Source organism: Campylobacter concisus, assembly GCA_002092835.1.
Lineage (GTDB): Bacteria > Campylobacterota > Campylobacteria > Campylobacterales > Campylobacteraceae > Campylobacter_A > Campylobacter_A concisus_K.
Genome location: LVWL01000018.1, coordinates 346,029 through 403,699 on the forward strand (window position 1 = coordinate 346,029; position 57,671 = coordinate 403,699).

The following is a 57,671-nucleotide window of genomic DNA, read 5'->3' on the forward strand; positions in this document are numbered from 1 at the left end:
AGCAAAAACTTGAAGAGTCACCGTTTAGAAATTCTGACCTTATCAAGCCTGATGTAGCATGGTATAGAAAACTATTTGAATAGGAGAAATTTTGCAAATAAACGAAAATAAAGGCTTCCCAACCGAAATTCCCATTATCGTTGAGGACGAGCTATTTTTATATCCATTTATGATAACTCCGCTTTTTTTAAGTGATGATGAAAATTTAAAGGCACTCGAACTTGCCATACAAGAAGAGACTCCGATCCTTGTGGTGCCTACAAAGCCTCAGCAAGACGGCGCTAGAGATTTTGATGGCATCTATGATGCTGGCGTGATCGGCACGATAATGCGCCGTGTGCCGCTACCTGATGGACGTGTAAAAGTACTATTTCAGGGCATTGATAAAGGTAAAATTTTAAAACAATCAGGCATAAATCCGCTCCGCGGTATCGTTGATATGCTCCATGTCAAGCGCCCATCACAGGTCAAAACTGATGCACTTATAGTGGTTTTAAGAGAAAAAGTAAGAGAGCTTTCGCAGTTTAGCCACTTTTTCCCGCCTGATCTTTTAAAAACGATCGAAGAGAGCGCTGAAGCGATCAGGGTTTGCGACCTAGTCTCAAGCGCGCTTCGCTTAAAAAAACAGATCGCATATAGCTTTTTTGTCGAGGAAAATTTAGAGCAGCGCTTGCTAAAACTAATCGACTATGTTATCGAAGAGATCGAGGCAAATAAGCTTCAAAAAGAGATAAAAAATAAAGTCCATTCAAAGATCGATAAGACAAATAAAGAGTATTTTTTAAAAGAGCAGTTAAAGCAAATCCAAGCCGAGCTTGGAGCGGACACGAGCCGTGAAGAGGAGCTTGAAGAGTACCGCAAAAAGCTTGATGCGAAGAAGAAATTTATGGCCGAGGACGCCTACAAAGAGATCAAAAAACAAATAGATAAGCTTTCGCGCATGCACCCAGACTCAGCTGACGCAAATACCTTACAAAGCTACCTTGACTGGGTACTTGAAATTCCATTTGAAAATGTAGCTAAGAAAAAATCATCCATCACCGAAGTGAGCAAGCATTTAAATGCCGATCATTACAGCCTTGAAAAGCCAAAAGAGCGCATCGAGGAGTATTTTGCCTTGCGTGAGCTTTTGGAGCTTAGAGGCGTTGGTGAAAAGGTAAATAATGGCGCTATTTTATGCTTTGCAGGCCCTCCAGGCGTAGGCAAAACAAGCCTCGCAAACTCGATCGCAAAGGCACTAAAGCGTGAGCTAGTCAGGATCGCACTTGGTGGGCTTGAGGACGTAAACGAGCTAAGAGGTCACCGCCGCACCTACATAGGCGCTATGCCAGGTCGTATTGTGCAAGGGCTCATAGAAGCTAAACAGATGAATCCAGTGGTTGTTTTAGATGAGATCGACAAGGTTGGAAGAAGCTACAGGGGCGATCCGACTGCTGTTTTACTTGAGATTTTGGACCCAGAGCAAAATAACAAATTTAGAGACTACTATCTAAATTTTAACATCGATCTTAGCAAGATCATCTTTATCGCTACAGCAAATGATGTGAGTATGATCCCAGCCGCACTTCGTGATAGGATGGAGTTTATCGAGCTTAGCTCATACACACCACAAGAAAAATTTGAGATCGCTAAAAAATATCTATTGCCTCAAGAGCTTAAAAAGCACGGCCTAAAACCAAGCGATGTTAGCATCAGCAAAGAGGCACTTGAGCTAATTATCAGCGACTACACAAGAGAGAGCGGTGTGAGAAATTTACGCCGTAGGATCGCTGATATATTAAGAAAAGTTGCTAAAAATATCCTTATCAAAAAAAGCGAGGGCAAGATCGGTGTCACAGCTAAAAATTTGAAAGAATTTTTAGAGAAAAAGGTCTATGAGATCGAGCCAGCGGATAAAAAAGATCAGATTGGTCTAGTAAATGGCCTCGCGTGGACTAGTGTCGGAGGTGACGTGCTAAGGATCGAGGCTATCAGGATCCAGGGTAAAGGCAGCATGCAAATCACCGGTCAGCTAGGCGATGTGATGAAAGAGAGCGCTCAGATCGCATTTAGCGTGGTAAAAGTGCTGATCGATAACAAAAAGCTAAAAGTGCCGATGGCTATCGTGCCAAAACTAGATGATGATAAACACAAGCTAGAAGCCAGCGACGTTTATAGACGTTACGACCTTCACTTGCACGTGCCAGAGGGTGCGGTGCCAAAAGACGGCCCAAGCGCTGGTATCACGATGACAACGGCGATCGCATCGATACTTACTGATACAAAAGTAAGACATGATGTGGCGATGACTGGTGAGATCACGCTAAGTGGCAGGGTGCTGCCTATCGGCGGGCTAAAAGAGAAGCTCATCGCCGCTCACAAAGCTGGCATCAAAACAGCTCTGATACCTCGCAAAAACTATGATCGAGACCTTGTAGATATCCCTGCTGAAGTAAAGGGTGATATGAAGATCATTGCCGTAGATACGATAGAAGATGTCTTAAAAAACGCTCTTGTAGCTAAAAAATAATCCTTTCCTAACCCTAAGTGAGATTAGGGCTAGGAAAATTTATAAATTTTGATGATTCTAAAATCCAAACAAAAAGCCATATAACGCACAAAAGCAATTAATAATTTAAACAATATAAGCACATGCAGCACAGTAGAGAAAAATAAATTTTAAAATTTATGAGCGAGCATATCACGCTTCCAAATTCAGTAGCAAGCAAATAGCGAGACCTGAATTTTGGTAAGTTGCTAAGGCGATTGAGTAAAGTTTTAAAATTTGTAAATTTGCTTTATTAAATCAAGAGAGTGACAAGTAAATTTTAAAATTTCATAAACGAGTGATTTTGGCTCTAAAATCTGAGCTAAGCGGTAAGCAAATTTAGATTTTAGTTCTTGCGAGTGAATGAAGTTTTAAAATTTGAAAACGCTTTATTAAATTTATAAATTCCTTTTTATTCAAAAGAGAGACAATGGGGCTTGAATTACGAGGCCGTCCTCTTATTTTTCTTTTTAAATCTGCTAGATCCCTCACATTCAAGGTGCATTCAATGGCGCTAAAGCACTGCATGCGTTTTAAATACTCTGATAAATTTTAGAAATGTTCGCTTTAAAATTTGCTGGACTTTTATTTTACTGTAAATTTTTAGCTATTTATGCTTTGCTTCATGCTCTAAAAGCCAAATTTTAGTTAGTAGACCATCTCCGCCAGAGTAGCCACCAAGTCCGCTACTAGCTAGCACTCTGTGGCAAGGTATAATGATAGGCACTGGATTTTTAGCATTGGCTGATCCTGCTGCTCGGTAGGCATTTTTGTGACCTGTGGCAAGTGCTAGGGCTGCGTATGTGGTCGTTTCTCCGTATGGTACTTTTTGTAAAGCCTCGTAAATTTTTGCTCTAAAATTAGTTGTTTTTATATCAAGTTTTGTGCTGAAAGTTTTAAGCCTGCCTTCAAAATATGCTTTTAGCTCATCAAGGCAAAGCCTTAAATTTTCATCTTTTACAACAATTTTTTCAAATTTATCTACAAAATTTATCTCACAAATTCCATTTTTACTGGCAACGATCTCTAAAATTCCAATGGGCGATTTTAGGTAAGCTTTTGACACATTTGCTCCTTGAAATTTGAAAATTTGGGCAAATTTTACTTTAGTTTGTTTTGCTTTTAGATAAAATGCGAGCAAAACTAGCGATTTTAGACTAAAAATAACGAGCAAAAACCACAAAGGAATTTCATGAGCTTTTTTACCGACTACGAAAAACATGTGAGCGAGCGAGAAAAAGAGGGCGTGCCACCGCTTGCGCTAAATGCCAAGCAAACAAGTGAAGTTTGCGAGCTAATAAAGCTTGCCAGCAAGTCTAGTGGCGACGAAAAGGCACAAAGCGAACTAAAATTTCTTATAAAATTGCTTGAAACTCGTATCAATCCCGGCGTTGATGACGCAGCGAAGATAAAGGCAGAATTTCTTAGTGAAGTGATTGATGGGCTTGCTGTTAACGGCCTTGACGCGATGCGTGCTATTAAAATTTTAGGCAAGATGCTTGGCGGATATAACGTGGAAATTTTAGTGCGAGCGCTAAAAAATAGTGATGAAAGTATCACTCGCGCTGCGGCAAATGAGCTAAAAAATATTATCCTGGTGCATGAATATTTTGACGAGATAGTGAAGCTAAGCAGCAACAATAAATTTGCAAAAGATGTACTTGTTTCTTGGGCGAATGCAGAGTGGTTTAAGCATAAAAAGCCAATCGAAACCTGTATAAACGCAGTCGTTTTTAAAGTACCTGGTGAGACAAATACTGATGATCTAAGTCCAGCGAGTGAGGCCTATACAAGGGCCGATATACCGCTTCACGCAAAGGCAATGCTTGTTAAAAAGATGCCTGAGGGTCTAGAAATTTTAAAAGAGCTCAAAACTCGTGGTAAAAAAGTGGCGTATGTTGGCGATGTGGTTGGCACTGGCAGCAGCAGAAAGAGCGGTATAAACTCGATCCAGTGGCATTTGGGCGATGAGATAGAGGGCGTGCCAAACAAAAAAACGGGCGGCATCGTGATAGGCACGACCATAGCTCCTATATTTTTTAATACCGCTGAAGATAGTGGCGCACTGCCGATAGTTGCAAACGTAAATGAGCTTGAGATGGGCGATGAGATAGAAATTTATCCATTTAAAGGCGAAATTTATAAGCTTATTGGCACTGAGAAAAAGCTCGTGGCAAATTTTAAACTTAGCCCAAACACCCTAAGCGACGAGATAAGAGCGGGTGGCAGGATACCTTTGATGATAGGTAGGCAAGTGACTAAAAAGGCTAGAGAGGCATTGGGGCTTGGTGAGGAGCAAATTTTTATAAAGCCAGATCAGCCAAAAGAGCAGAGCGGTGGCTACACGCTGGCTCAAAAGATGGTTGGCAAGGCTTGCGGCGTAGCTGGCGTTAGAGCTGGGGCTTATGTGGAGCCTGAAATTTTAACTGTTGGCTCGCAAGATACGACTGGGCCGATGACTAGAGATGAGGTTAAAGAGCTTGCAAGCCTTAGTTTTGGGGCGGATTTTGTTTTGCAAAGTTTTTGTCACACGGCCGCTTATCCAAAGCCAAGTGATCTTGTGATGCATGAGAGCTTACCAAAATTTATAAATTTACGTGGCGGTGTGAGCCTAAAGCCAGGCGATGGCGTCATCCACTCGTGGCTAAACCGTATGGTACTGCCTGATACGGTGGGCACTGGCGGCGATAGTCACACGAGATTTCCTATCGGTATCAGCTTTCCAGCTGGAAGTGGTCTAGTGGCGTTTGCAGCGGTGCTTGGAATGATGCCACTAAATATGCCAGAGTCAGTTTTAATCAAATTTAAAGGCGAGCTAAAAGAGGGCGTGACGCTTCGTGATCTTGTCAATGCGATACCTTATTTTGCTATCAAAAAGGGGCTTTTAAGCGTTGAAAAGAAAAATAAAAAGAATATTTTTGCGGGTAAAATTTTAGAGATAGAAGGGCTTGAGAATTTAAAAGTAGAGCAGGCGTTTGAACTAAGTGATGCTTCAGCTGAACGCTCGGCCGCGGCTTGTGTGGTAAATTTAAGCGTTGATAGTGTCGTGGAGTATGTTCGCTCAAACGTTGCGCTAATTGACGCGATGATAAAAGCTGGTTACGAGAGCCGTGAGACTCTGCTTAGACGAAAAGAAAAAATGCAAAAATGGCTTGAAAATCCGACTCTTTTAAGAGCCGATAAAGATGCAAAATACGCTGAAATTTTAGAGATTGATTTATCGCAGATAGATGAGCCGATTTTGGCGTGCCCAAATGACCCGGACGATGTGGCAACGCTAAGTGAAATTTTAGCTGATAACAAAAGAGTGCATAATATCGATGAAGTTTTTGTGGGAAGCTGTATGACAAATATCGGTCATTACAGGGCGCTCGCTAGAATTTTGGAGCATGAGAGCAAGCTTACAACTAGGCTTTGGATAGCACCACCGACAAAGATGGATAAAAGCACACTTGAAGATGAGGGCGTTTATGAAATTTTTAAAAGATTAAATGCAAGAACAGAGGTACCAGGCTGCTCGCTTTGTATGGGCAATCAAGCAAGAGTAAACGACAATGCTGTGGTCTTTTCTACATCAACCAGAAATTTTGATAACAGAATGGGCATGGGTGCGAAGGTTTATCTAGGAAGTGCTGAGCTAGCCGCTGTTTGTGCGCTACTTGGGCGTTTACCAAACATCGATGAGTACAAAAAAATAGTAAGAGATAGCCTTAGTTTAAACAAAGATAAAATTTATAAATACCTAAATTTTAATGAAATAAGCGAGTTTAGCATATAAATTTGTTACAATATCGCGGAATTTTAAGGAGCTTTGATGAAAAAAGTAGTTTTTTTTCTCTTTTTTAGCGTTTGTTTTTTGATAAATTTACACGCTTTAGAGTGCAGTGATCTTGCTAAAAAAGAGAGCTTTAAAACTACTCCAAATGGGCTTGCTTATGTAAATGAGAGTCTATTTTATTGCGATGGCTCACTTATAAATTTAGAAGAGATAAAAGAGCTTTTTGATGCTAGCATGGCTGTGAGAAGCGAGTCTCAAAGCTGTGTCGGCGATGGCGTTTATAAAGAAAATTTAAATAAGTTTAGATGGCTTTTGCTAAAAGCGTCATTTGCACCTGAATTTTACGCAAAAGAGCTTGCAAAGCCTGATATTGCTGAAGAGCAAAAAGATGCCAGGATGGAGTATTTTAGATACTGGGCAAATGAAAGTTTGTTTAATTTTTTAAAATATAAAAAATTTTTAGAAGCCTATAAAAACGCCCAAACTCCGCTTGTAAAATTTTACGAAAGCCTTGGACTTGATACGCCAAGTGCTGCGTATTACGCAACTAGTGTGGTAAATGAGTTTTTGACATTTAGTGTTGGCAAGAATATAAATAAGGCTAAAATTTTAACCCCTGAACAAAAGATGATCGCTCAAAAGATAAGTTTTGATGAGCTGGCAAATTTGCTATACTCGAAAAATTTCAGTACCGCTGAGCTTACAAATTTGCTTAATATTGCACTTTTGAATGAAAAGAGTGGCGATATGATAAAAGAGATCATAAGGCGTGGAGCCGATGTAAATTTGGGTGATGAGACGCCACTATTTTTTGCTTTAAAAAATATAGAAAACGTAAAAATTTTACTTGCAAATAAAGCTGATATAAATCACAAAAATTTCTTTGGGAAAAGTGTGCTTTTTTATGCTGTGCAGTTTAGCGATAAGCCACTTTGTGAGCTTTTGCTAAAAAATGGTGCCAATGCAAACGAGAGCTATATAGATGAAAATGCTAAGATGAATATGATAAATTTGGGTATGACGCAAGTTGAAGATACATGCGGTCTAGAGCATACAAATAGAAGTGTTTTTATGCATGCAGCAGCTCACGCAACGCCAGAAATTTTAAAGCTTTTGATGGATAACGGCGCTGATATAAACGCGACTGATGACGCTGGATTTAACGCGCTTGACTATGCCTTGAAAGAACAAAACGAAAAGACGATCAAATTTTTAGAAAATTTGGGTTTAAAACCAAATTTCAATTAGGAAAAATCATGAAAAAGACAGCTTTTGTAACCGGTGCAACATCTGGATTTGGCGAGGCGATCGCCAGAAGACTCTCAAAAGAGGGCTACAAGATAGTCGCTCTTGCAAGGCGAGAAGATAGGCTAAAAAAGCTTGCAAGCGAGCTTGGCGATACGCATATCATTGTAGCTGACATACGCGATAAAGAAGCTGTTTTTAAAGCGGTCGAGAGCCTGCCTGATAAATTTAAGGACATAGAAGTGCTTGTAAACAACGCTGGTATGGCGCTTGGACTTGAAAAGACGATAGATGCAAAGGTAGAGGACTTTGAGACGATGATAGACACTAACGTCAAGGGTCTTATCTATTCGACAAAGGCGGTTTTGCCACTACTTTATAAGCAAGAAAAGGGCTATATATTTAACCTAGGCTCGACAGCTGGCTCATGGCCATATCCTGGAAGCAACGTTTATGGCGCTACAAAGGCTTTTGTAAAGCAGTTTAGTTTAAATTTAAGAAACGATCTAGTCGGTACAAATATCAGGGTGACAAACATCGAGCCAGGGCTTTGCAAGACTGAATTTAGTGAGGTTAGATTCAGAGGAGATAAGGCAAAGGCGGATAGCCTTTATGAAAATACAAATTTTATCACATCTGAGGATATCGCGACGATTTTGGTAAATTGTCTAAATATGCCTGGAAGTGTCAACATAAACAGGGTCGAAGTCATGGCAAATACGCAGACTTGGGCTGGGCTTGCGATAGAAAAATTTTAAGGAGTTCTTGTGAGACAAATTTTATTATTACTTTTTTTTAGCGTTGCGCTTTTTGGTGTCGATCCAGAAGTCGCAAAGAGAAACGCTGAAATTTATGGCGTATTCACGCTTATACCGCCTGTTGTGGCAATAGCACTTGCTTTTATCACAAAAGACGTTATATTGTCGCTATTTATAGGTGTTTTTAGCGGAACATTTCTCATAAATATCATCAATGAAAACATCTTTATGGGTATCGTAAAAGGCTTTACAGGTATCGTTTCAAGGGTCGTTGAATCAATGGCTGATAAGACTGATTCAGGTATTTTGCTTCAAGTGCTTTGTATCGGTGGTGTGGTCGCACTCATCACAAAGATGGGCGGTACAAAGGCGGTTGCTCTTTGGCTTAGCAAAAAGGCAAAAACAGGTATCTCTGCTCAAATTTCAACGTGGCTCATGGGTATCTTTGTGTTTTTCGATGACTACGCAAATGCCCTAATAGTAGGTCCAATCATGAGACCAATAAGCGATAAATTTAAAATCAGCCGTGAAAAACTAGCTTTTATTATAGATGCTACTGCAGCACCGATCGCCGGTATTGCTATCATCTCGACATGGGTTGGTCTTGAGGTTTCACTCATTGAAAAGGGCTATGAGCTAGTTGGAGAGACTGGAATTAACGCTTATTCTATATTTATCGAGACAATTCCATATAGATTTTACAACCTTTTTATATTATTTTTTATAGTTTGTACTGCCTTGATGCAACGTGAATACGGCCCAATGCTATTAGCTGAAAGACGTGCCAGAAAGGGCGAACTTCACTCAGGTAAAACTCAAATTCAAGACCTAGAAGATAAAACACTTGAGCCAAAAGAAGGCGTAAAACTAAGCGCCTCAAACGCTGTCGTGCCACTTCTTGTGCTAGTTATTGGTGCTTTTACTAGTTTTTATTTTAGTGGTCTTGCTGCACTTGAGGGTGATGCTCTTAAAAATGCACTTGCCAATCCGCTTTCATTTTCTACATTTAAAGATACTTTTGGCGCAGCAGACTCAGCTACATCGCTATTTCAAGCAGCATTACTTGCTAGTATCGTAGCTATCACAATGGGCGTTTGGCGTAAAATTTTTGACGTAAAAGAGGCTATTAGCACATGGGTAAAAGGCTGGAAAACTATGATAATTACAGTTGTGATCTTACTTCTTGCATGGAGCCTTAGTGCTGTTATAAAAGAGCTTGGCACATCAAGATATCTGGTTGATCTACTAAGCTCATCAATACCTAAATTTATCCTTCCAGTAGCTGTCTTCATCCTTGGCTCGTTTATAAGCTTTTCAACTGGAACAAGCTACGGCACGATGGGTATCTTGATGCCTTTAGCTATTCCACTAGCTTACGCTGTTGGTAAAAATTACGGCTTAGACGGAGATGCTATGCATGCATATATGATTGTAAATATATCAGGCGTACTTACAGGTGCGATCTTTGGTGATCACTGCTCGCCGATCTCGGATACTACGATCCTCTCATCGATGGGTGCGGGATGTAACCACATCGACCACGTCTCAACACAAATGGTCTATGCTTTAAGCGTTTGTGCGGTAAGCGTGCTAGTTGGTTACTTGCCAGTTGCATTTGGTCTTAGCGTTTGGCTAGCACTTCCATGCGGATTTTTAGCGATTTGGGCGTTAGTTAGATTTGTCGGTAAAAAGGTGGAAGCGTAAATTTGGACTGCAATTATCTAAAAGAGTGCGGCTCTTGCACTCTTTTTACCCCTTATGATGAGCAAATTTTATTTAAAACTGATCTTGTAAAACAAAATTTTTCAGAGTTTTATGATGGCGAATTTGATGTGTTTAGCTCCAACCCAAAACACTACCGCACGAGAGCTGAGTTTGGCATCTGGCATGAAGGCAGCGAGCTTTGCTACACTATGCACGCAAAGGAAAAGGGCAAGAGAATTTTTATAGATGAGTGCCCAAAGGTCTGTGAGCAAATTTCTACTCTCATGCCAAGATTACTTGAAAATTTACAAAGTAATGAAAATTTACGCACAAAGCTTTTTGGAGTGGAATTTATCTCTTGTAAAAGCGGTATTTTGGTTACGCTGCTTTATCACAAAAAGCTTGATGGTGATTTTGAATCGGCTATGAAAATTCTAGCTAGCAAGCTTGATGTCACCATACTTGCTAGATCTCGCGGGCAAAAGCTGCTAAGCGGTGAGCTAAATTTGATAGACGAGCTAGATGTTGGAGGTCAAATTTATAAATTTAGCCTCTCTGAGAATGCCTTTATCCAGCCAAATAGAGCCGTAAATGAAAAGATGATAGCTTGGGCTAAAGAGTGCGCGCAAAGCAGCGATGACCTCCTTGAGCTCTACTGTGGACATGGAAATTTTACTATCCCGCTTTCGTTTAAATTTAAAAATGTTCTTGCCACTGAAATTTCAAAAAGCTCGATCGCAAATGCCCTTAAAAACTGCGAGCTAAATGAGGCTAAAAATATCAAATTTCTACGTATGGACGCTGATGAGCTGATGAGCGCATTTGCTGGCGTTAGGGAATTTAACAGGCTAAAAGAGATAAATTTAAGTGACTTTAACTTCTCACATGTTCTTGTTGATCCGCCTCGTGCAGGACTTAGCGAAAGTGTCGTAAATTTTATCAAAAATTTCAAAAATATCATCTACATCTCGTGCAACCCAGAGACACTAAAAGAAAATTTAAATGAGCTTTGTAAAAGCCATAAAGTGATAAAATTTGCCATTTTTGATCAGTTTGCAAACACTCATCACATCGAGTGTGGCGTGCTACTTAGGGCAAAAGAATAAATTTAAAAAGGAAAGTTGAAAATGGTTTCATTAAATAAAATCATACAAGCAAAGATAACGATCGGTCATTTCGTGACAAAAACTCCATTTGCGCAAAGTGCGAAGCTTAGTAAAATTTTGGGCGCAAATGTCTATCTGAAAGAAGAAAATTTACAAAGAACAGGCGCATATAAGATAAGGGGCGCATACAATAAAATAGCTAGCCTAAGCGAGGAGGAGCGAAAACGTGGCGTCGTGGCTGCAAGCGCTGGCAATCACGCTCAAGGTGTGGCGATAAGCGCAAAAGAATTTGGCGTGCATGCTTGCATCGTAATGCCAGAATCAACCCCGCTTCTAAAGGTAGCTGGCACAAAGGATCTTGGCGCTGAAGTGATCTTAAAAGGTGATAACTTTGATGAGGCGTATGAATTTGCAGTAAATTACGCCAAAGAAAAAGATATGACCTTTGTTCATCCATTTAACGATGAGTACGTCATGGCAGGGCAGGGCACTGTTGGACTTGAGATGCTTGATGAGATAAGCGACCTTGATATGGTTGTAGTGCCAGTTGGTGGCGGCGGCTTAGCTAGCGGTGTGGCAAGCTGTATAAAACAAGTAAATCCAAAAACCAAGGTCGTTTGTGTCGGCGCAAAGGGCGCTCCAGCTATGTTTAATAGCTACGGCGCTAAAAAGAGCATAAACTCAAAGTCAGTTCGCACTATAGCTGATGGCATCGCTGTGCGTGATGCGAGTGAGATAACGCTTAAAAATATCGTTGAGTGCGTGGATGAGTTTGTGCAGGTCGATGATGAGGAGATCGCAACTGCGATTTTGTTTTTGCTAGAGACGCAAAAGATCGTCGTTGAGGGAGCTGGCGCAGCTGGCGTGGCAGCACTTATGCATGATAAGATCAAATTTAAAAAAGGCGCAAAGATAGGTGTGGTGCTAAGTGGTGGAAATATCGATGTTCAGGTGCTTTCTATCATCATCGAAAAGGGTCTTATCAAGTCACACCGCAAGATGACCTTGCAAATCACGCTTGTGGATAAGCCAGGAGCACTCATGAGTCTAACAGATAGTCTAAAATCAGCAAATGCAAATATCGTTAAGATAGACTACGACCGCTTTTCAACAAGGCTTGATTACGGTGATGCAAGTATTACTATCACACTTGAGACAAAGGGTCTTGAGCATCAAGATAAGATCAAAGAAGTGCTTGAAAAAAGTGGTTTTTCATTTTCTCAATTGTTTTAAAAATTTTTGCTATTTTGTGGATTTTAAGATAGCAAAAAACAAGCTAAAATTCCTTTTGCATTACAAATTTAAGCTAAAATAGCAAGCTTTAAAGGAGAAAAAATGAGCGAATATGCAAATTTAATATTAGCTATCTTACTAGCTGTTTTGGCATTTGTATTTTATAGGTCAAATAAGGCGTTAAAAAAAGCAAAAGATGATAGCGAAAACCTCTCAGTCAGTACTGAAATTTCACAGCTAAAAAGTATCGGCGAGCTATCTGTTTTTCAGGTGTATAGTAAAGAGATTGTCACAAAAACCGATCATGCGTTTGGAAATTTTGGCAAAGAGTATCTAAGGTGGCTGGTAAGCGAAAAGAAGCTTTCGATGATATTTGAGTTTGAGATAAATTTTATCTACGATCTAACTAGCCCAAAACTTGAAATCATGCAGATCGCAAACTCTAGCTACAAAATAAAAATGCCCCCATGTAAGTATAAATTTTCAATCGCAGATATGAAATTTTATGACGAGAAAAATGGCAAATTTATACCATTTTTGCTGCCTGATTCGCTAAATGGCTTTTTTGGAAGCACATTTACAGAAGAGGATAAAAACAGACTTATAGAAGAGGCTAGAAGTGAAGTAAAAAAGATGAGCGTTCGTCTTATCTCACAGCTTCAAGGCAAGATCCATAAATCGGCTCGCGACACGCTTGAAGCGATCGCAAAGAGCTTTGGGGCAAACAAGGTCGAATTTGTTTTTGATGATAACGATGAGCAGATAAATTCACAGCTAAATTTAGAAAATATCGCATAAATTTAAAGGAGAAAAAATGAGTTTTAATTCACAAGAGGTTACACAAACTCCAGGAAATAACACTGTCTTTCAAACTTGGGTTTTAAAAGATGATAAAAAGGCGTGCCAAGAGGGCTTTGCTAGACTTTGTGCTTTGGTTATAAATTTAAACAAAACTGCCAAAGTTAGATTTGGTGCGAGCGAAAATGTAAACTGCGTCCTTGGCGTCGGACACGATGCGTGGAAAAAGCTTGCCATCACAAAAAGCTTGCCAAAAGAGCTTGTAAATTTTAAAGCGATCAAGGGCGACAAACACGAGGCCGTTAGCACAAAAGGTGATTTACACATTCATATCCGCGCGTTAAATGCAGCTGACTGCTTTGACATGGCGCAAAGTGTAAAGGATGTGTTATATAAATTTGCTGATCTTGTAGACGAGGTGCAAGGCTTTAAATACCACGACGGTAGAGCGATTATTGGCTTTGTTGATGGCACTGAAAATCCTGAGGGCGAGGATAGAGACCATTTTGCAAAAGTGGGCGACGAGGATGCTAAATTTAAGGGTGGAAGCTACGTTTTTGTGCAAAAGTACTTCCATAAAATGCAAGAGTGGAACGCCACAAGCGTGAGTGAACAAGAAAAGGTTATAGGTCGCTCAAAGCAGCTTGATATCGAGATGAGCGAGGATGAAAAGCCTAGCAACTCTCACTCAACTGCAGCAAATGTTGGCGACGATAAAAAGGTCGTGCGCGGCAATATGCCATTTACCGAAGGCAGCAAGAGTGGCACCTACTTTATCGCCTATGCGAGTACGTTTTCGACCGTTGAGGAGATGCTTAAAAAGATGTTCATAGGCGAGCCAAAGAGCAACTCAGATAGCTGCTTGACTTTAGTACGCCAGTAACTGGTGCACTCTTTTTTGCGCCGACTATCGATATGCTAAGCGAGTACGAGGGTTAAATTTATAGCGGGGCGAAGCAAAAGCCCCTTTAAATTTATAAGGAAAAAAGATGCCAGAGTGGTTTATCTACGCAGCCCTTTCGGCTATATTTGCTGCACTTACGGCGATCTTTGCAAAACTTGGTGTAAAAGATATTGACAGCGATTTTGCGACATTTATAAGAACGATCGTCGTCATTTTGATGCTTGTTTTGCTTTTAAGCGTGGCTAAAAAATGGCAACCATTAAGCTCACTAAGCCCCAAAAACTGGCTCTTTCTCATATTAAGCGGCATAGCAACTGGGCTTTCGTGGCTTATGTATTTTAAAGCGATGCAAGTTGGCAAGGTCTATCAAGTGGCGCTGGTTGATAAATTTAGCGTTGTGCTGGCTATCATTTTGGCTGTCATCTTTCTTGGTGAGAGGTTAAATTTAAAAGAAATTTTAGCCATTTGCCTTATTATTTCAGGCGTTATTTTATTGATTTTCAAGTAAAAATTTATACTCTATATCTGGCTAAAGACCAAAAAGCAAAACTAGCTTATTTAATGATATTTTGTGATCTAAAATTTATTCAAAAATTTTTAATTGTCAAGATATCTTTATTAATTTTTAAAAAGCATTAAATAGAGGGTAAATTTAATACTAGTTTTAATTCTTTTTCGATAAATTAAAGCGATTTTAACTTTTTAAAGGAGGAAAGATGAAGTCCATAACTTCAAAGATAGCGATGATTATCATCTCATTGCTAGTTATTTCGTTTGCTGCTATTTCAGCAGTCAGCTACTATACAGCGGAAAGTAAGGTAGTAGAGTTGGTCAGCCAGACCCAGGATCAGATTCTAAGTGATATCAAAGCAACCACGGATTCTTTTTTTGAAGATTATTTAGAAGTTGCCAAAAAGTCTGCTTCAGATATAGCACAAATACCAAATAATGATGACTCGTACATGGAAAAAACAAAAATGCAAAAAGAAAGCGTTAGTCATCTAGTTACTGATATTTTTTATGGTCGCGAGAGTGATGGACATTTTTTCCAGTCTGACGGCACTAGAACAACTCCAGCCGATAACTACGATCCTAGAACTAGAGGCTGGTATAAAGCAGCAAAGAGTGCAAATGGTGCTATATATACCGAACCTTACAAAGCTGCCTTGTCTAATGCTTTAGTAATTAGCTTTGCCGCTCCAGTAAATAAAAATGGAAATTTTGATGGTGTTTTGGGGCTTGATTTAAATGTAGATGCTTTAAGTAAAAAAATCCTTGAAATGGGTAAAACAAAATACGGCTATGTTTATCTAATGAATAAAGACGGCCTAATACTAATGCATAACGACCCAAACAACGTCGGTAAAACCGTTCCCGCAAGCAAATATCTAGCCGAGGCGTTTGCAGCTAAAAAATTTGACGAAAACGGGCTAATCCCTTACACCAACTATAAGGGCGAAAACGTAACAGCAAAAGTAATGGCCATAAACGATCAAGGCTGGCTAGCCGTAGCCGCTATCGGAGCAGATACTTTTTCGTCTAATACATTGCCTTTATTAAAAGCTCAAATAATCCTAGCCGTAGCTTTTATAGTCATACTTTCGGCTATCGTATTTGTTCTTCTTAAAAAATCTCTTAGTCCTATTAGAACTATTCAAACTAAGCTTGAAGACGCGTTTAAATTCATCACCTACGAAACCCCTAACGCTCCGGAAAAGCTAGTAGTAACTACGCAGGACGAATTCGGCAGAATGAGCGAATCTATTAACGAAAATATAGAAAAAGTCCTTAACGGCGTTAAAAAAGACAGCGCCTTAATAGAGGAGATGAACGGTATAGCAAATCTCATGATAAAAGGACACATGGGGGCTAAGATTAACTCCGTCCCTAATAATCCGGCTTTAGTTCAGTTAAAAGATCTACTAAATAAATTCTTCGCTTCTATTTCTGAAAATTTAAAAGGAATAGCCGTAGTTTTAGCTTCTTACAACAAAAACGACTACACTCCTAGACTAGAGTTAAAACCCGAGCTTGAAAGCGATCTAAAAGATATGATAGTAGGCCTTCAAAGCGCGGGCGACGCAGTAAGCAATATGCTAAGGGAAAATTTAAAAGAAGCTCAGGTCCTAGAAGAAAAAGCTAAAATCCTAGCAGAATCTATGAGAACTCTAACCGACGGAGCTCATAAGCAAGCCGACTCCATCCAAGAAAGCGCGGCTGCTATAGAAGAGATGAGCAGTTCTATGAACGCCATTAGCCAAAAAGCTAGCGACGTAACAAGACAAAGCGAAGAGATTAAAAATATCATCGTTATTATTAGAGATATAGCTGATCAAACCAACCTACTTGCTCTAAATGCGGCTATCGAGGCAGCACGTGCTGGTGAACACGGCAGAGGATTTGCCGTAGTCGCCGACGAGGTTAGAAAACTAGCAGAGCGAACTCAAAAGTCACTTGGTGAGATCGAAGCTAATGCAAATGTTCTAGCTCAAAGCATCAATGAGATGAGTGAAAGCATCAGAGAGCAAAGCGAAGGTATAAATATGATAAATCAAAGTGTAAGTCAGATCGACAGTATTACAAAACAAAATATTAATATTGTTGGTAAAACAAACGAAATTACTGACCAAATAGACGATATGGCCAAGACGATAGTAGCTGACGTTAGAAAGAATAAATTTTAATCTTAGACCGAATTTAGGGGTTTACTTCCCCTAAATTCTAATTTTATCTCACTTACTTTAACTATCTAAAATGAAAAAATAATTCAAAATTATTATTTAATGTATACATCACTATTTTGTAATTAATATTATTTAATACTATTTAATATAAAAAAATATACAATCGCACCTTAAAAATTTTTGTAAAAGGAAAGTAAATGCGATCAATTGCAAACAAAATATCTTTAATGCTCATACCGGCATTATTCATATCATTCTCACTAATATCTTTAGCCAGCTACAATACAGCTCATGATAAAGCCATTGAGTTAGTAATACAAACTCAAAAGCAAATCTTAAAAGATGTGAAAATCGCACTAAATAGCTTTTTTACTAATAATCAGTATGCTATAGAAAAAATGGCTGAGACTCTTAGTAAGATAAGCGAGAAAAGTGGTGGCTCGATGAATGCTGATGGTATAAATTTAGCTTTATCTCAAGCAAAAGCTATATCTGGAAAAGAGATCACTCTTGTTTATGCTGGATATGAGGATGGGGCTATGTTTAGATCAAATGGGCAAAATAAAGCTGGATATGATCCAAGAGTTAGAGGATGGTATAAACAAGCTAAAGCCGAGAATAAACCAATATATACTGATCCATACATGGCAGCTTCATTAAATGCGATGGTTATAACTTTTGCTGCACCTATTAAAAATATTGGAGTTACGGGCATAGATGCGTCTATTGAGGAATTGAGCAATAATATATCGCAAATCAGTAAGACTGAGTACAGCTATGCTTTTGTTACAGATCAAAATGGCAACGTTATAATGCACCCAAATAAAGAATTAGTCGGTAAACCTCACGAGATCGCTAAAAGCCTGATAAAACAATATAATGAAAAGAAATTTGATGAAAATGGATTAATAGCATATAAAAATACAAAAGGCGAAGATGTCTATGCCTATATGTTAGAGATAAATGATAAAGGTTGGTTGGCAATAACAGCAATGGATCAAAATATCTTTAGCTCGCATACTTTACCTATTTTAAAAGTTCAAATTATTTTAGCCTTTATATTTATAGTTGTCTTGTCTGCATTTGTATATTTCTTGCTAAAAAGATCGCTTAATCCGATTAAAAATATTACAGATGCTTTGGTTAGTTTCTTTAGGTTTTTAAATTTTGAGATAAAAGAGCCAGTTGTTTCAAAGGTGACAACAAAAGATGAATTTGGCGTAATGAGTAAACTAATAAATGATAATATTGCTAAAATTTTTGACAATGCCGATCAAGACTCTAGAGTGGTATCTCAATCTGTTGAGACTGCAAAGGCAATAGAAAATGGAAATTTAAAAGCAAGGATAGTAGATGTTCCAGCTAATCCAAAACTAATTGAATTAAAAGATGTCTTAAATAAAATGCTAGATGTTTTGGAAAAAAGAGTCGGTAGCGATTTAAATATGATCCAAAAAACTTTTAATGATTTTAGAAATTCTGATTTTACTTCAAGAATTTTGGATGCTAAAGGCAATGTCGAACTAGTAACAAACGAGCTTGGCGAAGAGATAGCTAATATGCTTGCATTTAACCTAAAACAAGCACAATTCTTAGAAGAAAAATCCAAAAATTTAGATGCATCAATGAAACAAGTAACTCAAGGTGCTAGCACACAAGCAAATTCTCTCCAGGAAAGTGCTGCTGCGATCGAGCAAATGAGTAGCTCAATGAGTGCAATTAGCCAAAAGACTGTAGATGTTATAAAACAATCTGAAGAGATTAAAAATATCATCGTTATTATTAGAGATATAGCAGATCAAACTAACTTACTTGCCCTAAACGCCGCTATCGAAGCAGCACGTGCTGGTGAGCATGGACGAGGCTTTGCCGTAGTTGCCGACGAGGTGAGAAAACTAGCCGAGCGCACCCAAAAGTCACTTGGCGAGATCGAAACTAATGCAAATATACTTACTCAAAGTATCAATGAGATGAGTGAGAGCATCAGAGAGCAAAGTGAAGGCATAAATATGATAAATCAAAGTGTAAGCCAGATAGATAGCATTACAAAGCAAAATGTTGATATCGTGAGCTCAACGAATGAAATCACTGCCCAAATCGATGAAATGGCTAAGACGATAGTAGCCGATGTTAAAAAGAATAAATTTTAACCTTGCGGCTTGATATTTAAAATTTCATTAATATTTCATCCTCAAAATTTGAGGATGAAAATAACTCCTTTTTATCTCTAATCTTAAAATTATTTTTTGTTTTATAAATATAATAAAGTTTTTAAAAATAATCTAATATTTATAGCTTTATAGTGATATTACTAGTTAAATTTTTATAGATTATGTTTGCTGTAATGTAATGAAAATTATTAGAATTTATCCTTGTAATTATTGATATTTCAGTAAGGATATAAAATTTTTAATAATACTTTATGTTACTTTTTTACTCAAATATTTAAAAACAATTTTACTTTGTTTTCTTTAGCTTTTTGATAACTACTCTAAAATTTTTAAATTTTATTAAATAGTATTTTCTTTTAAAATCGTACTTTGTGAGAAAATTAATATTTTTATGTAGAAAAATATTTACATTTTTAGCTTAAGTTTTTTGAAATTTTTGTAAATGTAAATCAGTTGTAAATAAGTTTTACAAGGTTAATATCAATTAAATTTGTTTTAAATCTTTAAAGGAGAAAGAATGAATCGACGAGAATTCATAAAAAGTGCTGCAGCTAGTGCTGCTTGCGTTAGTGCTGGTATAGCCGTACCAAGCTCGCTAAGTGCAGCAAGCGAAGCCGAAAAAGGCTGGCGCTGGGATAAAGCCGCTTGTAGGTTTTGTGGGACAGGCTGTGGTATCATGGTCGCTACAAAAGAAGGCAAGATAGTAGCTGTAAAAGGTGACCCAGAAGCGCCAGTAAACCGTGGTCTAAACTGTATCAAAGGCTACTTTAATGCTAAGATCATGTACGGCGAGGATAGGATCACTCATCCGCTTTTGCGTGTAAATGAAAAAGGCGAATTTGATAAAAAAGGTAAATTTAAGCAAGTAAGCTGGAAGCAAGCATTTGATGTTATGGAGGCTCAGTTTAGAAAAGCGTATGATGAACTAGGCCCTCACGGTATCGGAGTTTTAGGTTCTGGTCAATATACTATTCCAGAAGGTTACGCTGCCATTAAGCTTATAAAAGGTGGTTTTAGAAGCAACAGTATTGATCCAAACGCAAGACACTGTATGGCAAGTGCGGTCGTTGGCTTCATGCAAACATTTGGTATAGACGAGCCATCAGGCTGTTTTGATGACATTGAGCTTACAGATACTATTGTAGCTTGGGGCGCAAACATGGCTGAGATGCACCCAATCCTTTGGGCGCGTGTAAGCGATAGAAAGCTTAGTGATCCTGATAAAGTAAAGGTAGTAAATTTAAGTACATATTCAACTAGAACTTCAAACCTAGCTGACATCGAGATCATTTTTGCTCCATCATCTGACCTTGCTATCTGGAACTACATTGCTCGTGAGATAGTTTATAACCACCCAGAGATGATTGATGAAGAATTTGTTAAAAAACACTGTGTATTTACAACCGGTCCAGCCGATATCGGATATGGTCTTCGCACAGACATTAATCATAAAAAATATGCTCCAAGTGAGCTAGACACTGCTGCTACTGAGAAGTCAAAGGTACTAAGTGAGGCTGAGGGTGTTACACTCGCATATCTTGGACTAAAAGCTGGCGATACACTAGAAAATAAAAATGCTGCAAAAGCTGGCGCACATTGGCAAATAACATTTGAAGAGTTTAAAAAAGCTCTTGATCCTTACACACTTGACTTTACTGCAAAGGTAGCCAAGGGCGATCCAAACGAAGATATAGAAGAATTTAAGAAAAAACTAAAAGCACTTGCTGATCTTTATATAGAGAAAAACCGCAAAGTTGTTAGTTTCTGGACGATGGGCTTTAACCAACACCAACGTGGTACATGGGTAAATGAGCAAGCTTATATGGTTCACTTCTTGCTTGGTAAACAAGCACTTCCGGGCTCAGGAGCGTTTTCTTTAACTGGTCAACCAAGTGCGTGCGGTACAGCAAGAGAGGTTGGAACATTTGTTCACCGCTTGCCAGCTGACATGGTTATTGATAATCCAAAACATAGAGAGATAACTGAAAAAATTTGGAAACTTCCTGCCGGAACACTAAGTGGTGTACTCGCTTCTCACTACGTAAAAATGATGCGTGATCTTGAAGATGGTAAGGTTAAATTTATCTGGGTTCAAGTAAACAACCCATGGCAAAATACTGCAAATGCAAACCACTGGATCAAAGCGGCTCGTGAGATGGATAACTTCATCGTTGTAAGTGATCCTTATCCAGGAATTTCTGCAAAAGTAGCCGACCTTATTCTTCCAACTGCGATGATCTATGAAAAATGGGGTGCTTACGGTAACGCTGAGAGAAGAACGCAACACTGGAGACAGCAAGTACTTCCTGTTGGTGAAGCGATGCCTGATATTTGGCAAATGATGGAGTTTAGTAAGCGCTTTAAGCTAAAAGATGTTTGGGGTGAGAAAAAAGTAAATGACAAAGTTACACTTCCAAACGTGCTCGATGCTGCAAAAGCTATGGGATATAGTGAAGAAGATACGCTATTTGATGTACTTTTTGCTAACGAAGAGGCTAAGAAATTTAGTGCAAACGATCCTATTATGGAAAACTATGACAATACAGAAGTATTTGGCGATAGCAGAAAAGTGATAGGTTCAGATGGCAAAGAATTTAAAGGATATGGATTTTTCGTTCACAAATATCTTTGGGAAGAGTATAGAAAATTTGGCGTTGGACATGGTCACGACCTAGCCGACTTTGACACATATCATAAGGTAAGAGGTCTTAGATGGCCGGTAGTTGATGGTAAAGAGACTCAGTGGAGATTTAACACTAAATTTGACCCATATGCTAAAAAAGCTGCTCCAAATGAGAAATTTGCATTCTATGGTAACAAAAATGCAGCACTTCCAACAGGAGATCTAAAAGGCGTTACAAATAAAGATAAAGCATCTCTTGCAAATAAAGCAAAAATTTTCTTCCGCCCTTATATGGATCCATGCGAGATGCCAAGCAAAGAGTATCCATTCTGGCTATGTACTGGTCGTGTTCTAGAGCACTGGCACTCAGGCACTATGACTATGCGTGTTCCTGAGCTTTACAGGGCTGTTCCAGAGGCACTTTGCTATATGCACGAAGATGATGCTAAAAAACTTGGCGTAATGCAAAACGAGATCGTTTGGGTTGAATCACGTCGTGGCAAGGTAAAAGCAAGAGTCGATCTAAAAGGTAGAAATAAGCCGCCAGTAGGTCTTATCTATGTGCCTTGGTTTGATGAAAACGTATTTATCAATAAAGTAACACTAGACGCTACTTGCCCACTCTCAAAAGAGACTGACTATAAAAAGTGTGCGGTTAAAATTTACAAAGCATAGGTGAGCGATATGGGATTTTCAAGTAGGCGAGAGGCTTTAAAATTTGGAGCAAAAGTAGCGCTTTTAGCTCTTGGCGGAGGCTTTGTTTGGTCGCTTAGTGCCAAAGCTTCGCCACTTATGCTTCTTAGGCCTCCTGGTGCAAAAGAAGAGAAGCAATTTTTACAAAGCTGCATTAGGTGTGGGCTTTGCGTAGAGGCTTGTCCATTTGATACGCTAAAGCTTTCATCGCTAGAAGATGGCATAAGCATTGGAACGCCTTATTTTGAGCCTAGAAAAATTCCTTGCTACATGTGTGAAAATATCCCTTGTGTGCCAGCCTGTCCGACTGGAGCTTTGGACGTAAATTTAGTAAGCACAAAAGGTAAGCTTGACATAAATAAGGCCAAAATGGGTGTTGCGGTGGTCGATATGAAAAACTGCGTGGCATACTGGGGCATACAGTGCGATGCTTGTTACAGGGCTTGTCCTCTTTTGGACAAAGCCTTGTATCTTGAATATCGCCGTAACGAAAGGACGCAAAAGCATGCCTTTTTGCTTCCAGTGGTCGATAGCGACATTTGCACCGGATGTGGTTTATGTGAGCGAGCCTGTATCACTAAAAAAGCAGCCATTACCGTGCTAAACCGTGACGCTGTGCTTGGCAAAGTAGGCGATAACTACGTCAAAGGCTGGATCAAAGAAGATGAAAGACGCATAGACGATGCAGACAGCAAAATAAAGCTTGACATTAAAAAAGCGACTGATTATCTAAATGGTGGTGAGCTATGAAATTTTTAATCTTAAGACGAATAACTCAAATTTCTATCCTAGCACTATTTATCCTAGGAAATTTTTATGGAGTTAAGATACTTAGCGGAAATTTAAGCTCATCTTTGCTTTTTGGAAAAATTCCACTAAGCGATCCATTTGCTTTGGTTCAAATTTTACTTGCAAGCTTTAGTGCCGGCATAAATGCAATTATTGGAGCTGGCATTATCTTTGCATTTTACGCGCTAGTTGCTCCAAGAGCGTTTTGTTCGTGGATATGCCCAATAAATTTACTAACAGATATCGCTTTTAAATTAAGAGAAAAATTTGGCTTTAAGGGCGAAAAAGTCTTAAATGTGAGTAAAAATTTACGTTATTACTTGCTGGCTCTTGCTCTTATATTAAGCCTTGCTTTATCTTACCCGGTATTTGAGAGCGTTAGCTATATTGGCATTATTCAGCGTGGCATTATTTACGGCTCGGCTAGTGCTTTAGGTATAGCGGTTGCGATCATTGCTTTTGATATGTTTGTGTTAAAGCGTGGCATTTGCTCGCATGTTTGTCCGCTTGGTGCCTTTTATGCCATCATCTCAAAATTTGCCCTAATTAGAGTAAAACATGATGCCCAGGCTTGCACAAAATGTATGAAATGCAAGCTTATTTGTCCAGAGATGCAAGTGCTTGACATGATCGGTAAAGAGAGCCGTGCGGTAAGCTCAAGCGAGTGCATAAGCTGTGGCAGGTGCATTGATGTTTGTGGAGACGGGGCATTGAAATTTAGTATTAGAAATTTAAGGAGAGAAAAATGAAAATAAAAATAATGATGCTTGGAGGATTGTGTGCTGCGTTTTTTGCGGCATGTACTTTTAATAATCCAAGTATTAGTGATTCGCAAATCGGCTTTAGAAATATCGATTTGCTAGACGATAAAGACGTTGTATTAAAAGATGTGAACTACACAAAAGAGCCAGCTGGTATGTCAAAGAAATTTGATAGGTCTTTTGAAAATGCACCACCATTTATCCCACACGATACTGAGGGTTTAGTACCTATCACAAAAGATATGAATATGTGCGTAACCTGCCATATGCCTGAGTTTGCGAAAGATAGTGGAGCAACACCGATACCATCATCTCACTTTTATGATATCAGAAACAAAAAAGATCTTGCAGGCAAGCTTGATGATGAAAGATATAACTGCACAACATGCCACGTTGAGCAACAAAATGGCGTAACGCAGCTTGTTGGCAATAAATTTAAGCCTGATTTTAGAGATAAAAACGGCACTCATAAGTCAAACTTGCTAGATGTTTTAAACGATGGTGTTAAATAATGCAAAGCAGGCGAGAGCTTTTTAGTAAAATTTTGGGGGCAAAATCTGCTCCCAAATTTATAACTCCGCCATTTTTTAGCGGAGAGTTTGACTGCGATGGATGCGATGCTAGCTGCGTAAATGCTTGTGAAAAAGAGCTTCTTAGCTTTGAAAATGAAAGGGTAGTTTTTAAAGTTAAAAAGCTGGGCTGTGACTTTTGCGAAGAGTGCGCAAAGGCTTGTGAGAGTCTTGGTAAGAAGACATTAAGCCTAAGCTCACCAAAGAGTATAAACGCAAAAGTTAGTATCGATGTTTCTAGCTGTCTAGCATGGAACGATACGATCTGCTACAACTGCCTTGATGCTTGCAAATTTAAAGCAGTCGAATTTCTTGGCGTTTTTCGTCCTATTGTTAATCAAACTGCGTAAATTGCGGTGAGTGCTTTGATGTTTGCTTTAAAAATTCACTTCAAATGGAGGCCTTATGAGAGCTTTGTTTTTTATTTTTTGTCTATTAAATTTTATTTTTGCAAGCGAGATCACCACTCCATACAAGCAAATAGAAGCTAGTGCAAATGTGCTAAACACAACGCTAATAAATGGCAAACTCTTTATCGCGACTGATGGAGGGACGGTTGAAATTTATGATCCTAAAGAGTCTAAATTTGAAGAGATCATTAAGATGGATGATATAAAAACCTACGTTAGTGATCATGAAAGACCAAAAATTCTAAACGTTGATGAGTTAAATGGCAAGATACTTATCCTAAGTGAGGGTGACTATGCTACAAAGGTGCTTTATATAAGAGAAAATGGGCAGATGAAAAGCATAAAAATACCAAATCAAGCGATAAAAAAGGCATTATTTTTAGACGATGAGCATATTGCACTTGCTTCAATCAGCAATGAAATTTACTTTTTGAACTTAAAAAGTGGTGAAATTTATGATAGCTTTAAAATTTCAATTGCAATGCTCTCAGATATGGAGATAAATGAAGATAGAAGCACGCTGGCTATCGCTTGCGAGAGCGGGAAAGTCTATTTTTATAATATAAAAGCTAAAAAAATGGATCAAATTTTAGACATTCATACAGACAATATCTATGACATCTCATATAAAAATGGTGTCATGATCAGTGGAGGTACCGACAGGATCGTGGGGATATTCTCAGCTGGAAGCCTAAAAAAGATAAATACCGGCTTTTTGGTCTATGGCGTCGGCCTTAGCGATGATGGAAGAGTGGCGGCTTATATGAGTGATGAGATGAGTGATGTGAATTTAGTTGATAGTGTGAGCCTAGAGAAGATAGCGATGTTAAAAACCGGACAAAGCACTATAAATAGTATAGTTTTTATAGGAGATAACGAGGTTATAACTTCTGCCTATGAGAAAAAAATTTTATTTTGGAGAGTTAGATGAATATTTCAAGTCTGATAGTCTATACAGATAATAAAAATGAGAGCGTCAAAGCCGAAATAAGCAAACTAAAAGAGTGCGAGATCATAGCTGATGCAGATGATAGGATCGTAGTTGTTGTTAGCTCAAATGGTATCGAGGATGAGATAAGAAATTTTAAAGTCATAGAAGCTATCAGTGGCGTAGTTAGCGTTGCAATGGTTTATAGTTATCAAGAAGATGCCGAAGAAAATAGACAAAAACTAGAAGAAAGCGGCAAAATAAGTGAAATTTTAATGAACGATAATGTAAAAGCTGAAGATATTGCATATGGCGGCAGTGTACACTATAAGGTTAAGTAATAAAAAGGGTTAAAGCTCTTTGGCTCTTTTTAGAAATTTTTATTTTTAGCTCTATAAATTTTTAAATCCTCTTTGTTTGATTCTTGGCAAGTAGACAAAAATAATTTTAATTTCTACTAATCCAGATAGGCTACTAGAATTTTATAACTTTTAAGGCCTATCTTTAATTAGATTTAAAAGATTCTCTGCAATGTTTTCATTTGTTAGATTTGAAATTTCTTTGTAGAAATTTCCAGCTTTATCGATTAGGTATATCGATGAGCTATGTGCGACCGAATATCCCATGGCGGAGTTTTCAAGACGTACTTTTTGAAATTTTACGCCGTAGTTTTTCGCCACTTCTTTTAAAGCATTTAGTTTTAGCCCATCGGCATCTTTGTAGAAATTTTTTGCCATCAGTGTTAAATTTTCAGGAGTGTCGCGTTCAGGATCAAGTGTAATAAAAAGCAACTCAAAGTCATCTCTTTTTAGCTTGTTTAGTTCATCGCCAATCAAAGAGAGCGCAGTAGGGCAGACATCGGGGCAAAAAAGATAACCAAAATATATAACTTTGTACTTTCCGTCATAGTTTTTAAGACTTACTTCACCATTTTGTGAAAGTGCCTTAAAATCATACTTGTTTGGCTTTATTAGCAAAAGTGCAACACCTATACAAATTAAGATTATTATTAAGCCCCAAAATGCCTTTTTCATCGTTACCCTCTATAATTTTAGATCAAGATCTACAAAAAAACCAGTTTCTTTTTCGTCATCAAGCACTTTAAATCGATATCTCATAAGCTCGACAACACAAGCACTTAGCACTACTTGAGCAGTTAAGTTATCGCCTCTTGGCTCAAGTCTTGCTTTGATTGATCCCATATTCATATTTATGCCATCTATCTCAAGACTAGGATTTTTTAGCCCTAAATTTTTACCGTTAATGATTTTAAAGCTAAAAGGCCTCATGGCATAAATAGGTCTTGGTGAGATATCTATTTTTAGCCTTACGCCTTTAAATTCTATCTCACAAGATTTATTGTTTAGATCACATTTTAAAGGATCTAGCGATGTGTTTACATCGGCAAATTCAGGTGGATCTTCCTTGCTTGTTGTCATAAGCTTATAGCCTATCGAACAAGCACCTAGAACAATAAAGATAAATGAAAAAATAATTATGATTTTTTTCATTATTTAAAGTTTTTAGTTACTCCGATATTATCAAGCTTTATGCTCTCGCCATTACTAAATTTTAGCTCTAAATCAACTTTATCACCATCTTTTAATGGCTTATTTAGATCCATAAGCATAATGTGTAGACCGCCAGGAGCTAGTTTTGTTTCGCCATTTTTTGGGATCACTGCATCTTCGATTTGAACCATAGCCATCATGCCATCATTCATTTTGTGTGTATGAATTTCTGTACTTTTGCAAACGCTTGAGTGAGCACCAATAAGCTTTACATCAGAATTTGAAGCATTTTTTATATCCATAAAAATTGCACTATTGTTTGTGCCAGGTTTTGTATCTCTAGCTCTAACATTTTCTAGGCTGATATCAGCCGCCATAAGAGCAGAAGCTGCAAGCATCGCACCAAAAACGATTTTTTTCATATTTTTCCTTTGTGATAAAATTAATAATGGTTTTCACATTATACATTTAGAACTACTTAATTTACCTTTAAAATCTAAAAATATAAATTTTTTAGGATATAATTACGGACTAAATTTTACTTTTTGGGATATTTCACTTGAAAAAAATTATATTTTTCTTCATCGCGTTATCGCCTTGTCTTTTTGCCCAAAATTACGAAGAAATTTACTTAAAAAATGGCTCTGCTGCTGTTATTGATGCCATCGAAAAAAATATTTTAAGTAAGGATTACTGGCTAAAAAAGCTTGAAGGCAAGGATGTAAGATATGGGTATTATGACAATGAGATACTTCTAAGTGTAGTTGATAAAACTAAAAAGAAGCTTGAAGTAATCTCTTATAATGGCGGCATTACAAAAAAGCTTTTTAGCTCAAGTGTTATAGTTGGCAAAAATGGCGATAAGCTTCTTGAAGGCGATCTAAAAACACCGGTTGGAGTGTATCAGCTTACACGTAGATTTACGCCAAATGATAGATATCTTGGCCCACTTGCATTTTCGCTTTCATATCCAAATTTGCTTGATAAACTTGCAAAGCGAAATGGCGGTGGCATTTGGATACATGGCTATCCACTTGATGGTCAAAGGACAGATGAGCTAAAAACAAAAGGCTGCGTGGCTATGCAAAATGATACTTTGATGAAATTTGATGATGTGGTGGATCACAAAAAAACACTTGCATTTATCTACGAAGATAAGCGTCCAGAAGCTAGTGCAAAAGATATTGCAGTGATCATTTCTGGACTTTTGGGCTGGAAAAAGACATGGAGCGAGAGCGACATTGAAAACTATCTTAAATTTTACGATAAAAACTTTGAGCGATACGATGGTATGAGCTTGGAAAAATTTAAAAGTATGAAGCGGGCTATTTTTTCTAAAAAAGAGAAAAAACGTATTAGTTTTTCAAATTTTCTCATCACGCCTTATCCAAATCTTAAAAACGATAGGCTTTTTCGTGTGAGTTTTTATGAGGATTATGTTTCAGATACACATAAATTTGCTGGGCAAAAGACACTTTATGTAAAGCTTTATAACGATGATATGAAAATTTTTATAGAGGAGTAAAAGTGGAAAAATCTCAAGAAGTAAAAGAAAAAATCGAGAAAATTTTAGAGGCAAGAGCTGCTTTTTTTGCTGAGCTTGATCGCCAAGTTCCAAAGAAAAATGGCACTGATGTTTTTGATTTTAGCAAAGTAAAAGAGGCTGATCTGAAAGAAATTTACGCTAAATTTTATGCATTTGACTATAACGTAAGAAAACTTTTACCGGATGTTTATGCTGCTTTTAATGTGAATTTTAATGTCTGAAATACGCCTGAATAAAGCTTCATATATCCATAACCTCACTCAAATTTGTGCTAAAGCCGGTGGCAAAGAGAAAGTAATAATTGTATTAAAAGACAATGCTTATGGCCATGGCGCAAGGCTTATTGCAAATGAAGCTAAAAAATTTGGCATAGAAATTTGTGCTGTAAAAAGTGAGTTTGAAGCAGATGAAATTTCTGACATATTTGAAAATATTCTCATTCTCTCACATATCCCAACCGGAAATGAAAGTAGTAAATTTATTTATGCGATAAATGATATAGAGGCACTTTTAAAGATAAAAGATGGCTCAAAAATCAACCTTGCAATTGACACTGGTATGCATAGAAATGGGCTTGATATAAGCGAGCTTGATTGTGCGTTTGAAATTTTAACAAGAAGGAATTTAGAGCTTCTTGGAGCTTATACGCATTTTCGTGCAAGTGATGAGCTAAATGCTGATTATTTTGTGCAAAGGGAAAATTTTAGGGCTGCAAAAGAGAAAATTTTGGCTCTTTGCGATGAGTTTGGTATAAAAAAACCGATCTTTCACTCTCACAACTCAGCTGCGCTTGAAAGAGCAAGCAAAATCGATGATGATATGGTGCGTGTTGGCATCGCTCAGTATGGATACACTCAGTTTGGTGATAGTTTGGACTTAAAGCCAGTACTTTCACTATGGGCAAGAAGAGTTAGCAAGCGTATTTTAAAAAGTGGTCAAAGTGTTGGATATGGTGCTAAATTTAGCGCAAAAGAAGATATAAATGTAGCCACTTATGATCTTGGATATGGCGATGGATTGCTAAGATACAACGGACTTGGCGAGCTAAGACTTGCAAATGGCGAGCTAGTACTTGGTAAAATTTCGATGGATAGCTTTAGCTGTAAAGATAGTGGTGAGTGGGTCTGTGTGCTTGAGAATGCAAATATTTGGGCAAAATTTTTTAATACGATAAGTTATGACATTTTAGTAAAGCTCTCGCCAAACATCACTAGGAAATTTATATAAAGGAAATATGTGAAAAAGATCGTTTTATTAGCTCTTGCTAGCCTTGCTTTTGGCGTACAAGAGAGCGAGTTTAAAATTTATGAGCAGATATTAAATCAGCTTGATACTAAGCAGATCCCAGTCTTTGTCGTCCAAACTGCAAAGCCAAATTTACCAAGCAGGGTCGATGAGATGATTACGCTAAAAGATGTGAGTAGTAGCGGGCTAAACATACATGGCGAGTTTGTCTTAAACGAGACTAAGACAAAGAGGATAAAAGGCTACAACAAAGCTCAAATTTTAGCTTTAAAAGATGAGTTTTATAAAAATGGAAAAGATGCGCTTTGTAACTCAGGTATGGCTAGAGCTGTGCTAAATCGTGGCATCACACTAAGTGGTAGCTATGGCTTTGAGGGTAGGCATTTTTTTGATATAAATTTGGATAAAAGCAGTTGCGAATAGTCCTTTTTTTACTATTTTTTTGCTCGCTTGCCCTGGCTCTTACGCCAGATATGGCAGCGAAAAATCACGCAACTTACTACAAAAAAAAGCTCCCATTTATCTGTACGCCAACACTGACACTTAATGATATCTTAAATGTAGGTGATACGCTCATCTATAGATATGCTGTCAAACACGCAAGAAAACAAGAAATCAAAAGGCTTGAAGAGAAAGAGCTTTTAGCATTTATCGAAGCTATCAAAAAAGAGAATCTGCGAACTGCTTGCAAAGATAAAGAAATTTTAAATATGCTAAGTATCGGTGTTACCTTGGATGAGCTTTTCTATTCAGAAAATGGTGAGCTGATTTTTGAGTACACTATAGAAGATCGTGACTGCAAGAAAGTGCAGTGAAATTTGGGGCTACAATTCAGTTTTTGATTATAAAATTTTGATCTTTTTGCAAAATTTAAAATTCCATTTACTCATAAGAATCGACTACTGATTTTAAGCTTCGAAAAGTTTGCCACTAAAATCAGAGCCTAAATTACTCACTCATGAAATTTAAAATTTTTGTAAATTTATAAATTTAAAGCCAAAAAAGATGGTAAAAAGAAGAAATTTAGCCCAAATTTTACTAGAACTAAATTTTCTACATGCCTCTTTTTATCTCTTGCTCAAGTTTTTCAAGCTCAGCAATCCTATCGCTAGTGCTTGGGTGCGTTCTAAAAAGTACGCCAAGCTTGTTAGTTAGCGAGCCAAATGGATTTACGATAAACATATGAGCACTTTGTTCGCTTGCATTTTGCATGATGTAAGAATTTGAGTAGCTCTCAAGCTTTCTTATAGCGCTTGCAAGCCACTCTGGATGTCCTGTTAGGTAGGCAGCACCCTTGTCTGCCTTGTACTCGCGCTCTCTTGAGATCGCCATTTGTATGATTGTGGCGGCTATTGGCATGAGTATAGCAAGTGCTAGCATAACGATGGCATTACCGCCACCTCTTCTTGAACCGCCACTCTGCCCAGCAATACCACCAACCTTAGCAAAATTTGCAAGCATCGCGATAGCTCCAGCTAGTATGGCAGCGATTGAACCAGTTAGGATGTCGTAGTGCCTTACGTGGCTTAGCTCGTGAGCTAGTACGCCCTCGATCTCGTTTTCATTTAAAATTTTTAAAAGCCCCTCGGTTACTGCAACGGCTGCATGGCTTGGGTTTCTGCCCGTGGCAAAGGCATTTGGTACCTCTTCTGGGATGATGTAAATTTTTGGCATAGGCAAATTCGCCTTTTGTGTGAGGCGTGAGACGATCTCGTAAAGGCCGTGAGCGTTGCTCTCATCGACTGGGATGGCGTTATATCTTTTTAGCACGAGCTTGTCGCTGAAAAAGTAAGAAAATAAGTTCATGCCAGCCGCCATCAAAAAGGCGATCATCATGCCATGCTCACCTCCAATATATCCGCCAACAGCGATAAAAATTAGCATTAAAGTAACCATTAAAAAAGCGGTTTTAAAAATTTCCATTTCTTTCCTTATTCTTTTATAGCGCTTGACAAGACCGCAGCATCGATGTTAAATTTTGCAAGCTGTGCTAGCTCGCTTTCATCTTTTATCAAAACAGCTATAAGTGCGTCAAATAGATAACTCTCAGCAATCTTTGCTAGATCTTTTGCAGTGTCAATATCGGCAATAATAAATTTTGCTCCAGCCGCGTTTGCGACGATAGCTTCGTTTATGTCATTTGCGATGATGCTAAAGCTTGCTCCAACTTCTAGCGCCCTTTTTATGAAATTTCTATCAAATTTAAAGAGATTTTGCCTACCGTTTGAAATTTCATCTTCGCTTTTGCAAAGAAATAGTGGCTCAAATTTGATCAGTTCATCGCCTAAAATTTTCATCTCTCACCCTTTATGCACTCTTTGCAGATGTATTTTCCGTCTCTTAGCACCATTTGATCGATGTCGCTAAAGACACCGCATTTGCTGCACTCTTCGAAGTTGCTGCTGCTTATCTTGTCGCTTTTTTTTCTATTTTTAAAAAAAATGATGTAAATCGCAACCAAAATCGCTACAAAAAGCAAGTATTTCAACGTATCTCCCCTTGATTTTTGAGATTAAAAAATATGTAGTTTCTGTTTTTTTCATTATAAATTTGCGCGTTGATGCCTGAAATTTCATCCATGACGCTTGAGCCTTTGTAGATGAGAAATTTAGTGCTCTCATCATAAATCCCTCGCAAATTTTTATAAGCTCTTTTGTCTTGCTAAGTGCCCTTGAGGTGATGAGATCAGCCGTAAATTTATCTGCAAGCTCGATCTTTTGGCTATGAACTTCTAAATTTTCTATGTCAAGCTCGATCTTAGCGTAGCTTAGAAATGATGACTTTTTGGCTATCGGCTCAAAAAGGTGCCACTTCGTTTGAGGTATCGCAAGCGCTAAAAATATCGCTGGAAAGCCAGCTCCGCTACCAACATCGATCGCAGTTTTAGCACTTAGATCAAAAATTTCAAGCGGCTTTATGCTATCAAGCACCTGCTCGCTTATGTCTTTATAATTGCTTAAGCTATGAACTTTGTTAAATTTAGCAAAAATTTGAGCGTAAGCCTTTACTTTTTCGTCAAATTCAGCTGGCAAACAAAGCTCATTTTTCATCACAAGATGTGTCCCATTTGCTCTTTTTTGACCTTTAAGTAGCCTTCATTAAATTTATTTGGCTTGATGACGATAGGCACGCGTTTTACGATCTTTACTGAGCTTAGTCCGTGAAGTTTTAATGGGTTATTTGTGAGCAAATTTACCTCTTTTATGCCGTAGTAATTTAGGATAAAATCAACCACTTCGTATGTCCTCTCATCAGCCTTAAAACCTAGCTGGTGATTGGCTTCTATCGTGTCAAGGCCCTTATCTTGGAGGCTATAAGCATTTATCTTGTTTAAAAGCCCGATATTTCTGCCCTCTTGACGAAGATAGATGACCATGCCACCATTTTCTTCAATATACTTTAGGCTCGCTTCAAGCTGGTCACGGCAGTCACATTTTAGGCTTCCGATCGCATCGCCAGTTAGGCATTCGGAGTGAATTCTAATGTTTACGACTTCATTTAGTGGTTCTTTGAAGATAGCTAAATGTTCTTTAGCTCCTTCTTTGAAGGCTTGAACCTTGTAAGCCCCAAATCTTGAAGGCAGATTTGCTACATTTGAAATTTCTATTTTCATTTTAAATTTACTCCAACTATGCTAAACTAGCTAAAAATCAAGCATTTTAACAAAGAAAAGGCAAAAATATGTTTAAACGTTTTAGAAGATTGAGAATAAATCCAGCCCTAAGAGATATGATAAGAGAGACGAGCCTTAGCGTAAATGACTTTATTTATCCACTGTTTGTAGTCGAGGGCAAAGGCGTTAAAAACGAGATCGCTTCGATGCCAGGCGTCTATCAAATGAGTATCGATGAAATTTTAAAAGAGTGTGAAGAGATAGTAAATTTAGGCATAAAATCGATCATTTTATTTGGCATACCAAGCCTAAAAGATAGCGTTGGTAGCGACGCACTAAGTAATGACGGCATCATCGCAACTGCGCTTCGTGCCATAAAAGATAAATTCCCAAATTTAGTAGTCGTCACCGATCTTTGCTTTTGCGAATATACAGACCATGGCCACTGCGGCATAATTGACCACGTGCATAACACCATCGACAACGACGCAACGCTTGAAATTTCAGCCAAGCAAGCCTTGATACACGCTCAAAATGGCGCCGACATGATCGCGCCAAGTGGCATGATGGACGGCATCATCGCAACGCTAAGAGAGACACTTGATAGCAATGGCTTTGAAAATTTACCAGTGATGGCATACTCAACCAAATTTGCTTCAGCCTACTACGGGCCATTTCGTGACGTAGCGCAAAGTGCACCAAGCTTTGGCGATAGAAAGAGCTACCAAATGGACAGTGCAAACCGCTTGGAGGCGATCAACGAGAGCTTGCAAGACGAGGCTCAGGGTGCTGATATCTTGATGGTAAAGCCAGCACTTGCCTATCTTGACGTCATTAGAGAGCTTAGAAATTTAACCCTTCTTCCGATCTGTGTATATAACGTAAGTGGCGAGTATGCACTGCTAAAAGCTGGTGCAAAAGCTGGCATCATCGACTATGATCGCGTTATGATGGAGACGCTCGTTGGCTTTAAAAGAGCAGGAGCAAATTTAATAATCTCATACCACGCAAAAGAAGCAGCTAAAATTTTAAGGGGCTAAGATGAGGCATTTTTTGACGCTAAATGACTTTAGTAAAGATGAAATTTTACAGATGATAAATTTAGCTCGAAAGATAAAAAAAGAGGCGAAAGCTAGAGAATTTAAGCCATACCTTAAGGACCAAAAGCTTGCGATGATATTTGAAAAAAGCTCAACTAGAACTAGAGTGAGCTTTGATGTGGGCATGCATGAGCTTGGCGGGTATGCGCTATTTTTAAGTAAAAATGATATACAAATAGGACGCGGCGAGCCAATCCGTGACACTGCTAGAGTGATAAGCAGGATGTGCGACATGGCTATGCTAAGGGTCGATAAGCATGAAACGCTAGAAGAATTTGCTAAATTTTCAAGCGTGCCAGTTATAAATGGCTTAAGTGATAAATTTCACCCAGTGCAGCTTATGGCGGATTATCTCACGATGCTAGAATTTAGCGCAGGAGAGAAGGTCGCGTACGTAGGAGATGGCAACAACATGACTCACTCGTGGCTCATGCTAGCAAGTAAGCTAGGACTTGAGCTAAGAGTTGCCACACCAAAAGGCTACGAGGCGGACGCTGAAATTTTAAAGATAGCCGAGAAAAACGCAAAAATTTCAGGTGCGAAAATTTTTATCACAAATGATATAAAAGAAGCGGTAAATGGTACCGATGTAGTGACTACGGATACTTGGGTATCGATGGGTCAAGAGGCCGAGAAAGAAAAGAGGTTAAAAGACTTTGCTGGATACTGCGTGGATGAAAATCTGATGAGCTTAGCTAAAAAAGACGCGATATTTTTGCACTGCTTGCCAGCTTATAGGGGCTACGAGGTGAGCGAGGCGATTTTTGAGAAGCACGCAGATGAAATTTTTAGCGAGGCTGAAAACAGACTTCATGCCCAAAAAGGCGTGATGGTCTGGCTGGATGAGAGAAGAAGATGAGCAAAGAGAAAAATATATATGATGAGATAGATGAGATCGGCAATAACCTTGGGCTGAGTAGCCCTGAAAAAACGATCTTTGAGATAGTTTCAACCAAAAATCCAAATGAGCATATTTTAAATTTAAAAAGTGGCTCTTGGGACTCAAAAGAGCCGTGGTTTGGTATTGATGAAAATCAAAATTTACACACGGTAATCTCTGTAAAATCGCTTTCAGCTTTGATCGAGGCCTTAAAAGAGTCTCAAAAAGAAAATTTTGATCTAAGGCTTGAAAAGACGATCTGGCAAAACATTCCGGTTGATTTTAGCGATGTTTGGGTGGTTGCTATGGATGAGATCAAAAAGATCGCAAGCGATAAAAAAAGTAGACAATTTAATATTGATCTTGACAAACTGGTAAAAAATATCAAAAAAGAGCACCCAAATTTATTTGTAGACATAAAAGAGGTGATTCAAATGGCAAGGAGTAGGGCAGATGATTGATTTTAGTGCTTATGTGAAGTATTCAAGGCCAGGGCCAAGATATACGAGCTATCCGACAGCACCAGAGTTTGGCGATAAATTTAGCTATGAAGCTTATATAAAAGAGCTTGAAAATCGTGATCTAAATCGACCGCTTTCGCTTTATTTGCACCTGCCATTTTGCAGGAGTGCTTGTTATTTTTGTGGCTGTAATGTCATTTACACGAGCAAAGAGGACCGCAAAGAGAAATATATAAGATATATAGAAAAAGAGCTTGAAATTTTAGCTCGCTACCTGGACACCAGCTCCGAGGTCTTACAGATGCACTTTGGCGGCGGCACACCAACATTTTATAATGCCGCTCAGCTTGATGAGATCATAAAACTAATCAAATCTAAATTTAAAAATTTCTCAAAGGAGGCTGAGATAAGCTGTGAGATAGATCCGAGATTTTTAACAAACGAGCAGCTTGATGTGCTCATATCTCATGGCTTTAACCGCATAAGCTACGGCGTACAAGACTTTGATGAAAAGGTGCAAAAAGAAATTCATAGAATTCAGCCCTATGAGATCACCCAAAATGCTGTAAAAATGGCTAGAGAGAAGGGCATAAAATCAATCAATATGGACCTGATCTACGGTCTTCCATATCAAAGTCTAGATAGCTTTAAAAAGACGCTTGAGCTAGCCCTCACACTTGATCCTGATAGGCTTGCAGTCTTTAACTACGCTCATGTGCCATGGATAAAAAAATCAATGCGTAAATTTGATGAAACCACATTGCCAAATCCAGAAGTAAAGCTTGAAATTTTAAAATTTACAGCTGAGTTTTTAACTAAAAATGGCTACAAAATGATAGGTATGGATCACTTCGCAAAGCCAAATGATGAGCTTTTTGGTGCTCTTGCAAATGGTACTTTGCATAGAAATTTTCAAGGTTATACGACAAAGGGTGGCGCTGATCTTATTGGTGTAGGCGTGACAAGTATCGGTGAGTGCAAAAGGCACTACGCACAAAATCATAAAGACATGGATGAGTATGAAAAGGCGATCGATAGTGGAAAATTGCCATATGCAAAGGGAATTTATCTAAACGATGAAGATCTACTTAGAAAGAGTGTGATTATGAACTTAATGAGTAATTTTGGGCTTGATATTAAAGCCATCGAGAATGAATTTCATATAAATTTCTTTGAACACTTTAAGGATGAGCTTGAGGAGCTTAAAAATTTAAGCGAATTTGTCAATGTTACAGCAGATAAAATTAGTGTAAATGAAACTGGAACACTAATAATACGCAATATTGCAATGTGTTTTGATGAATATCTAAAGAAAATTCCTGAGAATTTAAGGCGTTTTTCTAAAACTATATAAAAATTATTTTTTTGTCATAAGATATTTAAAATGCATTTAATATTTCTTGGTGTATAATTCGTATCAAAATTTAAGTATAGACTTAATAATAAAAATAAGGTAAAAGGATCTTAGTTATGAAAAAGATGTTAGCAATTAGTGCTTTGGCAGCAACTGTACTGTCAGCTCAAGATGTTCCTTATAGGATTTTTCTAGCTTCATTTGCACAAGATGATAATCAGGCTATAATCGACAGTGCTATTAATAAAGTTAATAGTAAAATTTCTGATAGTAGGCTGACCACAGGTATCTATGAGGTTGGTGGACGAAAATTTTTATATATTGACACAACTCCAGTCTCTGAGGATGAAGCTAATAGTCTATTAGTTAAAGTTCAAAACGAATCAGGCTATAAAGATGCTTTAATGAGAGCAAAAGCACCTGTGGCTGATACTCAAGTAACAAAAAAATCTAATATAGAACAAGCTATATCAACTGAAGTAAAACCAGTAGCACAAGTTGATGATGGAGTTTTGACTTTAGATCAAGTTATAAAGACTATTTTAAATGAAAATCCAAGTTTAAAAGCTACAGAATTTAACTATCTACAAGTTGGTAAAGATCTAAAAATAGCAAAAAATGCCTATTATCCAACACTTGACGCTGCTGCTAGAGTTGGATATGAGAAAAAACGCCTTGATGATGGAGTTTCTACAAGAAGAGGAGATGGAAGAATTTCTGGCACATCTCTAACCTTAGTTGAAAATTTATACAATGGTGGTGCTGATAAAAATAGAATAAATTCTCAAAGCGCAAGGCTTGATTCAGCTGCTTATTCAGTAGCACAAGCTGCAGATAGACTTACATTAAATGCTGCAAATGCTTACTTACAAGTTCTTCAAACTAAGAGAATTTTAGACATCGAAGAAGAAAACGTAAAGAGTCATGAGGAAATTTATAGCCAAATTAAAGATAGAGCAAGATCAGGTTATGGCGTAGCTTCCGAAGAGAGACAAGCTGGATCGCGCTATACTCTAGCTCAATCAAACTATACAGCCGCTAAAAATAACTATGAAGATGCACTTTCTACATTTGAGAAATTATATGGAAAAAAAGTTGCAGCTAAAAATTTAGTAATGCCTGAGTTTAGCCTTCCTTTGCCTAGCACAAAAGAAGCTGTTTATAACAAAGCAATTCTTTGCAATCCGTCACTTTTGGTTCAAAAATCAAATATTGCTATGGCAGAATCAGTTGTAAAAGAGAAAAATGCGCCATTCTTGCCAAAACTAGATCTTGTTGTATCTGGCGCGTATGATCATTCAAATGTTTTATATGACAATTATGAAGAACAAACATTTGACGCACTTTTAAGACTAAACTATAACCTTTACAATAAAGGCAATGATAAACTAGATAAAGAAAAAAGCCAGCTTGCTGTTCAACAAGAGCAACAAACTTTGGATAATCTTGTAAGAGAGCTTAAAGAATCTTTGGAATTTTCATGGCAAAATTATGTTCTTAACCAAGAAAAAATGGGATATCTAAATCAACACGTTGAATATGCTAAAGCTACACTTGATGCTTATCAGGATGAATTTAGAATCGGTCGTCGTGATCTTATAAACTTGCTTGATGCTGAAAATGAATATAACTCTGCATTAAAAGAGATTGCTACAACTGAGACAGCACTATCTTATGCGAAATACAGACTATTAGATAATATGGGAATGATCTCAGATAGCTTTGAACCAGGTTTTGCCAAGAGATACATTCAAGGTGCTTGCAGCATTCAAAACGATTTAAGATAAAAATGTAAAAGTAATGACCATGAGGGTCAAGACAAATTTTTGGACGCTTATTGTAAGCGTCCTTTTTATTATTAGCAAGTGCTATTGGAGATTTTATAAAATCAACAACTATAGCAAAGGTAGCTAAAATTTATGGAGAAGATGCAAGAAGAAGAGCCTCTGCTCTAAATTCTTTAATGACTTCATTGCAAGATGCAACTGAACAAGAGAAATTAATAAAAGTAAATGACTTTTTTAACTCTTTTAGATGGGTTGATGATATGCAGCTTTGGCACAAAAAGGATTATTGGGCTACTAGAATGGAATTTATAGGAAAAGGTGCTGGTGACTGCGAAGACTACGTTATCGCAAAATATTTTACACTAAAGCAGCTAGGAATTCCAACTCAAAAATTATACTTCACATATGTTAAAGCCTTAAGATACAATCAAGCTCATATGGTTTTAGCATACTACGATACACCAAAATCTATTCCATTAATTTTAGATAACATAAATGGTAAAATAAAAATCGCAACTCAAAGAACAGACCTTGTTCCGGTTTATAGTTTTAATGGTGATTCGCTATACTTGGCAAAACAAGAAGGTCTTGGTCAAGCAATACCAGGTGGAAATAAAAAACAAAATCCTAAGTGGATGGAACTAATAGATAGGATAGGAAAAGAGGATTTATGACGCTATTTAAACAAATTATGATCGCCGTGATAACTTTTGGTATCATGATTTTTATGGCTGTTGGCTACTTAAATTTTAAGAGCCTAAATGGATATATTAATGACCAGCTTGGTGAAAACGCAAGACATACAGCAAATTCGCTTGGACTTGCTTTAAAGCCTATTATTGATCCAGATGACATGTCCTTGGCTCAAACAATGATAAATTCTATGTTTGACAGTGGCAGATACAAGCTTATCAAGCTTGAAGATGTCGATGGTAAGGTTCTTATTGAAAATTCTCAACAAACTGTTGTTAAAGATATTCCCGAGTGGTTTTACAAAATAGCCAAGTTCGAAGCGCCAATAGCAGATAGCGAGATTATGACTGGCTGGGCAAAATTTGGCACGCTTTATGTTCAAGGTAGCACCGCACTTGCCTACAATGAGCTTTATACTAACTCAAAAAATATTTTTAATTTTCTTCTTCTAATGATAATTGTCACTCTTGTGGTGGCATATTTTGCTCTAAAAGCTATTTTTAGACCGCTTATGAAGGTTCAAGATCAGGCTGAGGCCATACTTGATAATAAATTTATTATTCAAAAAAGAATTCCATTTACAGCCGATCTTAAAAAAATGGTTCTAGCTATGAACTCTATGGTTAGTAAGGTAAAAGACATTTTTGAGAGAGAGGCGGCCACACTCAGTAAATATCAAGAGCTTTTATATAAAGATACAATGAGCGGTGCTAATAACAGAAGATTTTTTCAAACTAAATTTAGTGAGTATCTAGCAAGTGAAGAATATTCAAGTGGTGTTACTCTACTTGTTAGTTTTAAAGATCTAATAAATTTAAAAAGTACGCTTGGTTTTGAAAAATGGCAAAGCGTTATAATGAAAATAGCTCAAATTTTACAAGAGAAATCAATTCATAATGATAAAAATGCGATTGTTGCAAGGCTTAACGATAATGATTTCATTGTACTTTCGTATGGTAGAAATTCGTCAAATTTCTTGGCTCTATGTGATGAAATTATGAACGAGTTTAAAAAGCTTTATGCAAATTTTGCACTAAATGATAGCGAGTATCCAGTAAATGCTGCGATAGTTGAGTATTCACCAAATTCTGATATCAAGACACTTCTTACTTCAGCCGACGTTACATTGGCTAGCTCAAGACTTGCTGGAAGCTTTACGTATAAGGTATTTAATGAAAATCAAAATGCTTTAGTGATTGGTAAAGAGAAGTATAAAGAGCTTATTTTTGACTCAATAAAAGAAGATGAATTTAAATTTGCAGCTCAAAAAGTGATTGATCTTAATTCAAATTTTGAGCAGTATGAGCTTTATTTGAGGCTTGTTGATAAAGATGGCGTATGGCGTATGGCCTCATATTTCATGCCGATGGTAAATGAGTTAAATTTAGGCGCGATGCTTGATCTTCATATCTTAAATAGGGTAGCTAGAATTTTACCGGAGAATATCTTACCAAGTGGCAACTTGGCCATAAATTTGGGCAAAGAGATATTAAACTCAGATGAAAATTTTTCAAAACTCGAAGCTACACTTAAAAAGATAAGTCAGATTTCGAAATATAAAAACTATATAGAAATTCCAAATAAAGACGATATTAGCATAGAAAGTATAGTTAAGCTTACTAAAAAATTAAAAGAACTTGGCTTTGGATTTGGTTTTGACCACTTCGAGCTTAACGCAAAAGGTATTGAGAAACTAAAAGAATTTAACCCTGATTATGTAAAAATTCAGTCAAATGTTTTGATTGACTTCTTAAGTGATAAGTCAGGAGTAAACACAAAACAATCACTTGATGTTGTTTTAAGTTCAAAAGACATCATTTTGATTGCAATCGGCGTTGAAGGCGAAGAGCAGAAGAAAAAGTTAATCGATCTTGGCATTAAAAATATGCAAGGAATTTATATAGATGAAATTAAGAACATTGGATGATAGATGCATAGTGATAAGATAAAAGATGAACTGCTTCAATGTTTGGTTATTTTTACCAAGCTTCATAATAATCCATACAGTGCCGATGCTTTAACTATTGGCTTGCCAGTAAAAGATGGCGATGAGATTGAGCTTTTTTCACTTAAAAGCTCAAGATCTTTATTTTCTCGTGCTGCTTCTCGTGCTGGTTTTGCTTCTACCCTTGTAAGAAAAGATCTTGAGCAAATCTCTCCTTTAGTTTTACCTTGCATTTTAATGCTTAGAGGCAAAAAAGCTTGCATCTTGCAATCTTTTAGTAAAGATAAAAAGACAGCAAATATCATAACGCCAGAACTTTCAACTGGTACTAGCACGATAGAAATAAGTAAATTAAAAGAAGAATATTTAGGCTATGCATACTATCTAAAGCGCGAGTTTGTTCCAGAGGATACTAGCTCAACAAAGCTAATTGATGCGGGCAATGACCACTGGTTTTGGGGAACTCTAAAACGTTCAAAAAAGATTTATTTTGATGTTGTTCTTGCAAGTTTTATTATAAATTTATTTGTTCTTGCTAGTCCGCTTTTTACGATGAACGTATATGACCGTGTCGTGCCAAATAATGCGGTTGAGACACTTTGGGTCTTGGCACTTGGTGTAAGTGTAGTTTATGGCATAGATCTTTTTTTAAAATTTGTAAGATCATATTTTCTTGAGATTGCTGGCAAAAAGAGTGACATCATAATGAGCTCTATTTTATTTGAGCGCGTTATGGATATGAAATTTAGCAATAAACCAAAATCTGTTGGCTCATTCGCTAGTAATCTAAAAGAGTTTGATACGGTTAGAAATTTCTTCTCGTCAGCCTCATTGGCAGCCATTGTCGATCTTCCATTTGCGATCATTTTCTTGATAGTTACTTATTTTATAGGAAGCTATATCGTACTCGTGCCAATTGTTATTATGATAGCTATTTTGTGTTATACATTTTTTATAAAAGATCCACTTCAAAATGCTATTAAGAGTACATTTGAGGCTTCGGCTATAAAAAATGGAATTTTGATAGAGAGTCTTAGTAGTCTTGAGACCATCAAAACTCTTGGTGCTAGCGGACATATACAGTGGAACTGGGAAGAGGCAACCGGTGAAATAGCAAATAGAAGCATTAAATCAAAAATTATCACAACTTCGATAACCACTGTTACATCTTTTTTAGTGCAATTAAATACTATTGCCATCATTGTTCTTGGCGTCTATATGATACAAGATACGCATCTTACAATGGGTGGTCTTATCGCTGCGGTTATGCTTAGCTCTCGTGCTATCGCTCCTATGGGACAGGTGGCTTCACTAGCTGCAAATTTTGAGCAGACAAAAACAGCCTATCAAAGTCTTAGTAAGATTATGCAAATGCCTGTTGAAAGGCCAGAAGGTAAAAAATTTGTTAGAAGAAATTCTTTTGATGGAAAGATCGAGTTTAAAAATGTAAGTTTTACATATCCAGATACCACAAAAGGTTCGCTTGATAGGATAAATTTTGTTATTCAGCCAGGTGAAAAAGTTGGCATTATAGGCAAAAATGGCTCCGGAAAAACTACTTTACAAAAGCTCATTTTGGGACTTTACTCACCAACCGAAGGCTCAGTACTAATCGATGGTATTGATATTAATCAAATCGATCCAGCCGATCTTAGGCGAAACATCGGCTACGTTCCGCAAGATGTTGTGCTTTTTAAAGGAACGGTTAGAGAAAATATTGTTCAAAAAGCACCATATGTTGATGATATTCAGATTATAAAAGCAGCTAAAGTAAGCGGAGTTGATGAATATGTAAATGCTCATCCGCTTGGATTTGACATGCCAGTTTTTGAAAGAGGCGATGGCATAAGTGGTGGGCAGCGTCAAAGCATAGCTGTGGCTAGGGCATTTTTGCTAGATAGTCCTATTATTTTGCTTGATGAGCCAACAAATTCTCTTGATAATACAGTTGAAAATAAGTTAAAAATAAATTTAAAGACAAATACAGCAAATAAAACGATGCTGCTTGTTACACATAGGATGTCGATGCTAGATCTTGTTGATAGACTTATAGTTATGGACAATGGCAAAATTTTATTGGACGGACCAAGAGATGAAGTTTTAGCAAGACTTAGTGGGAAGTGATCATGCAAGAAGATATCAAGAATAAACAAAATGAAAATCCAAAAAATGAAAAAAGATTAATTTCTGAAAATAACATAAAAGAACAAGAGGAAGCTAGTAATAAAATTTTAAATAGTGTAGATGACATAAAGTCTAATCTTCAAACAAAAAATTATGATGCTTATGATTTGAAATTTATGTCAAGTCTTTCAGAAGCGGTTTTGGCAAAGGCTCCATCGACTTCAAAAAAGATACTTTATGCAGTTAGTATAACTGTATTTTGGCTTCTTGTTTGGGCCTCTTGGGCACAAATAGATGAGATCACAAGAGGCAGTGGTAAAATCATCCCGTCTGGAAAAAACCAAGCGATACAAAATCTTGAAGGCGGTATAGTCGATCAAATTTTTGTAAAAGAGGGTGACGAAGTCAAGAAAGATCAAATTCTAATAAGGCTAGATAATAAAAATTTTACGAGTAGTTATGGCGAGTCAAAACTAAGACTTGATGAACTTCAAGCAAAATTTATGAGACTTGATGCTGAGGCAAATGATCAGGAATTCGACTACGACGAAGCTAGAGATGCGAACAATAGTAAAGCCATAAGATATGAGCTAAGTTTGCATAATTCAAATATTGATCACTTAAATGAGCAAATAGGAATTTTAACAGAGCAAATTCATCAACGCCAGAGTGAATTAGTCGAACTAAAAAATAAAATTTCTCAAACTCAAAATAGCTATAATCTTGTTCTAAAAGAAAAGGCCATTATGGAGCCAATCTTTAAAAAAGGTCTTGTTAGTGAGGTTGAATACATCCAGCTTCAAAGACGTGTAAATGATCTAAGAGGCGAGCTCGATGCTGCTGTTCTTGCTGTGCCAAGAGTTGAATCAACTATAAAAGAAGCGAAAAATAAGATCGAAGAAGCAAAACTTGCTTTTAAAAACAATGCAAAAAAAGAGCTAAATGAAGTTTCAGCAGAGATCGCAAGGATAAATGAATCACAAATCAGTCTAAGCGATAGAGTAGAAAGAACATATGTAAGATCTCCAGTAAATGGTATCGTCAGCAAGATGATGGTTCATACAGTATCAGGAGTTATCAAGCCTGGTGAAAATATTGCCGAGATCGTTCCTCTTGAGGATAAATTGGTTGCTGAAGTAAAAGTAAAACCGGCTGATGTTGCATTTTTGAGGCCTGGGCTTGATACGATGGTTAAATTTACGGCCTATGATTTTAGTATTTACGGTGGTTTAAAAGGCAAAGTAACGCAGATTAGTGCCGATACGGAGACTAATGAAAAAACTGGCGAGAGCTATTATTTGGTCAGGATAGAAACTGAGAAAAATTATCTTGGTAGCGAAAAAAAACCGCTTAGAATAAAAGTTGGTATGATAGTCTCAGCTGATATCATTACCGGTAAAAAGACAATACTTGATTATTTATTAAAGCCTATTTTAAAGGCAAAGCAAAATGCCTTAACGGAGAGGTAATGGGCAAAATCGCTTTTTATGATAAGAAATTTGGTGAATATGAGATCGAAAAATTTCAAAATTTACAAAATTTCTATCTCATAAAAGATGATCATTGCTGCGATATAGTTAATGATGAAATTGAACGATTTAAATTTAGTGATTGTGAAATAGAATTTTTACAATTAGTAGATGTTGCTAGTAGACATAAAAAGCTATTTGAAAATCTAAAAATTTATGATGATATAGTAAGAAGTATTAAAATTTTAATAAAAGGCTATGACCAGAGTTTGGATAAATTTGACTTTGATCCTGGAATTTTAAATTTAAATACTCCTTATAAATATGCTATATCACAAGATTTTTTTGAAATGACTATTTTTTTAGAAGAAAAATCCTCAGTGGTTACTAAATTTTTCTCATCAATAGATTACAAGATACGCAAAAACGGCGAAAGTCGTCACGTAGAATTTTTTATAAATAATAAAAAAATTTATGAAAGAATCATATAAATAATCCAAGGAAAGGTAATGCAAGTTATTTTATTTACACAAAATAGTGCATTAAACAATATTTGGAGAAGCTATTTTACTGGCAATAGCGATGTAAAATTTATACATAATAGAAAAGAGTTTTTTTCTCATATAAATGATGATGTTGATATTATAGGCATTGATATTGATGTTTTTAAAGATAATATTGATGATGTTATAAAAAATATAATTGAAAAATCACCAAATATAAAAATACTCATACTCTCAAATAGGCCAACGATAAACGAAGGCAAGCATCTGCTTACGCTTGGAGTCAAGGGCTATGCAAATTCTCACATGAGAAAGACACACTTTGAAGATGCTTTTGAGGCTATTTTTAATGGAAATATATGGCTTTACCAAGAATTTGTTCAGGCAATGATTAGTGAGCTAACCGGCTCATATATTAATAGTGAAAGTGAAAAGGCAGATAAAAGGACTGACCTCTCTGAGCTTAGTTTAAGGGAAAGAGAAATTGCAGATTTGATCTATCAGGGTCTAACAAATAATGAAATTTCAGAAAAAACAGGCATTACACTAAGAACAGTCAAAGCACATACAAGCTCGATTTATAGTAAGCTAAATGTAAAGGATAGAATAGGGCTTGTGCTTTTAATGAAGCAGCTTGACGCATAAAATCTTGATTTATTTTTGTGAGAAATTTAAGACTCTTCTTTAAAAACTATTAAATTTTTATACATGTGCCCATAAAGAAATACATACACAACTTTTACTGGCTGAAGAATAAAATAAATATAAAATTTTCAAATAAAAAATGATTTGCTAAAATCTTAAATAAAAAAATTCTAGCAAATTTATTAATAGCCGAGATAAGAAATCAAAAACTTTAGTCTTCCAAATCGATATCTACTTTTTCAACATTTGTTATGATGTCTTTTGTATTTTTTTCGATATCATGTTTATTTTTTTCAATAAGTGATCTATTTTGTCCAATCAAATCCCTATTTTCTTTAATGCCATCGCTATTTTGTTCAATTAATTTGCTAAGAGTTGATATTCTTTTCTCATAACGTATCATTAGAAAATAAATTACGTAAATTAGCAATAAAATTATCGCCCAAGGTAAAAATTGCATATTAAGTCCTTATATATTTTTTGTAATTATAGAAATTTTAGCTTTTAAAAAAAATAAAACCATAAAAATTATACATATTTCATAAATACTTAATGGTGCATTACGGATTTAAATGTAGTAAAAATTTGTATTCTTAAATGGCTGTATTTTATGATTTTAATTTTTATGAAAATTTTTTAAATTCCCCTTGACTTTTACCTTGTTTTGATATATAATTGCCACTTCACAAAATAGGTGCTGGTGTAGCTCAGTTGGTAGAGCTACTGCCTTGTAAGCAGTGGGTCGGCGGTTCAAGTCCGTTCACCAGCTCCATTTTTGTAACAGTGTTTGACCAGAAAATACCAAAATAGTTTATTAATGTTTAAGGTGAGATACTCAAGAGGCCAACGAGGGCAGACTGTAAATCTGCTGACTATGTCTTCCGTGGTTCGAATCCACGTCTCACCACCATTGTTATGCGGGAGTAGCTCAGTTGGCTAGAGCATCAGCCTTCCAAGCTGAGGGTCGCGGGTTCGAGCCCCGTTTCCCGCTCCAAAATTTGGGAAAATAAACTGGGAGCTGTATCTAGATTTTACTAAACACAGTTATTCCTTACTTTATTTTCAAAATTTTTAGTTGTTTGTATTATTTAATTGGAATCATCTCTGCCAAGCGTTTTTCGCTCATATGGCTCAGAGGTAGAGCACTTCCTTGGTAAGGAAGAGGTCGCGGGTTCAAGTCCCGCTATGAGCTCCACTGGTTAATATGATTTTATTATGATTATACAAATTTGGTAAGAAAAAAGACATATATCACATACGGAGGAAAAGATGGCTAAAGAAAAATTTTCACGTAACAAGCCGCACGTAAACATAGGTACTATTGGTCACGTAGATCATGGTAAAACTACATTAACAGCTGCAATATCTGCTGTTCTTTCACGCAAAGGACTTGCTGAGCTAAAAGATTATGATAATATTGATAATGCTCCAGAAGAAAAAGAGCGTGGTATTACAATTGCTACTTCACATATTGAGTACGAGACAGAGAAACGCCACTATGCCCACGTTGACTGCCCTGGTCACGCCGACTATGTAAAAAATATGATTACAGGTGCTGCGCAAATGGATGGAGCTATTCTGGTTGTTTCTGCAGCTGATGGCCCAATGCCACAAACTAGAGAGCATATTTTGTTATCACGCCAAGTCGGTGTTCCATACATTGTTGTTTTCATGAACAAAGCTGATATGGTTGATGATGCTGAGCTACTTGAATTGGTTGAAATGGAAATCCGCGAATTGCTTAATGAGTATAATTTCCCGGGTGATGATACACCTATTGTTTCTGGGTCAGCGCTTAAAGCTCTTGAAGAAGCAAAAGCTGGTCAAGATGGTGAATGGTCGGCAAAAATTATGGAATTAATGGACGCAGTTGATAGCTATATCCCAACTCCAGTTCGTGCAACAGATAAAGACCTTCTTATGCCAATAGAAGATGTTTTTTCGATTTCAGGTCGTGGTACAGTTGTAACTGGTAGAATCGAAAAAGGTGTTATAAAAGTTGGTGACACAATTGAGATTGTTGGTATTAAGCCAACTCAAACAACAACAGTTACTGGTGTTGAAATGTTTAGAAAAGAGATGGATCAAGGTGAAGCTGGTGATAATGTTGGCGTTCTTCTCCGTGGTACTAAGAAAGAGGATGTTGAGCGTGGTATGGTTCTTTGCAAGCCTAAATCAATTACCCCTCATACAAAATTTGAAGGCGAAGTCTATATCTTGACAAAAGAAGAAGGTGGTCGCCATACTCCTTTCTTTAATAACTATAGACCACAATTCTACGTAAGAACAACTGATGTTACTGGTTCAATTACGCTTCCAGAAGGAACAGAGATGGTTATGCCAGGTGATAATGTGAGAATTTCTGTTGAATTGATTGCTCCAGTAGCACTTGAGGAAGGCACTCGTTTCGCTATCCGTGAAGGTGGTAGGACTGTTGGTTCAGGTGTTGTTTCAAAAATACTTGGTTAATTTATAAAAATTTGTCAAAGGGAGGATATCCCTTTGATATCTTAATAAGGACTTATATGAGAATTAAAATTGGTTTAAAATGCTCCGAAAGTGGTGATATAAATTATACAACAACTAAAAATAGTAAAACTACTACGGATAAAGTTGAACTTAAAAAGTATTGCCCAAGATTAAAAAAACATACTATTCATAAAGAAGTTAAATTAAAAAGTTAATTAAGAAGCTATTAGGGCAATAGCTCCAACGGTAGAGCGCTGGATTCCAAATCCAATGGTTGGGGGTTCGAATCCCTCTTGCCCTGCCACGACTAAGGTTAAGATTATGGAAAAAATTATAAACTATATTAGGCTTTCTAAATTGGAAATAATGAAGGTTATCTATCCTACAAAAGAACAAATTAGAAATGCTTTTTTTGCAGTTTTTATCGTAGTTGCTGTTGTATCACTTTTTTTAGCTCTTGTTGATGTTATTATGTCCTTTGTTTTATCTAAAGTTATATGATATAAGGAAAGAAGTAATGTCACATAAATGGTATGCTATACAGACTTACGCTGGAAGCGAAATGGCAGTAAAAAGAGGAATTGAAAATTTAGTAAAAGATCATGGAATAGAAGATCAACTAAAAGAAATTATAGTTCCTACAGAAGACGTAATAGAAATAAAAAATGGTAAGCAAAAAATCAACGAAAGAACTCTTTATCCAGGTTATGCTTTTGCGTGCTTAGATCTTGATACGGCTCTTTGGCACAGGATTCAGTCTTTACCAAAAGTTGGACGTTTTATTGGTGAGGCCAAAAAACCTACGCCATTATCTGAAAAAGATATAAATACTATTTTGGAAAAAGTTCAAAAAAGGGCTGCACCAAAACCTAAGATATTCTTTGAGGATGGTGAGAGTGTTCGTATAACAGAAGGTCCTTTTGCTAACTTTACAGGTATTGTTGAAGAATATGACATGATACATGGCAAACTTAGACTCAATGTTTCTATTTTTGGTAGAAGTACCCCTGTTGATATTTTGTATTCACAAGTTGAGAAGATAATTTAAGGAGCAAGAAATGGCTAAAAAAGTTATAGGTGAAATAAAATTACAAATTGCTGCAACAAAAGCAAATCCTAGTCCACCAGTTGGTCCAGCTCTTGGACAAAAAGGTGTTAATATTATGGAATTTTGTAAAGCCTTTAATGAAAGAACAAAAGAGATGGTTGGGTTTAATATTCCAGTTGTTATAACTGTTTATGCTGATAAAAGTTTTACATTTATCACAAAACAGCCTCCTGCTACAGATCTTATTAAAAAGGCTGCAGGTATAACAAAAGGAACTGATAATCCTTTAAAAAATAAAGTAGGCAAATTGACAAAAGCTCAAGTTCTAGAAATAGTTGAGAAAAAACTTGTTGATTTAAATACAAACGATAAAGAGCAAGCAGCCAAGATTATTGCTGGTTCAGCTCGCTCAATGGGTGTCGAAGTAGTAGACTAAAGCCTTTACCGTCAGGTTGATTAGCAAAAGACGGAAGCAATATATATGCGGAGAAATTTATGGGAAAAACTAGTAAGAGATTTCAAGATTTGCTCAAAAAAGTAGAGCAAGATAAAATTTATAACCTTAGTGAGGCTATTGATACAGTTAAAACTCTGGCTTCTGCTAAATTTAATGAAACAGTTGAGATTGCATTAAAATTAAATGTTGATCCAAGACATGCTGATCAAATGGTTCGTGGTTCAGTTGTTTTGCCGGCTGGTACAGGTAAAACTGTAAGAGTTGCTGTTATTGCAAAAGATGCTAAAGCTGATGAGGCAAAAGTAGCTGGTGCTGATATTGTTGGTGCAGATGATTTGGTTGAAGATATTCAAAAAGGTATAATGAATTTTGATGTTCTTATAGCTACTCCAAATTTAATGGGCCTTGTAGGTAAGGTCGGTAGAATTTTGGGACCAAAAGGATTAATGCCAAATCCAAAAACTGGTACAGTTACAATGGATGTTGCACAAGCAGTTAATAATGCAAAAAGTGGTCAAGTAAATTTCCGTGTTGATAAGCAAGGAAATATACATGCAGGCCTTGGTAAAGTTAATTTTACTAAAGAACAATTAAATGAAAATATTTCAACATTTATTAAAGCGATCAATAAGCATAAGCCTGCAACTGCAAAGGGTAGATATGTTAAAAATGCTTCGTTGTCTTTGACAATGAGCCCATCTATAGCTCTTGATACTCAAGAAGTTATGGACTTAAAATAAAACTAAAAATTAAAATTTATATCTTAGATTGGAGATAGCCGAGGCCATTGGGCTTAATTGATTCGACCCGCTCTGCTTGAAATTACCGGTCGGAAAGGAGAAAAAGTGACACGTAACGAAAAAACTGAAGTTGTTGCAAAATTAGAGAGTGAATTTAAAACTGCTGAAGCTATTATAGTTTGTGACTATCGTGGTCTTTCAGTAAAGAAACTTGAAGTTTTAAGAAATTCTGCTAAAGAACAAAATGTAAAAGTTCAGGTTATTAAAAATACTCTTGCAAATATTGCTCTTAAAAATTCTGATAAAGTCGGGATGGAACTCAAAGATACAAATATCTATCTTTGGAGTGAAGATCAATTAGCAGTAACTAAAGTAGCCGCAAAATTTGAAGAGTCTAATGCTGATCTTTTCAAAATAAAAACAGCTTATATTGATGGCGAAGTTGCTAGTGTTGATAAAGTTAAAGCTCTATCTAAAATGCCTAGCCGTGATGAGCTTATTGCGATGCTTTTACAAGTTTGGAATGCACCAATTCAAAATTTCACAATTGGTTTGAATGCGCTTAAAGAGAAAAAAGAACAATCAGCTTAATTTAAATTAAAAAAATAATAAGGATTAAAAATGGCAATTACTAAAGAAGATGTATTAGAGTTTATATCTAATCTTTCTGTACTTGAACTTAGTGAACTTGTAAAAGAGTTCGAAGAGAAATTTGGTGTTAGCGCAGCTCCTGTAATGGTAGCTGGTGGTGCTGTTGCAGCAGGCGGTGCAGTAGCTGCAGCAGAGGAAAAAACAGAATTTAACATTGTCTTGGTTGATTCTGGCGATAAGAAAATTAATGTTATTAAAGTTGTTAGAGCGCTTACTGGTCTTGGTCTTAAAGAAGCTAAAGACGCAGTTGAGGGAACACCATCTGTTCTTAAAGAAGGTGTTAGCAAAGATGAGGCTGAGGCAGCTAAAAAAGAGCTTGAAGAAGCTGGTGCTAAGGTTGAACTTAAATAATTTTTTATTATTTGAGCTTAATATTTCAAGAGAGGGCACAGGCTCTCTCTTTTTTAAATTTTAGATGCCTTGTTAAAAGGCTATACTTTTCTTTCAAAATTACCACGAGGTAGATGCAATGTTAAATAGCTTATACTCAGGAAATCGTCTTAGGGTTGACTTCTCTAATGTCGTTAAAGAGATAGACGTTCCGAACCTACTACAACTACAAAAAAAGAGCTTTGATAATTTTTTAAATCTAAATAACAATCAAACAGAAAGCGGTATAGAAAAAGTTTTCAAATCAATCTTTCCAATACATGATCCGCAAAATCGTTTGACTTTAGAATATGTTGGCTCAGAAATTGGAAAACCAAAATATACGATCAGAGAGTGTATAGAAAGAGGTCTTACATACTCTGTAAATTTAAAGATGAAAATACGTCTTATCGTTCATGAGAAAGATGATAAGACAGGTGATAAAGTCGGTGTTAAAGATATAAAAGAACAAGAAATTTTTATACGCGAAATTCCACTAATGACTGATAGAATTTCATTTATTATAAATGGTGTTGAGCGTGTTGTTGTAAATCAACTCCATAGAAGCCCAGGTGTTATTTTTAAACAAGAAGAGAGCGCGACTGTTGCAAATAAATTAATTTATACAGCTCAAATAATACCTGATCGTGGTTCTTGGCTACATTTCGAATATGACACAAAAGATATTTTATATGTTAGGATAAATAAACGTAGAAAAGTACCAGTAACTATATTATTTAGGGCGCTTGGATATAAAAAACAAGACATTATTAAGTTGTTTTATCCGATACAAAATTTAATTATTAAAAATAACAAATTCTTAACTCTTTTTAATCCTGAAGATTATTTGGGAAGAGTTGAATATGATATAAAAAATGAAGATGGAGAAATTCTTCACCAAGCAGGCAAGCGTCTAACGAAGAAAAAAGCTGATAAGTTGATCGAGGATGGTGTAAAATTTGTTGAATACCCAGTTGAAGCACTTATTGGTAGATATTTGGCAAATCCTGTAATAAATATAGAGAGTGGAGAAATTTTATATGATACACTATCTGCTCTTGACGAGAATAAACTTGCAAAAATTTTAGCTGAGCATGAAAGTATTGAGATTATAAATAACTCTGCTGCTGGTGTTGATGATGCAATTATAAATTCTTTCATAGCTGACAACGATATGCTTAAGGTTTTAAAACAAACTGAGGGCGTGGATGATGAAAATGATCTTGCGGCTATTAGAATTTATAAGGTTATGAGACCAGGAGAGCCAGTTGTAAAAGAGGCTGCAAAGAGTTTTGTAAATGATATGCTATTTAACCCTGAGAGATACGATTTAACAAAAGTTGGTCGTATGAAAATGAACCATAAGCTCTCTCTTGATGTGCCAGAATACGTTACTTTACTAACAAGTGAAGATATCATAAAAACTGCAAAATATCTTATAAAGGTTAAAAACGGACAAGGTCACATTGATGATCGCGACCACCTTGGTAACCGCCGTATAAGGTCAATCGGTGAGCTACTCGCTAGCGAACTTCACCTTGGTTTTGTAAAGATGCAAAAGGCAATCCGCGACAAATTTACAAGCTTAAGCAATAATACTGAAGAGATTATGCCATATGACCTCATTAATCCAAAAATGATCACAGCTACAATTATGGAATTTTTCACAGGTGGACAGTTAAGCCAGTTTATGGATCAGACAAACCCACTTAGCGAAGTTACTCACAAGCGCCGTCTATCTGCGCTTGGCGAGGGTGGCTTAGTAAAAGAGCGTGCTGGCTTTGAGGTGCGTGACGTTCACCCAACCCACTACGGCAGAATTTGTCCAGTTGAGACTCCAGAAGGTCAAAATATTGGTCTTATCAATACACTTTCAACCTATGCAAAAGTAAATGACCTTGGCTTTGTTGAAGCACCTTACAAAAAAGTTGTAGATGGCAAAGTGACTGATGAGATAGTTTATTTAACCGCAACTCAAGAAGAGGGCAATGTTATAGCTCCAGCATCAACTAAACTTGATGAAAATGGACACATCGTTGAGGACTTGATTGAGGTTAGAAAAGATGGCGAGATGATGCTTGCCCGTAGAGAAGATGTTACTTTGATCGACCTTTGTTCTGGTATGATAGCTGGTGTTGCGGCTTCACTTATTCCATTCCTAGAGCATGATGATGCTAACCGTGCTCTCATGGGTTCAAACATGCAACGTCAGGCAGTGCCACTACTTCGCTCAACTGCTCCTATTGTTGGAACAGGTATGGAAAGTGTTATCGCAAGAGATGCATGGGAAAGCGTAAAAGCAAAACGTAGTGGTGTGGTTGAAAAGGTTGATAATAAAAATATATTCATTTTAGGCGAAGACGAAGCTGGTCCATATATCGATCACTACTCTTTGGAGAAAAATTTAAGAACAAACCAAAATACGACTTTTTCTCAACATCCGACAGTTAAAAAAGGTGATGAGATCGTTGCTGGTCAAATAATCGCTGACGGCCCAAGCATGGAAAAAGGCGAGCTAGCTATCGGTAAAAATGCACTAATTGCATTTATGCCTTGGAATGGCTATAACTACGAGGACGCGATCGTTATTAGTGAAAAAATGATACGTGAGGACGCCTTTACGAGCGTTCATATTTATGAAAAAGAGATCGAGGCTCGTGAGTTAAAAGACGGGGTTGAGGAGATAACAAAAGATATACCAAACGTCAAAGAAGAGGAGCTTATGCACCTTGATGAGAGCGGTATTGTCAAAATTGGTACAGAGATCAAGCCTGGTATGATCCTTGTTGGTAAGGTATCTCCAAAAGGTGAAGTTAAGCCAACTCCAGAAGAGAGGCTGCTACGCGCTATCTTTGGAGAAAAAGCTGGTCATGTCGTAAATAAATCGCTCTATGCTTCAGCTTCGATGGAAGGCGTGGTTGTTGATGTTAAAATTTTTACCAAAAAAGGCTATGAAAAAGATAGCAGAACAAATAAAGCCTATGAAGAGGAGAAGACACTTTTAGAAAAAGAACATCATGATAGACTGCTTATGTTAGACCGTGAAGAGATGCTAAAAGTTACAGCACTTCTTTCTAAAAATCCACTAGCAAGTGATCAAGAGGTAAATAAAAAAGAGTATAAGAAAGGCTCAAAGATCAATAAGACTGATCTTGAAAATATAAATAGGTTTACTCTAAATGCTATCGTTAAAAGCTTTTCAAAAGATATTCAAAAGAAATATGACGAGCTAAAGAATTACTTCCAAAATGAGAAGAAAAAGCTCAAAGAAGAGCACGACGCTAAGATAGAAATTTTAGAAAAAGATGATATTTTGCCAAGCGGTGTTGTAAAACTTGTAAAAGTTTATATAGCTACAAAACGCAAACTAAAAGTTGGCGATAAAATGGCTGGACGTCATGGAAACAAAGGTATCGTTTCAAATATAGTCAGAGAAGTCGATATGCCTTATCTTCCAAGTGGTCAGATCGTTGATATCGTGCTAAACCCACTTGGCGTTCCAAGCCGTATGAACATCGGTCAAATTTTAGAGAGCCACCTTGGTCTTGTTGGCTACCGCTTAGGTGAGCAGATCAATGAAATTTTTGAGACCAAAAAAGGCGAGTGGATAAAAGAGCTAAGAGCCAAGATGATAGAGATAGCAGGTGTTGCTAAGCTAATGGATGCTAAAAAAGCTCTTAGCAAGATGAGTGACGAGAAACTTCTTGAGTACGCAAAAGATTGGAGTAATGGCGTAAGATTTGCGACTCCGATTTTTGAAGGCGTTAAGGCTGACGAATTTGCAAAATTATTTGAGATGGCAAAGATAGATAGCGACGGTAAAACTGAACTATATGACGGACGCACAGGCTCAAAGATAAGAGAACGCGTTAATGTTGGTTGTATGTATATGCTAAAACTTCACCACTTGGTCGATGAAAAAGTTCACGCAAGAAGTACTGGACCATATACTTGTTACACAGCAACCTGTCGGCGGTAAGGCGCTATTTGGTGGTCAAAGGTTTGGTGAGATGGAGGTTTGGGCACTTGAGGCTTATGGTGCCGCTCATACACTAAGAGAGATGCTAACTGTAAAATCAGACGATGTTGAGGGAAGACTTTCTGCTTACAAAGCTTTAACAAGAGGTGAAAACGTTCCTGAGACTGGTATCCCTGAGACGTTCTTTGTTCTAACAAACGAGCTAAAATCACTAGCTCTTGATGTAGAAGTATATGATGAGGATGAGACAAATGAAACTAACTAATTTAAAACCAGTTGAGATAAAAGAAGAGCATAGACCTCGTGATTTTGAAGCTTTTCAACTTCGTTTAGCAAGTCCTGAGAAGATAAAATCTTGGAGTTATGGCGAAGTTAAAAAACCAGAAACTATCAACTATCGTACACTAAAACCTGAGCGTGATGGCTTGTTTTGTGCGAAAATTTTTGGACCTATCCGTGACTACGAGTGCCTTTGTGGCAAATATAAAAAGATGCGTTATAAGGGCATAAAATGCGAAAAGTGCGGTGTTGAAGTAACGACATCTAAAGTTCGCCGCTCTCGCATGGGTCATATCGAGCTTGTAACTCCAGTGGCTCATATTTGGTATGTAAATTTCTTGCCAAGCCGTATCGGTGCGCTTCTTGGTATTAAGATGAAAGATCTTGAGCGCGTACTTTACTATGAGGCATACATTGTTGATAATGCTGGTGAGGCTTATTACGACAATGAAAATTCTAAAAAAGTTGAAAAATATGACGTTTTAAATGAAGAGCAATACCAAAGCCTAGCTTCAAGATATGAAGAGAGCGGTTTTACGGCAAGAATGGGTGGCGAGGTCATCTATGATATGCTAGCTGAGCTTGATTTGATGCAAATCCTAAATCAGCTAAAAGAAGAGATGGAAGCTACAAATTCTGAAGCCAAGAAAAAGACTATCGTAAAACGCCTAAAAGTTATCGAGAGCTTTTTAAATTCAGGCAACCGCCCAGAGTGGATGATGATAACAAATTTACCAGTTCTTCCGCCTGATCTTAGACCGCTAGTTAGCCTTGATGGTGGTAAATTTGCCGTTTCAGACGTAAACGACCTATATCGTCGTGTAATAAATAGAAACAGCCGTCTAAAACGTCTACTTGAGCTTGATGCACCTGAGATCATTATCAGAAATGAAAAGAGAATGCTTCAAGAGGCCGTTGATGCACTATTTGATAATGGTCGCAGAGCAAATGCAGTAAAAGGTGCAAACAAGCGCCCGCTAAAATCACTAAGCGAGATCATTAAAGGTAAGCAAGGTCGCTTCCGCCAGAATTTGCTAGGTAAGCGTGTTGACTTCTCTGGACGTTCTGTTATCGTTGTTGGTCCAAAACTAAAGATGGATCAGTGCGGTCTTCCAAAGAAGA

Annotated in this window: 51 protein-coding genes, 5 tRNA genes and 5 pseudogenes (2 of these 61 cut by a window edge); 51 read left to right on the top strand and 10 right to left on the bottom strand. The window is 37.1% G+C overall.

Going from position 1 to position 57,671, the window contains the following annotated elements:
* Both A3835_03560 and A3835_03565 read left to right on the top strand, forming a co-directional pair.
* A protein-coding gene (locus A3835_03560; GenBank protein ID ORI08614.1) for an outer membrane assembly lipoprotein YfiO crosses the window boundary here: on the top strand, positions 1-83 show its 3' portion. The gene continues 565 nt to the left of window position 1, outside the view; the window shows 83 of its 648 coding nt (coding positions 566-648); its start codon lies beyond the left edge, outside the window; it ends in the stop codon at positions 81-83.
* Between the two features lie 8 nt (positions 84-91).
* Entirely contained in the window at positions 92-2,509 is a 2,418-nt protein-coding gene (locus tag A3835_03565; GenBank protein ORI08615.1) for an endopeptidase La, read from the top strand.
* A gap of 625 nt (positions 2,510-3,134) precedes the next feature.
* Here A3835_03565 and A3835_03570 read toward each other — a convergent pair.
* Positions 3,135-3,593, bottom strand: a complete 459-nt coding sequence (locus tag A3835_03570; GenBank protein ORI08766.1) for a cysteine methyltransferase — start codon at positions 3,591-3,593, stop codon at positions 3,135-3,137.
* A gap of 126 nt (positions 3,594-3,719) precedes the next feature.
* On the opposite strand from A3835_03570, the gene A3835_03575 reads away from it, so the two are divergent.
* The 18 genes and pseudogenes from A3835_03575 to A3835_03660 all read left to right on the top strand — a co-directional run bounded on the left by A3835_03575 (position 3,720) and on the right by A3835_03660 (position 26,022).
* Positions 3,720-6,305: an aconitate hydratase B gene (locus A3835_03575; protein ORI08616.1), complete on the top strand. Its 2,586-nt coding sequence runs from the start codon at positions 3,720-3,722 to the stop codon at positions 6,303-6,305.
* Between the two features lie 36 nt (positions 6,306-6,341).
* Complete coding sequence (locus tag A3835_03580; protein ID ORI08617.1) at positions 6,342-7,553, top strand: hypothetical protein; 1,212 nt, start codon at positions 6,342-6,344, stop codon at positions 7,551-7,553.
* A gap of 8 nt (positions 7,554-7,561) precedes the next feature.
* Positions 7,562-8,308, top strand: a complete 747-nt coding sequence (locus A3835_03585; GenBank protein ORI08618.1) for an NAD(P)-dependent oxidoreductase — start codon at positions 7,562-7,564, stop codon at positions 8,306-8,308.
* A gap of 9 nt (positions 8,309-8,317) precedes the next feature.
* Positions 8,318-10,012, top strand: coding sequence for a sodium:proton antiporter (locus tag A3835_03590; GenBank protein ORI08619.1), 1,695 nt, complete (start codon positions 8,318-8,320; stop codon positions 10,010-10,012).
* Positions 10,013-10,014: 2 nt separating this feature from the next.
* On the top strand, positions 10,015-11,118 hold the full coding sequence (locus A3835_03595) for a tRNA (uridine(54)-C5)-methyltransferase TrmA (protein ID ORI08620.1): 1,104 nt from the start codon (positions 10,015-10,017) through the stop codon (positions 11,116-11,118).
* Between the two features lie 21 nt (positions 11,119-11,139).
* The gene (locus tag A3835_03600; GenBank protein ID ORI08621.1) at positions 11,140-12,351 is read left to right on the top strand and encodes a threonine ammonia-lyase; all 1,212 of its coding nucleotides are present in this window, start codon (positions 11,140-11,142) and stop codon (positions 12,349-12,351) included.
* A gap of 102 nt (positions 12,352-12,453) precedes the next feature.
* Positions 12,454-13,149: a hypothetical protein gene (locus tag A3835_03605; GenBank protein ORI08622.1), complete on the top strand. Its 696-nt coding sequence runs from the start codon at positions 12,454-12,456 to the stop codon at positions 13,147-13,149.
* A 16-nt stretch (positions 13,150-13,165) separates the two neighbouring features.
* Positions 13,166-14,088 (top strand): annotated as a pseudogene (locus A3835_03610) (peroxidase).
* A 50-nt stretch (positions 14,089-14,138) separates the two neighbouring features.
* On the top strand, positions 14,139-14,561 hold the full coding sequence (locus A3835_03615; GenBank protein ORI08623.1) for a hypothetical protein: 423 nt from the start codon (positions 14,139-14,141) through the stop codon (positions 14,559-14,561).
* A 208-nt stretch (positions 14,562-14,769) separates the two neighbouring features.
* Positions 14,770-16,737, top strand: coding sequence for a chemotaxis protein (locus A3835_03620; GenBank protein ID ORI08624.1), 1,968 nt, complete (start codon positions 14,770-14,772; stop codon positions 16,735-16,737).
* A gap of 197 nt (positions 16,738-16,934) precedes the next feature.
* Positions 16,935-18,887, top strand: coding sequence for a chemotaxis protein (locus tag A3835_03625; GenBank protein ID ORI08625.1), 1,953 nt, complete (start codon positions 16,935-16,937; stop codon positions 18,885-18,887).
* 538 nt (positions 18,888-19,425) lie between these two features.
* Positions 19,426-22,206 (top strand): nitrate reductase catalytic subunit, encoded by a 2,781-nt coding sequence (locus A3835_03630; GenBank protein ID ORI08626.1) that lies wholly within the window; start codon positions 19,426-19,428, stop codon positions 22,204-22,206.
* On the top strand, positions 22,207-22,974 hold the full coding sequence (locus A3835_03635; GenBank protein ORI08627.1) for a ferredoxin-type protein NapG: 768 nt from the start codon (positions 22,207-22,209) through the stop codon (positions 22,972-22,974).
* Entirely contained in the window at positions 22,971-23,762 is a 792-nt protein-coding gene (locus A3835_03640; GenBank protein ID ORI08628.1) for a quinol dehydrogenase, read from the top strand. The genes A3835_03635 and A3835_03640 overlap by 4 nt, the downstream gene beginning before the upstream one ends.
* Positions 23,759-24,286 carry a nitrate reductase gene (locus A3835_03645; GenBank protein ORI08629.1) on the top strand — a complete coding sequence of 176 codons (528 nt, stop codon included), beginning with the start codon at positions 23,759-23,761 and terminating at the stop codon, positions 24,284-24,286. Before A3835_03640 ends, A3835_03645 begins: the two co-directional genes overlap by 4 nt.
* Positions 24,286-24,752 (top strand): annotated as a pseudogene (locus A3835_03650) (4Fe-4S ferredoxin). The gene A3835_03645 and the pseudogene A3835_03650 overlap by 1 nt, the downstream one beginning before the upstream one ends.
* Positions 24,749-25,684 carry a nitrate reductase gene (locus A3835_03655; protein ID ORI08630.1) on the top strand — a complete coding sequence of 312 codons (936 nt, stop codon included), beginning with the start codon at positions 24,749-24,751 and terminating at the stop codon, positions 25,682-25,684. The pseudogene A3835_03650 and the gene A3835_03655 overlap by 4 nt, the downstream one beginning before the upstream one ends.
* Positions 25,681-26,022: a nitrate reductase gene (locus tag A3835_03660; protein ORI08631.1), complete on the top strand. Its 342-nt coding sequence runs from the start codon at positions 25,681-25,683 to the stop codon at positions 26,020-26,022. The genes A3835_03655 and A3835_03660 overlap by 4 nt, the downstream gene beginning before the upstream one ends.
* 150 nt (positions 26,023-26,172) lie before the next feature.
* Here the strand turns inward: A3835_03660 and A3835_03665 are convergent, their stop codons facing one another.
* From A3835_03665 to A3835_03675, 3 genes are read right to left on the bottom strand one after another with little or no spacing between them, the layout of a single operon-like run.
* A complete protein-coding gene (locus A3835_03665) occupies positions 26,173-26,715 on the bottom strand; it encodes a photosynthetic protein synthase I (protein ORI08632.1) in 543 nt (180 codons plus the stop codon).
* Positions 26,716-26,724: 9 nt separating this feature from the next.
* Positions 26,725-27,192, bottom strand: a complete 468-nt coding sequence (locus tag A3835_03670; protein ORI08633.1) for a hypothetical protein — start codon at positions 27,190-27,192, stop codon at positions 26,725-26,727.
* Entirely contained in the window at positions 27,192-27,614 is a 423-nt protein-coding gene (locus A3835_03675) for a copper transporter (GenBank protein ORI08634.1), read from the bottom strand. Before A3835_03675 ends, A3835_03670 begins: the two co-directional genes overlap by 1 nt.
* A 137-nt stretch (positions 27,615-27,751) precedes the next feature.
* On the opposite strand from A3835_03675, the gene A3835_03680 reads away from it, so the two are divergent.
* The 5 genes from A3835_03680 to A3835_03700 are packed head-to-tail and all read left to right on the top strand — an operon-like array spanning position 27,752 to position 30,798.
* On the top strand, positions 27,752-28,717 hold the full coding sequence (locus A3835_03680) for a hypothetical protein (protein ID ORI08635.1): 966 nt from the start codon (positions 27,752-27,754) through the stop codon (positions 28,715-28,717).
* Positions 28,718-28,719: 2 nt separating this feature from the next.
* Complete coding sequence (locus A3835_03685) at positions 28,720-28,959, top strand: hypothetical protein (protein ID ORI08636.1); 240 nt, start codon at positions 28,720-28,722, stop codon at positions 28,957-28,959.
* Positions 28,952-29,965, top strand: coding sequence for an alanine racemase (locus A3835_03690; GenBank protein ORI08637.1), 1,014 nt, complete (start codon positions 28,952-28,954; stop codon positions 29,963-29,965). The genes A3835_03685 and A3835_03690 overlap by 8 nt, the downstream gene beginning before the upstream one ends.
* 9 nt (positions 29,966-29,974) lie before the next feature.
* On the top strand, positions 29,975-30,406 hold the full coding sequence (locus A3835_03695; GenBank protein ORI08638.1) for a peptide deformylase: 432 nt from the start codon (positions 29,975-29,977) through the stop codon (positions 30,404-30,406).
* The gene (locus A3835_03700) at positions 30,397-30,798 is read left to right on the top strand and encodes a flagellar protein FlaH (GenBank protein ID ORI08639.1); all 402 of its coding nucleotides are present in this window, start codon (positions 30,397-30,399) and stop codon (positions 30,796-30,798) included. The genes A3835_03695 and A3835_03700 overlap by 10 nt, the downstream gene beginning before the upstream one ends.
* Positions 30,799-31,036: 238 nt before the next feature.
* On the opposite strand, the gene A3835_03705 is transcribed toward A3835_03700, so the two are convergent.
* The 5 genes and pseudogenes from A3835_03705 to A3835_03725 form a co-directional block, all read right to left on the bottom strand.
* Positions 31,037-31,906: a protease gene (locus A3835_03705; protein ID ORI08640.1), complete on the bottom strand. Its 870-nt coding sequence runs from the start codon at positions 31,904-31,906 to the stop codon at positions 31,037-31,039.
* 8 nt (positions 31,907-31,914) lie between these two features.
* The gene (locus tag A3835_03710) at positions 31,915-32,280 is read right to left on the bottom strand and encodes a hypothetical protein (GenBank protein ORI08641.1); all 366 of its coding nucleotides are present in this window, start codon (positions 32,278-32,280) and stop codon (positions 31,915-31,917) included.
* On the bottom strand, positions 32,277-32,471 hold the full coding sequence (locus tag A3835_03715; protein ORI08642.1) for a hypothetical protein: 195 nt from the start codon (positions 32,469-32,471) through the stop codon (positions 32,277-32,279). The genes A3835_03710 and A3835_03715 overlap by 4 nt, the downstream gene beginning before the upstream one ends.
* Positions 32,468-33,033: pseudogene (locus A3835_03720) on the bottom strand (16S rRNA (guanine(527)-N(7))-methyltransferase RsmG). The gene A3835_03715 and the pseudogene A3835_03720 overlap by 4 nt, the downstream one beginning before the upstream one ends.
* Positions 33,033-33,596 (bottom strand): GTP cyclohydrolase II, encoded by a 564-nt coding sequence (locus tag A3835_03725; protein ORI08643.1) that lies wholly within the window; start codon positions 33,594-33,596, stop codon positions 33,033-33,035. The pseudogene A3835_03720 and the gene A3835_03725 overlap by 1 nt, the downstream one beginning before the upstream one ends.
* 68 nt (positions 33,597-33,664) lie before the next feature.
* Between A3835_03725 and A3835_03730 the strand changes: the two genes are divergently transcribed.
* The 11 genes and pseudogenes from A3835_03730 to A3835_03780 all read left to right on the top strand — a co-directional run bounded on the left by A3835_03730 (position 33,665) and on the right by A3835_03780 (position 46,557).
* Positions 33,665-34,636: a delta-aminolevulinic acid dehydratase gene (locus A3835_03730; GenBank protein ID ORI08644.1), complete on the top strand. Its 972-nt coding sequence runs from the start codon at positions 33,665-33,667 to the stop codon at positions 34,634-34,636.
* Between the two features lies 1 nt (position 34,637).
* The gene (locus A3835_03735) at positions 34,638-35,555 is read left to right on the top strand and encodes an ornithine carbamoyltransferase (GenBank protein ORI08645.1); all 918 of its coding nucleotides are present in this window, start codon (positions 34,638-34,640) and stop codon (positions 35,553-35,555) included.
* Complete coding sequence (locus A3835_03740; protein ID ORI08646.1) at positions 35,552-36,037, top strand: hypothetical protein; 486 nt, start codon at positions 35,552-35,554, stop codon at positions 36,035-36,037. Before A3835_03735 ends, A3835_03740 begins: the two co-directional genes overlap by 4 nt.
* Positions 36,030-37,391 carry a coproporphyrinogen III oxidase gene (locus A3835_03745; GenBank protein ORI08647.1) on the top strand — a complete coding sequence of 454 codons (1,362 nt, stop codon included), beginning with the start codon at positions 36,030-36,032 and terminating at the stop codon, positions 37,389-37,391. Before A3835_03740 ends, A3835_03745 begins: the two co-directional genes overlap by 8 nt.
* A gap of 116 nt (positions 37,392-37,507) precedes the next feature.
* Complete coding sequence (locus A3835_03750; protein ID ORI08648.1) at positions 37,508-39,178, top strand: long-chain fatty acid--CoA ligase; 1,671 nt, start codon at positions 37,508-37,510, stop codon at positions 39,176-39,178.
* An 83-nt stretch (positions 39,179-39,261) separates the two neighbouring features.
* Positions 39,262-39,852, top strand: a pseudogene (locus tag A3835_03755) (transglutaminase).
* Entirely contained in the window at positions 39,849-41,798 is a 1,950-nt protein-coding gene (locus A3835_03760) for a diguanylate cyclase (GenBank protein ID ORI08649.1), read from the top strand. Before A3835_03755 ends, A3835_03760 begins: the two are co-directional and overlap by 4 nt.
* 3 nt (positions 41,799-41,801) lie before the next feature.
* Entirely contained in the window at positions 41,802-43,940 is a 2,139-nt protein-coding gene (locus A3835_03765; protein ORI08650.1) for an ABC transporter, read from the top strand.
* A gap of 2 nt (positions 43,941-43,942) precedes the next feature.
* Positions 43,943-45,409 carry a hemolysin secretion protein D gene (locus tag A3835_03770; GenBank protein ID ORI08651.1) on the top strand — a complete coding sequence of 489 codons (1,467 nt, stop codon included), beginning with the start codon at positions 43,943-43,945 and terminating at the stop codon, positions 45,407-45,409.
* Positions 45,409-45,900: a hypothetical protein gene (locus tag A3835_03775; GenBank protein ORI08652.1), complete on the top strand. Its 492-nt coding sequence runs from the start codon at positions 45,409-45,411 to the stop codon at positions 45,898-45,900. Before A3835_03770 ends, A3835_03775 begins: the two co-directional genes overlap by 1 nt.
* 18 nt (positions 45,901-45,918) lie before the next feature.
* The gene (locus tag A3835_03780) at positions 45,919-46,557 is read left to right on the top strand and encodes a helix-turn-helix transcriptional regulator (GenBank protein ORI08653.1); all 639 of its coding nucleotides are present in this window, start codon (positions 45,919-45,921) and stop codon (positions 46,555-46,557) included.
* Between the two features lie 211 nt (positions 46,558-46,768).
* On the opposite strand, the gene A3835_03785 is transcribed toward A3835_03780, so the two are convergent.
* Positions 46,769-47,017, bottom strand: coding sequence for a flagellar biosynthesis protein (locus A3835_03785; protein ID ORI08654.1), 249 nt, complete (start codon positions 47,015-47,017; stop codon positions 46,769-46,771).
* A gap of 236 nt (positions 47,018-47,253) precedes the next feature.
* Between A3835_03785 and A3835_03790 the strand changes: the two genes are divergently transcribed.
* The 15 genes and pseudogenes from A3835_03790 to A3835_03860 form a co-directional block, all read left to right on the top strand.
* A tRNA-Thr gene (locus A3835_03790) sits at positions 47,254-47,329 on the top strand.
* A 53-nt stretch (positions 47,330-47,382) separates the two neighbouring features.
* Positions 47,383-47,467: transfer RNA gene (locus A3835_03795), tRNA-Tyr, on the top strand.
* Between the two features lie 7 nt (positions 47,468-47,474).
* Positions 47,475-47,551: transfer RNA gene (locus A3835_03800), tRNA-Gly, on the top strand.
* A gap of 126 nt (positions 47,552-47,677) precedes the next feature.
* A tRNA-Thr gene (locus tag A3835_03805) sits at positions 47,678-47,752 on the top strand.
* 74 nt (positions 47,753-47,826) lie between these two features.
* A complete protein-coding gene (tuf, locus tag A3835_03810) occupies positions 47,827-49,026 on the top strand; it encodes an elongation factor Tu (protein ID ORI08655.1) in 1,200 nt (399 codons plus the stop codon).
* A 56-nt stretch (positions 49,027-49,082) separates the two neighbouring features.
* Positions 49,083-49,241, top strand: a complete 159-nt coding sequence (locus A3835_03815) for a 50S ribosomal protein L33 (GenBank protein ID ORI08656.1) — start codon at positions 49,083-49,085, stop codon at positions 49,239-49,241.
* A gap of 13 nt (positions 49,242-49,254) precedes the next feature.
* Positions 49,255-49,330: transfer RNA gene (locus A3835_03820), tRNA-Trp, on the top strand.
* Between the two features lie 17 nt (positions 49,331-49,347).
* On the top strand, positions 49,348-49,527 hold the full coding sequence (locus tag A3835_03825; GenBank protein ID ORI08657.1) for a preprotein translocase subunit SecE: 180 nt from the start codon (positions 49,348-49,350) through the stop codon (positions 49,525-49,527).
* Between the two features lie 16 nt (positions 49,528-49,543).
* Positions 49,544-50,074 carry a transcription termination/antitermination protein NusG gene (locus tag A3835_03830; GenBank protein ID ORI08658.1) on the top strand — a complete coding sequence of 177 codons (531 nt, stop codon included), beginning with the start codon at positions 49,544-49,546 and terminating at the stop codon, positions 50,072-50,074.
* Between the two features lie 10 nt (positions 50,075-50,084).
* A complete protein-coding gene (locus tag A3835_03835) occupies positions 50,085-50,510 on the top strand; it encodes a 50S ribosomal protein L11 (protein ID ORI08659.1) in 426 nt (141 codons plus the stop codon).
* A 59-nt stretch (positions 50,511-50,569) separates the two neighbouring features.
* Positions 50,570-51,271 (top strand): 50S ribosomal protein L1, encoded by a 702-nt coding sequence (locus A3835_03840; GenBank protein ID ORI08660.1) that lies wholly within the window; start codon positions 50,570-50,572, stop codon positions 51,269-51,271.
* A gap of 105 nt (positions 51,272-51,376) precedes the next feature.
* Complete coding sequence (locus A3835_03845) at positions 51,377-51,862, top strand: 50S ribosomal protein L10 (protein ORI08661.1); 486 nt, start codon at positions 51,377-51,379, stop codon at positions 51,860-51,862.
* A 30-nt stretch (positions 51,863-51,892) separates the two neighbouring features.
* Positions 51,893-52,273 carry a 50S ribosomal protein L7/L12 gene (locus tag A3835_03850; protein ID ORI08662.1) on the top strand — a complete coding sequence of 127 codons (381 nt, stop codon included), beginning with the start codon at positions 51,893-51,895 and terminating at the stop codon, positions 52,271-52,273.
* A 118-nt stretch (positions 52,274-52,391) separates the two neighbouring features.
* Positions 52,392-56,535: pseudogene (locus tag A3835_03855) on the top strand (DNA-directed RNA polymerase subunit beta).
* A protein-coding gene (locus tag A3835_03860; protein ORI08663.1) for a DNA-directed RNA polymerase subunit beta' crosses the window boundary here: on the top strand, positions 56,522-57,671 show its beginning. The gene runs 3,365 nt beyond the window's last position; the window shows 1,150 of its 4,515 coding nt (coding positions 1-1,150); it begins with the start codon at positions 56,522-56,524; its stop codon lies beyond the right edge, outside the window. Before A3835_03855 ends, A3835_03860 begins: the two are co-directional and overlap by 14 nt.

Bases quoted from the DNA above. Each gene is read 5' to 3' on its own strand.
- A3835_03645 (ORI08629.1), top strand. From the start codon at position 23,759: ATGAAAATAAAAATAATGATGCTTGGAGGATTGTGTGCTGCGTTTTTT.
- A3835_03735 (ORI08645.1), top strand. From the start codon at position 34,638: ATGAGGCATTTTTTGACGCTAAATGACTTTAGTAAAGATGAAATTTTA.
- A3835_03620 (ORI08624.1), top strand. From the start codon at position 14,770: ATGAAGTCCATAACTTCAAAGATAGCGATGATTATCATCTCATTGCTA.
- A3835_03840 (ORI08660.1), top strand. From the start codon at position 50,570: ATGGGAAAAACTAGTAAGAGATTTCAAGATTTGCTCAAAAAAGTAGAG.
- A3835_03690 (ORI08637.1), top strand. From the start codon at position 28,952: ATGTCTGAAATACGCCTGAATAAAGCTTCATATATCCATAACCTCACT.
- A3835_03780 (ORI08653.1), top strand. From the start codon at position 45,919: ATGCAAGTTATTTTATTTACACAAAATAGTGCATTAAACAATATTTGG.
- A3835_03765 (ORI08650.1), top strand. From the start codon at position 41,802: ATGCATAGTGATAAGATAAAAGATGAACTGCTTCAATGTTTGGTTATT.
- A3835_03665 (ORI08632.1), bottom strand. From the start codon at position 26,715: ATGAAAAAGGCATTTTGGGGCTTAATAATAATCTTAATTTGTATAGGT.
- tuf (ORI08655.1), top strand. From the start codon at position 47,827: ATGGCTAAAGAAAAATTTTCACGTAACAAGCCGCACGTAAACATAGGT.
- A3835_03615 (ORI08623.1), top strand. From the start codon at position 14,139: ATGCCAGAGTGGTTTATCTACGCAGCCCTTTCGGCTATATTTGCTGCA.
- A3835_03725 (ORI08643.1), bottom strand. From the start codon at position 33,596: ATGAAAATAGAAATTTCAAATGTAGCAAATCTGCCTTCAAGATTTGGG.
- A3835_03825 (ORI08657.1), top strand. From the start codon at position 49,348: ATGGAAAAAATTATAAACTATATTAGGCTTTCTAAATTGGAAATAATG.
- A3835_03750 (ORI08648.1), top strand. From the start codon at position 37,508: ATGAAAAAGATGTTAGCAATTAGTGCTTTGGCAGCAACTGTACTGTCA.
- A3835_03605 (ORI08622.1), top strand. From the start codon at position 12,454: ATGAGCGAATATGCAAATTTAATATTAGCTATCTTACTAGCTGTTTTG.
- A3835_03850 (ORI08662.1), top strand. From the start codon at position 51,893: ATGGCAATTACTAAAGAAGATGTATTAGAGTTTATATCTAATCTTTCT.
- A3835_03770 (ORI08651.1), top strand. From the start codon at position 43,943: ATGCAAGAAGATATCAAGAATAAACAAAATGAAAATCCAAAAAATGAA.
- A3835_03670 (ORI08633.1), bottom strand. From the start codon at position 27,192: ATGAAAAAAATCATAATTATTTTTTCATTTATCTTTATTGTTCTAGGT.
- A3835_03630 (ORI08626.1), top strand. From the start codon at position 19,426: ATGAATCGACGAGAATTCATAAAAAGTGCTGCAGCTAGTGCTGCTTGC.
- A3835_03815 (ORI08656.1), top strand. From the start codon at position 49,083: ATGAGAATTAAAATTGGTTTAAAATGCTCCGAAAGTGGTGATATAAAT.
- A3835_03640 (ORI08628.1), top strand. From the start codon at position 22,971: ATGAAATTTTTAATCTTAAGACGAATAACTCAAATTTCTATCCTAGCA.
- A3835_03575 (ORI08616.1), top strand. From the start codon at position 3,720: ATGAGCTTTTTTACCGACTACGAAAAACATGTGAGCGAGCGAGAAAAA.
- A3835_03660 (ORI08631.1), top strand. From the start codon at position 25,681: ATGAATATTTCAAGTCTGATAGTCTATACAGATAATAAAAATGAGAGC.
- A3835_03675 (ORI08634.1), bottom strand. From the start codon at position 27,614: ATGAAAAAAATCGTTTTTGGTGCGATGCTTGCAGCTTCTGCTCTTATG.
- A3835_03655 (ORI08630.1), top strand. From the start codon at position 24,749: ATGAGAGCTTTGTTTTTTATTTTTTGTCTATTAAATTTTATTTTTGCA.
- A3835_03760 (ORI08649.1), top strand. From the start codon at position 39,849: ATGACGCTATTTAAACAAATTATGATCGCCGTGATAACTTTTGGTATC.
- A3835_03745 (ORI08647.1), top strand. From the start codon at position 36,030: ATGATTGATTTTAGTGCTTATGTGAAGTATTCAAGGCCAGGGCCAAGA.
- A3835_03625 (ORI08625.1), top strand. From the start codon at position 16,935: ATGCGATCAATTGCAAACAAAATATCTTTAATGCTCATACCGGCATTA.
- A3835_03785 (ORI08654.1), bottom strand. From the start codon at position 47,017: ATGCAATTTTTACCTTGGGCGATAATTTTATTGCTAATTTACGTAATT.
- A3835_03740 (ORI08646.1), top strand. From the start codon at position 35,552: ATGAGCAAAGAGAAAAATATATATGATGAGATAGATGAGATCGGCAAT.
- A3835_03775 (ORI08652.1), top strand. From the start codon at position 45,409: ATGGGCAAAATCGCTTTTTATGATAAGAAATTTGGTGAATATGAGATC.
- A3835_03585 (ORI08618.1), top strand. From the start codon at position 7,562: ATGAAAAAGACAGCTTTTGTAACCGGTGCAACATCTGGATTTGGCGAG.
- A3835_03710 (ORI08641.1), bottom strand. From the start codon at position 32,280: ATGAAAATTTTAGGCGATGAACTGATCAAATTTGAGCCACTATTTCTT.
- A3835_03705 (ORI08640.1), bottom strand. From the start codon at position 31,906: ATGGAAATTTTTAAAACCGCTTTTTTAATGGTTACTTTAATGCTAATT.
- A3835_03835 (ORI08659.1), top strand. From the start codon at position 50,085: ATGGCTAAAAAAGTTATAGGTGAAATAAAATTACAAATTGCTGCAACA.
- A3835_03730 (ORI08644.1), top strand. From the start codon at position 33,665: ATGTTTAAACGTTTTAGAAGATTGAGAATAAATCCAGCCCTAAGAGAT.
- A3835_03580 (ORI08617.1), top strand. From the start codon at position 6,342: ATGAAAAAAGTAGTTTTTTTTCTCTTTTTTAGCGTTTGTTTTTTGATA.
- A3835_03600 (ORI08621.1), top strand. From the start codon at position 11,140: ATGGTTTCATTAAATAAAATCATACAAGCAAAGATAACGATCGGTCAT.
- A3835_03830 (ORI08658.1), top strand. From the start codon at position 49,544: ATGTCACATAAATGGTATGCTATACAGACTTACGCTGGAAGCGAAATG.